This window comes from Vibrio lentus, from assembly GCF_002875945.1.
Taxonomy (GTDB): domain Bacteria; phylum Pseudomonadota; class Gammaproteobacteria; order Enterobacterales; family Vibrionaceae; genus Vibrio; species Vibrio apostichopi.
In genome coordinates, this window is the sequence record NZ_MCZK01000117.1 from 1 (window position 1) to 57,671 (window position 57,671).

Below are 57,671 nucleotides of genomic sequence, written 5' to 3' on the forward strand. Positions count from 1 at the left end.
GAATTACGCAACAAAGCCGTTCAAGAGTTGCTTAATGACTATAACATTGATTCTTCGCATGTGACCAGTTGGGTGAAAACAAGCTCATGTCAGTTACTAAAAAATGAATTGGAAACCAACGGTACGATTCTAATATTTCCTGAGTGGTCGATATGCCATCACAATTGTAAAACAATACCTTTACGTCAAAAAGTGAATATGTATGTCTGGTGTAGCGATGAGATTTCGCAAGAGTTGGAGACGTTAGGCATTAAAGATAAGATTCAACAGCTATTTCAAATTAGTGATATTTCAACACCAGTATTGAATCATAATATTATGTAATCAGTTTGATAATGTTGATATTGTGCTAAAAATAAAGCAACTCAAAGCAATAGGTATTCCGTAAGGAATGCCTTTTTTGTAGCTATCAAAACCTGCTGCTTTTCCTATTATGTACATAATAGAGACTAACCCTCCACCAAAAAAACCTATAAAAATCAGTGTTATTATTGCAAAGTCGGGTTGTATACCAATGATTAAGGCGCCGATTAACTTCACATCTCCAGCGCCTATAACCTTTACATACCAAAGAATAAAAAACACAAAGAAGCATAGAATAGCAATGGAAATCGAAGTCATTAAATAACCGTTATACAGTGCGACGAAAATGCTAAATATTAAAGCAGTCTTACTGAGATTGTTTGGTATCTTTCTATGCTTCCCATCGAAAAAACACACGCATACTAATATTAAAAAGTTTATAAAAATTAAAGTGGTATAAAATAATAAATCTATATTCATAAATATAGGGTATAGGTAATAGTTATCTATATCAATACAAACCATATTGTTAATTATTATAGGCTCATAAAAAACATTTATGCGAGCTAAAATAAGTTTATGTTATGCGATCATAATAACTATTAATTGGATGTATGTTTTTGTATCGGGTAAATTTTACTCGCAATTTCAATTAGACCAATGGTCAATATACTTTTTATAGGATTATTATGTATTACAAAACTCTAGCAAAACTAGCTGAACTAAAAATGAAGTTCGAAGATGATGTACGTGGTGTTACCGCTGTGGAATATGCAATTATTGCTGTTGTAATGTCGGCTCTAGTATTAGCAGCATTTCAAACTGATGCGCTTAAAAATGCTATCACTGGTGCATTAACTAAAGTGACCACTAATTTGACTACAGCTACTACAGGCAAATAATCAGCCACTAAGAATAATATATAAAGGGGCTTTTGCCCCTGTTTTAGGCTTAATATGAACAGAATTATCATTCTCCTTCTTGTTGCTTTTTCCATTTTCTCCACATTGATTTATATCAATATGAACTATATGTCATCTGATGAAGAACCACAGGAAGTACAGGAGCAAGAAGAACCTAAGGTCAGTATTTTAGTCACTCAGAAAGCGATAAAACGTTCTCAACCGTTAACTCCTAATTTTTATGATAAGAAGTTTGTCCATATATCTGATTTAGATGGTTACTACTACACGCTAGAAGACGATCTTATTGTTGAACCTGGTGCTCTTTTTAAAGATGACATCGGAGCAGGCACCTATATAACACAAGATATGATCTCTAACCCGGGTGACCGAGATTATATGTACCTGTCATTAAATGACGGTGAATTACCTTATTTTTATGAAGTAACTGGTATCGGAGTCGTACAAACCGCAACGCTTACCCCTGGTGATAAAGTGAGTTTCGTTTCCACAACCTCATCAAAATCCAATCTAGTTGAGAATGGATATGGTGACATCGGTGATCTCGTTAGCCGAGTGATTATTAGTGGAGCTCGCGTGCTGCAGGTAATAAAAGGCAGTGAAGATACTGATTCAGAGGATGCTGAAGATAAAAAATACAGTTTAGTCATTGCATTAAATATGCGCAGCGTTTTGAAACTCGAAATGGCTCAAAAAATAGGTGATGTGAATATCATTCCATCTGAAATCGAGAATCGCTATTTATCTATCCGCAGTAGTGACCTTTTAGAAACTCAGTTCGGTGTCAGAGAATTACGTGGTAAGGAATAACATGACTTTAAAGAAGAAAAATATAGCCTTGCTATTGTGCGGGATTCTTTCTTATCCATTACTCGCATCAGAATTAATGAACTTGGATCAAGGCGCTGCGAAAACCATTAATTTGAAGCGACAGATATCAACGGTATTTGTGGCGAATCAAGAAATAGCTGACTACAAAATTATCGATGAAAACAAGGTTGTGGTTTACGGCGTTGGCCAGGGCACTACCTCAGTGATTGTTTATGATCGCGGCGGAAATGAAATTTACAATGCGGAATTAGTTGTCAATCAAAGCTTAAGACTTCTTAAGCAAACGCTCATTGCTCGATTTCCTGATGAAAGCGTTATGGTTTCCAATGTCGGTGACCAAGTGGTCTTAGACGGTATTGTCGGTAGTGAAGAGATCAAACAAAAGATTAACCGTCTCGTCGGAGAAATGCTGAAGAAAGATCGTCGCCGCGCTGCTTATGAATTAAGGGATGCTGACGGCGAGGCTTTAGACGAACTGGAGTACACGGCACAGTACAACTACGACCAAGTCATTAATAATCTCAAAGTTCTCACCACTGAACAGATAAATGTAAAGCTGACGGTTGCAGAAGTTTCGAGTTCTTTTCTGACCGAGTTGGGTGTGACATACAGCGACAGTGGAGAGCCGGGTACTTTTGTTAATAAGCTCCTTGATTTTACGGCTCAAGATATCGTTTCTGTTATCTCTGCAAGTGGTGATGACAAAATCGGTCGAGTATTGGCCGAGCCCAACCTTTCTGTTATTTCGGGTGAACAAGCCAGTTTCCTTGCTGGCGGTGAGATCCCAATTGCGGTACGAGACGAAGACGGCATTACTATTTCCTACAAAGAGTACGGCGTTAAGTTAGCCATGGTTGCCAAGGTTACTGACACGGAAAACATCCGCTTAACCTTGATCCCTGAAGTCAGCTCTATTGATGAATCGAACAAAACGACGACGGGTTTAATCTCTGTGCCTTCTTTGCGAACTCGACGAGCTCAAACGACGGTTCATTTAAAAGACGGCCAAAGCTTTGTACTTGCAGGGTTACTTACGTCAGAAGAGCGTGAATCGTTAACCAAGATCCCAATTCTGGGGGATATCCCAATCTTAGGGGCGCTATTTAGCCACACTTCCACGAACCGCTCTAAAACGGAATTGATCATTGTTGCGACTGTCAATCTCGTTGACCCTGTCGAGCAAGAACAAGTTAAGTTGCCAAGTTTTAGACGTACCAGTGATCTCGAACGATTGCTAAGAATAGACCTCTCAGATCTCGATGAACCTGAGTTGGAAGACACGATTAATCAAGGAGGGTTCAACTAATGAGATGGATCGTTATTACCTTAATAGCTTTTTTCACTTCTGCTTGCACTCATCTTGATACCAGTAACTCTAGTGTTATTGAACAATTAGAGGAACGCTTTGAATTTGACATGACGACTGATGAAGATTCGATGCCTCGTTCTGTGGCGTTTATTCGAGATCTCAACGTAAGAGAGCCAAAGGCGACGTTTTTAGTTAGATATAAGCCTGATGCGAGTGAGTTTGTCGCGAAGTTAAGCGATCGATTTAAGTCAGAATCCATCTCGAAAGATAGATACAAAGTCGAGCTTGCCGATCATGACCAAGAAAAAAACATCCTAATCATAGGTCGATATGTCCGAATTAAAAGCAGTGACTGTGGCGTGATGGTGTTCTCTAAAAGGGAAGATTATCAATTTGGCTGTAGTGTCGAACACAATCGTAATATTAGCTTGGTCAATCCAATTAAGAAGGCGAAATAGTTATGGACTTGGATATCTTGTTTCGTAATTCGTCTTCGAAAATGAAGTCGGCAGTTGAGGCTACCGATCTCATTGTTTCAGACGATAGCGCCTTAACTGAATCGATTAATGATCTATACGCGATTGAAGGCTTTCCCAAACCACTTGAAGTGACCGATATTGATTTAGATGGTGTTTGGAATCAGTCAAACATCAAGCTCAATCATGTTGTGCTCGATCTTCGAAGTGCTTCTAATGTTATTGAGCAAGTGTCCGAGATTTCGATTCGCCTAGATGTGAATATATCTTTGCTTGTTCTCTGCGATGTCGACTCTATAAAACTGCGTAACCAAGTGCATTCTCTGGGTGCTATATATGTCTTGTGGGATTCTGAGCTTGATGCGTTACTCGCGGCATTAAAGGCGACGCAAGAAGGTGAAAGCACCGTTAAAAAAACGAGAGTAGCTAAACGTATATTGGTGTTAGGAACCAAAGGCGGCATTGGAGTATCTTGCGTAAGTTCTGTTTTAGCACATTCCTTAGCAGAGCAAGCAAACCTAAAGACACTCTTAGTGGATCATGATTCAGGAGCGCTAAACAGCGACATTTATATTGGTGTAAAAGGCTTGAAGGCTAAGCACAATAGTATCGATTTAAATCAGATCGATATCGACAGTGCGATAGCAAAAACCTATGTGCATGGCGTCAAAGAGAAACTTGATTATTTGGTTCTAGAGAAGAATGTTGCCTGTCTTTCTGATCACGCATCTACGCTGTACAACCTTTCGAGTCAACTTATTGATCAGTATAACTTTATTATCGATTCAGCGCCGCTTTCTTGCTACGAAGAGATGCACGATCAGGAGTTATCAGATAAGTATCACCGCATCTTTATTGTTTGCGAACCTTCGGTCTCTTCATTGCGTTCATACAACTCGTTAAAGAAGAAGATCGGTAAGTCTGAACACCAGGTTATTTTCAACCTGAATAGACCAGCGAAAGACTTCATGGTTACGCTCGCAAGCGCAAAAGAGAGGATCAAAGCCAAAGATAGCATTGATTTTATGTATGAGCCGTCACTTGAAAAAATAGTGGTGCAGCAAGGTATTAATGAGTTGCTTAAATCTAAGTCCTCGACTGCCGTTCTGAGTATGGTTGCCACGTTAACAGGCAAGAAAATTAAAACCAAATCACGTTTCAGTTTGTTTAGAAAATGAATCAATTAAAAGAAATTTACATCCAGCTTCGAGATGAAATCTTCGATGCTTTGGACGCCGCGACGCTTGTTGAAATCAGTAATCAAGAGCTAGAAGAACAGCTTAAAGATTCAGTTAATATATTGATCGACAAAAAGCAATTGCAAGTCAGTTCTCTTAAGCGCGTTGATCTAGTCAAAGCATTACTCGATGAGTTGAAAGGTCTTGGGCCGCTGCAAGCTTTGGTCGATAACGATGACATATCGGACATCATGATCAACGGGCCTTCCGATATCTTCATTGAAATCAATGGCAAAGTCGAACAGTCACCCATTCAATTTGTTAATGAAAAGCAACTGAACACCATAGCTAAACGAATCGCTTCGAATGTAGGTCGTCGTATTGATGAATCGAAACCGCTTTGTGATGCTCGTTTGATGGATGGCAGTCGTGTAAATATTGTAATTCCACCGCTTGCAATAGATGGCACATCTATCTCTATTCGTAAGTTCAAAGAACAAAAAATTAGGCTTGAGAATCTAGCTGAGTTTGGTGCCATGTCTGTGGAAATGGCAAAGTTATTGTCTATAGCCAGTCACTGCAAGTGCAACATATTGATCTCTGGTGGTACGGGTTCAGGTAAAACGACATTGTTGAATGCGTTGTCTGGGTTCATTGGTGAAACTGAACGTATTGTTACCATTGAAGATGCTGCTGAGCTACAACTTCAAAAGCCTCACATCGTAAGACTTGAAACTCGACAAGCCAGCGTTGAGGGGACGGGAGAGATCACCGCGCGTGACCTTGTGATTAATGCCCTTCGTATGCGTCCTGACAGAATCATTGTGGGTGAGTGTCGTGGTGGTGAAGCCTTTGAGATGCTTCAAGCCATGAATACTGGCCATGACGGGTCTATGTCAACATTGCACGCTAACACACCTCGTGATGCCATTGCTCGTACTGAGAGCATGGTGATGATGGCAACAGCCAGTCTGCCGATATCAGCAATACGTAGAACCATCGTTAGTGCAGTGGACCTTATCGTTCAAGTAAAGCGCCTCCACGATGGTAGCCGCAAGGTGATGTACATTTCTGAAATTATCGGGATGGAAGGGGATAGTGTGGTGATGGAAGACATTTTTCGTTATGAAGCTACTTCAAATTTCAAAGATGGAAAGATGGAAGGTGAGTTCAGAACACCCGGTTTATCGACTCGTTCTGTGATTTATGAACGCGCAAAATTCTTTGGTTTAGAACAAGCAGTGAAGGAGATATTTACATGACCTTAATACTGATTGCTTCATGGAGCGCTTTGCTACTTTACTTTCTTATCCATCGCTCTCGTCAAAACAAAAAATTGAGCAGCTTAATTGAGATGGAAGCTGAATTTGAAGGGGTTAAAGGTGTTCGCTCTGTTATTGATTCACAACAGTTTGAAGAGAGCTACAAAGCCCGGTTAAGGAAAAGTTACAAGAAGACCATCAAAGTCTTTCAACCTAATATGTCTTTGAAGTTAATTCTATTTGTATCTGTGACAGCATCGGCAGTCTATGCGGTCAATGAGTTTTTCTTGCGTCAGGATTATTTCGTTTGTTTACTCCTTGCTGAACCAATCTTGTTCTTTGTTTTTTACACAAAGTTAAAGCAAAGACAGATGGATCGTTTCAAAACTAACTTCCCAGACGCTTTGAACATTTTGAGCGGCGCTATTTCTTCTGGTCAAAGCATTATTCATGCGTTCGAGTACGTAGGTAAGCAGCTTGATAATGATGTGGGCAAAGAGTTCAAGCTTATGGCTGAGCGATTACTTATTGGTGAAGATCCTGATGATGTTCTTGAACGTAGCAGCAATACTTTTCCTTATTTAGAGTATTTCTTTTTCGCTTCAACGATAAGAATCAACCTAGCTCGGGGTGGCCAGCTCAAAGATGTGATCAACAAAATTAATCGACTTATGTTTGATTCTCGAGCTGTTGAGAAAAAGAAGAATGCATTGACCTCAGAAGCGCGAGCTTCTGCCAAGATTATCGCCTGTTTGCCCGTGATTTTTCTTATCATCTTGAAGTTTACAAGCCCTGAGAACTATAGCTTTGTTATGTTTGAGGAAGCGGGACAACCTATTTTTTATTACGTTCTAGTAAGCGAATTATTAGGTTTCTTTTGCATCTGGCTGATTTTGCGAGGTGTCAATTGATGGACTTTGAAACTGCTATTGTTTGGAGTGTCATATTTATTATCTCTATGGTTCTAGCTACGTATTGCTTGCGTTTTTGGGATAACACGAGAGCAAATATAGAAACTCGAAAAATAATTGGTTCAACACGCGAAGAAAAAAAACGAACGGATTTATTCAAGGCTGTTTTGTCTCGGCTTAGTTTCAATAAGCATGAAACTAAAAGGAAGTTAGTCGCAGCTGGTTTTTACAATGACTTCCTTGCTGATGCTTACTATTTATTGAAAATAATCCCTTTTAGTATCTGCCTAGTATTAATTGGTCTTGACTTCTTTAACGGTAAAACCGAAGTAATATTTGCTTTGCTGTATTTATTGGGGGCCTTATTAGCGTTTGTCATCGCGCCGGATTCCTATGTGTCAGCTCGAGGCAAAGCCAATATAAAGCACATCAGTTCAAGGTTACCTTTTTTACTCGACCTTATGAATGTTTGTGTCCATACCGGCATGACTATTGAGTCTAGCCTAGAGTACTTGGCGAAAGAACTTCACTCAGTAGACAGTAACCTTGCTCATGTTGTGAGAGTGACTGTCGAACGCTCGCGCTTGGTGGGCCTTGAAAAAGCATTAGAAGAATTTTACGAGCTCGTGCCGACCAGCGAGTCACAAAGTTTCGTAATGACAATGGTACAGAGCCTCCAATTTGGTTCATCTGTTGGTCCCGTATTATCGACCTTAGCTACTGATATTAGAGAGCTAAACATGATGGATTTAGAAGAACGGATTGGAAAGATGGGGGCGAAAATGTCAATCCCGCTTATCGCTTTTATCATGGTTCCTATTGTTGTGCTAATTGCTGCCCCTGGTATTTTGAGGATGTTGATGTGATAAGAAAATATATATTAACCGTAATTATGTTGGTTTTAATCTCTGGTTGTACAACGGTTAATAATCAACTTGATACCAAAGAACAATTGCTCATTGGATCGGGTGATTCACAAAAGCTTATAGAGTTTTATAAGGCGAATATCCAATCTGACCCGGTATATAAAGTAAAGCTTGTTAATTTGTATCTAGATCTTAAAGATATCAAATCGGCTGAATTATATCGAAGTACCTATAGTGAAAGTGACCTTGATGATCCAGAGTTTATTCTAACCAATGCTCGAATCTACTATCAGAAAAAAAACTTTGAGTACGCATTAGAAGAGCTTAAAAATTATCGGGATGAAGGTGGAGCAGAATATGAATATCAACTTTTAACCGGAAAAATATTAGCGCAACAAAAGCGATTTGCCGAAGCTATTGAGCATTTTGAAGAAAGTCGAAAGCAAGGAGCCTCAGACAGAGAAGCCGGAAACAATATCGCCGTTGTAAAGATAATGCAGTCTGATTATTTAGGTGCGACGGACATTTTATATGACCTTTACCTGTCAAATCCAAACGACCAGAGAGTGAGTTCTAACTTGATTCTATCTTCGGTTAAATCTCAGCGACCGGATATCGCATTGGAAGTTTTGAAACATTCGAATAGCGATGAGCTGGCTCACAAGCAACTATCTGCATTGATGAGGTCAATATCTAAAAGCAAAGGGAAGAAGGCCGTGACACAGTCAACGATAGAAATGGAACAACAGCTTATTGGTTCTCAAGTTAATTCAGGTGGCTTTGTAGCACCGACATCGCGAGTCAGTAAATTGGATACGACCGCAGAGTTTCAAGCTTCTAGACACAGTGTCGATGGTTCGGTGCTTGACCCAAGAAAACTTAAACCCGGTGCGAAACCTATTTATCGAGTACAAGTGTTGGCGACGTATACGGCGATTCCTTCGGATTTTTTGAATTACTTAAAAACAAATTATGGCTCTGTTTATTCGTATACACATGGACTGTGGAAGCGCTATTGCATTGGTGATTTTAATGACCTAGATGAAGCGAAAGCGTTCTTAAACAGTATCGATATCAAGGGAGCATTCGTTGTTGATTACACCAAGAAAAGGTATGTCCGACTATGAGATCGTTTAAGCGAAAGCAAAAGGGGTCGTTGACGGTTGAAGTTGCTATGGGTATTCCGATTTTTCTGGCGATTGTCTTTGGATGGGTTGAAATCTGTATTTTGACCTTCTCAATGAGTATGACTGATCACGCATTAACGACAGCGGTGATGCGAACTAAAAAAGCGGGTGACTCGAGCAGTAGTAACTCCATTAACTACGGCCAAATGATCAAAGACGAGTTGAACAAAGCGGGCGGCTCTTTGTGGAGCAACGTAGTCAAAGAGGGGAGTGTGATCATCCATGTTAACTATTTTCGAGATTACGAAGGCTTTCTGAAATGCACGGATACTTATGCTTCTGCAGATAAGTGTCCAGATAAGAAAGATGAACCGGAAGACATGGCATTGGCTGTTTACGCTTTGGAATACACCTATGATCCGATTGTCTCCATATGGTTCCCAGACATGCCTATCAAGCGGGAAATTATCACTATTCAAGAATATGAAAGATGCTCTTTCAAAATTGGTCAGGGAGCGGGTTGTGCAAGCTAAACAAAAAGGTGCATTTGCAGTTGAGTTGGCGATGGTATTGGTCTTTGCGTCAGGGATCTTTGTTGTCGTCGTGAACCATATGTTGGCCATCAATAAAAAAGGACAACTCGACAGAGCTTCCTATTCATTGACCACAATCTTTGCTGAACGAAAACAATTGTTTAATGCCAATATGGATATCTGTGCGGGCGATTGTCGGAAAACAGAACACAACGCGTTTGTGATTGCTTCTGCTTCGATGAAACGAATGATTCCAAACTTTGATAAAACCAAATTTGGGATGCGTATCGACGAGATAAGGCTTGAGGAAACCGCTTTATCTGGAGGTAAAGTGAATTACCGAAGGGTTCAAAAGACTCTGACCAAAGGGAGCATACACGGATGTGATTTTCCAGACATGAGTGATATCACCAAAGAAAAAGCGATAGAAATACTCCCTCTGACATCACGAGGCCGCAGGTTACCTATGTATCAGGTTTCTCTTTGTTATGAAATCCCGACTAATTTGATTGGTATCGCTAACGGAGAGGTTTTTCGCCTTGTGAGTACATCTTATTCATTTGCGAGGGTTTAAGGTGAAATCGATAAAGAAAAACCGAGGTGTCGCCGGTATTTTATTCGTTGGTCTATTGCCTATGATGGTTATTTTCATGGCATTTTCGATGCAGATGTCTCAACAGATGCTGGCGCATACAAGGTTATTGGAAGCCGCAGAGGTTGCTAGTTTAGCACTTATTGCGAGTCCTAAAGAGGACGAAGAAAAGAACGTAAAGTATGCACGCTATTTAGTCGATAGATATGTTGTTGATAATACGGATGATGTTGATGTTGCGGTGTTTACAAGCCGTTGTGAGTACAGAGATGGTTGTGTTCAAGCCAGTGGTGAACTTGCTCCGTTTAGTGACTTTGTGGTCAGTGCGACTGCCAAATATACGTCTTGGATCGCGTACGAAGAGATGAACTTAAAACCGGAATTTTCGGTGAGTGGGCGAGCAGTCACGCGTAAGTATCTGCCTCAGCCTGTTGATGTCTACTTTATCGGTGATTTTAGTGGTTCTATGGGTTACTCGTGGAAGAACGGCAAAATGAAGCTCGATGTCGTTAAAGAGACCATTAAACGAGTCGTCGATGATATTGAAGAGTTTAACACGGAAGAAAAAAGCCGAGTTGCTTTGCTCGGGTACAACCCGCTCCATGTTAAACAATCTGATGAGATAGTAAGACTTAATGCTTATGGCTATCGTGCTTCATGGCGAAAGAAATACGTTTATGATTACGCTCGGAACTCTCCTGCGACAACGGTTAGACGAATGTTTGATAAACCAACCTTGTATAATGAGATCATCGAACCATCGTATGGAATGAGTCGATATGAAGTAGAGAGACTTTATAAGCGAAACAATGATTTTGATGATGACTACAAGTTTTATGATATTCCACTGACTGAAGACTATGACAACTTTCGAGCTCAGTTGATGAGCGCTCAGTTGAAAGCTGGTGGAGGCACCTCTTCTTGGAATGGGATCATTGCAGCGGCACAAGAAGCCAATAAGGCGACCAACCTTAACCCTGAACAAGTGTTTATTGTGTTATCCGATGGTAGCGACAACGACAAGACTTATTTACAGAAATTAGTGGATCAGGGGCTATGTAAAAAGCTGCGCTCAACTATTTCAGCGAAACGAAATCGTTTCCAAAGTAACGCACCAACTGAAGCTGAGAAAACGAAAGTCACGATGGGCGTCATTGGTATTAATTATAAAGTGGCAGAAACCGATGGCTTTGGAGATTGCTTTGGTAAGAAGAACATCTATCACGCTAAAGATGGCGAAGATGTATACAAGTACATTTTGAATTTGATTAATGAAGAAACCGGAAAACTAAAGGATTAACATGAGATACCTAGTAATTTTATCTACGATGCTAATGTCTCCATTGGGCTACGCGAACTGCTTGGGCAATGTCGGCGAGTACGTCACTTCGAAAACGTTGGTGTCTTCTCATACTGTGACGACACAAGTGACTGGAAAGCTGATAGAGCTAGATGAGAAACCTCAAAATGAGGTTATCAATAGAGAAAGTGAAGTTATTCAAATCGCAGCTCAAGATGATGTGTGTTTCTATGATAAAGCGACGCAATCCTTGGTACTTAATTATCCAATTAATGTGTACCAATTGGATGAAAGCCATAAACAAGTATTAGGGCAGTACCTTAGCTTAGTTGATGACAAGTCGAAAATTTATATAGAAGGACATGCAGATAGCTTAGGCAGCAAAAACTACAACAAAGCATTGTCATCTCGACGCGCTGGGCAAGTGGCGAGCTACTTGAAGAAAGATCTTCACCAAGGAAGTCGCATTGTTGAATATGCGTATGGTGAAAGCGCGCCAATTTGTAAGGTTGAAGACAACAAGGAAACAGGTTGTAACCGACGAGTTGTGATCACTGTTAAGTCGTAATGGGCTTGGTTGTCGTTGTCTGTATTTTTATTTTTTGGGCCGCGATGTTAAGCGGTGTATAAACAAAGGGAGCCCATTTGGACTCCCTTTTTTAATTCATCGCTAGATAGATAACCAAACATCTATACCGTTGGTTCAGGTAGCTCTTTTGTCTCAACCTGAGTCGGTGTTAGATATTCACACAGCTCATCGTAAGGAATAGGGCGAGAGAAGTAATAGCCTTGCATCAAATCACAGCCACAAGCCTTTAGAATCGAGAAGTGCTCGTTTGATTCTACACCTTCTGCTAATACCACCATGCCGAAGTTTTTACCGATTGCGATAATGTTTTGCACCATGGTCAGCGACTGTTGGTCTATTGCAATGTTCTCAATGAAACTCTTATCAATCTTAAGTTCGTCGATAGGGAGTGCTTTCAACATGCTCAACGATGAGTAGCCAGTACCGAAGTCATCCAGAGAGATCTTAATATCGTTTTCTTTGAGCGCTTCAAACAGTGGTTTCACTATAGCCACATCTTCAATGAACAAGCTTTCGGTAATCTCTAGCGTCAAGCAGCTTGGAGAGAACTGATACTTCTCAAGCGTTGCGAATAGGTGTTCTGAGAACGACTTATGTGAAAACTGACGCACGGATATGTTGATCGAAAGGCCGATCTTTTGTTCTGTTGTTCGGTGCAAATGAGCGATTTGCATGATGCTGGACTCGATAATAAAGGTACCGAGTTTTTGCATTAAACCCGTGCTTTCCGCGACCGGTATAAACACATCGGGTGGAACAAACCCTAGCTCATCATCAATCCAACGAACCAGTGCTTCTACGCCATGAGTACTCTCATCAGCGCGAACCAGAGGCTGGAAAGCCATGAATAGCGTTTGTTTCTCAATAGCAATACGCAGCCGTTGTTCTACTTTCATTTTGTAGAGGTGAGCGTCTTGCATGGCTGTGGTGAAAATGCTGTATGAGTTTTGCTGCTGCTTCGCTTTATACATCGAAATATCGGCAGAGCGGAGTAGGCTATCGAGATCTTTTCCGTGTTCAGGGAAACGTGCAATACCGATGCTACAACCTAATAAGAACTGAGAATCTTCGACCTCATAAGGTTGGGAGAGGACTTCGATAAGGCGTTCTGCCAGTCGTTTAATCTCGGTTTCACTCGTCATCGGCGTTAAAAACAAAAACTCATCACTAGACTCGCGCACTAATAAGCTGAGTCGAGAGCGGAATCGCATCAAACGTAATGCGATCTGTTTGAGCACCTTGTCTCCGAAGTCGTGCCCGTGGGTATCATTGACACATTTAAAATTATCGATATCGATAAACAACAGCGAGAATTGCTCTGACTCATCCTCAATCCATTTGCCAATGTTTCGGCGCATGTATAAGCGGTTTGGTAGAGAGGTTAATGGGTCGTGGTTCGCTTGGTAAATCAACTGACTCCGAGTTCTTTGCTCGTTCTTAGCGATCGACGTAACCAATGTATAGAAGCCAAACTGTAGAAAGATAAAGGCAACGAATAGAACGCTGAACTCAGAAACGAATATTTTATCAACATGATCGAGGTCGGTTCGGCCAATAACCCAAAGCTTATAGTTGTTGATGTATTTTGCACTTAATAGCGCGTGATAATTGCCGTCATCGACAACAAAGGAGTACGTTAAATCTTCATTTTTAGCGTTATCAACACTCAAGCCAGTTTGTTGAACAAAATTTTCAACGGCCAGTTTCATGGTGCTATCGCTGATAGGTTTTAAGTACGAATCTAGATTGTTGATGTCGCTAGAGTGAAACTGTCGATAGCGATCTTCTCTGACCAAACTTAACGTGTTGTAACTGCCTGCATGGGCATTGTTCTCGAAGACGATAGTGTTGTCTAGGCGTAATCCCGCTGTCATAACCGCATCAACGTTCTTGCCATCGATTGAAATTGATTTTCTTAACGGGATAACCAGGCTATTCAGCGACTGTTGAAAATAAGTGCGTCCCAAAACCATTTTGTCACTGGACATGGCTTCTAGAAATGAGTCTCTAGTGTATGGGTATTGGAGTAAGTTTCGCTGGTCAGACAGTTGCATGTTGGAACTGATGGCGAGATAGTCCCCTTTAGGATTGAGTAGCCCAAAAGCTGCAATCGCAGGGTGAGTATCTAGCAGCTTATCCAGTATTGGTCGAATTTGAATGGAGGCAGTACGAGTGAAGTCAGACTGCTGGGCCAATTGGTGGCCAACCACTTCAAGCAGGGCTTCTTGACTGGTCAACAGCGAACTTACAGAGCTAGAAAACAGCTCGACTTGAATATGTTGTTGTTGAGTGAAGTCGTCTCTATTGGCTTGCCACTTGGTTACGCCCAACACGGCGAAAAGTATCAAGGTAAGCAGTACGATCAGAGCGTACAGCGACCAGATATTTTTCTTAAATAGAGCCATGAGATGCCTTTTGTAGGTGACTACTTTTAACAGAGTGCAAGCGACAAACTATTAGGTTGTCAGCGTGATTCATGCAACGAAAGATACAAACATCAATGATGAAAGTATCAGTGATTAAATAGTGTAACGACTACGAGCAGAGATTCTTGAGTGAAATATTATTATTCACCACATTGATAACGATTTGCCCATGATTAATCACGGTTTATGGTCAGTAAATCGCTATAGATTAAAAGCAACTGAGTCAATCCAGATTTGTTTTCAAACGACGTAGCATTACCGCAAAGCAAAAAGCTTACTGTGTGAGACGTTAAGTCATCACTACGAGTAAGCTCTTTATGCATGCGCAGTCTATTCTAACAGTAGCATTAAGCTAAGTTGAATTATTTTTTGGTCACGGCGATAGGTAATTGCTCGTTAGCACCCCATTCAGTCCATGAACCATCATAAATGCCCATTTCACCTGAATACCCAGCCAGCTTAGCGGCCAATAAGATGATGCAAGCCGTCACACCAGAACCACAGCTAAAGAACATCGGTTGAGAGGGGGTTAAGTTTAGGGTCGAGAAAATATCGACTAACTCTTCTTGAGGCTTCAATTTACCTGCATTTAAGACTTGTGCAAATGGTAGGCAAATTGAGTTCGGAATATGGCCGCTGCGCAAGCCTTCACGTGGCTCTGGTACTTCTGAATCGAAACGAGCTTGTGAACGTGCATCCAGAATGTTTGCACTCTGATCATCGGAATAACTTTGGACTTGCTGAGCATTTACAAAGTAGTAGTCTTGAATATGACCTTCGAAGTTACCTGGTGTTACTTCAGTTCTGTACGAAGTGTCTGTGGCGTAACCCGCTTCAATCCACGCAGGTAGACCACCATCTAAGATGTAAACGTTTTTGTGTCCCATCGCCATAAACATCCACCATGCGCGAGGCGAAGCAAAGGTACCAGAGTTATCGTAAACCACAACCGTACTGTCTTGATTGATACCAATTTCGCGAGCACGAGTGTTGAAGTGTTTTTCAGAAGGGAACATATGAGGAAGCAAGGTGTGCTTATTACAAAAGTCTTTGTCGTAATCAAAACGAATCGCACCAGGAATCATTTGTCCTTTGATCTTTTCTGACTCACTTGGAATCTGAAATTCGATACTGGCGTCGAGGATTACAATGTTGTCTTCTTCTAGCAAACGTTGTTGAAGTTGTTGCGGTGAAATGAGTGGCTGAGTCATTCTTATTATGTCCATTCTTGTTGTTATAGCTATTACGGAAGTTATATAGATTCGTCTCGTTATATCGACGACTAAGGCGCAGTCCGGCAGTGTATGAACTGATAACTGCTTTGTCCGGTTATTTGATTGTTTAATGTATCAAGCGCGACCACAGAATCAAGAGGGCAGTCTGTTGTTGGTGGAATGGAAACGCGAAATATTTCGTTGTCTTGAGTTTCAACTGTGAGGTAGCGCCTATGTCCGTCTAGAGATTGAGTGAGAGTATTAGAAATCACTTTGGCTTGAATACGTTGCCCTGTCTCTGAGGTCAAAGGGAAGTAGGTGAGAGCCAACAGTACAGCGACACCACACATTAAGATAAATAGACCTATTTTTAACTGTTTCATGAGAGTAAGTCTTTGAAGGTAATCTTGAAAAGATAAGTCAGATTGGCAGTAAAGTGAATGTAATCAATCAGAAAGTTTGAGTGGCTATCCATTCTTATGCGATCAAAAAGTGAGCATCGCTGCTCACTTTGGATTGATACAGAATCAGTTTTTCATCTGTTGACGACCAAACGGTTTCTGTCGATTACCAAACGATCTGGGAATCACTGCTTGATACCACTTGTTGTAATGGCGGTTGACCATCATAAAACCAAATTTCGACTAACAATGAGTCGTGATTGACTGGAGCCGTAAAGTTAGACGCGAAGACTCCGTTGTTTAATGAGCCAGCAATCACTTTACTTGAGTAGTCTGGTTTTAAGGTAGAGTCATCTCGTGTGCTGAAACGGCTATAAACAGTGACAAATGAGCGAGCGGTAGAAATGCTACTGATGTCGATGTCGAGATCAAACTGCTCAACAGAGCTGTAATCAAAGCCATCGGGCACAACCACATCACTCATTGTATAGATTGGTGCCGCTGCTGCACTTGTCGCTGAAGATGTCGTTCCTGTTACTGGATTTGAAGGCGCTGCTGGCGTCGACGGTGTTGCTGGAGATGGTGTCGATGCACTGCCGCCACCTCCACCGCCGCCTCCACACCCAACCAATATCAGTGGAGTGGCAGCGAGAATAACAGCCAACGATTTTTTCATGTTCCAAGTTCTGTGTGCAGACATACCATCTTCCTTAGCTAGATTGTGACTCGAATCAACGCTGTGAGTTTCTCGATATTGTTTATTGTGAGTATTCATAACGTTTCTCCTTATGGCACGTAGCATTGGTTGTCTGCAGGTGATTCATACCATGTTTGGTTCGTGTCACCACCGGACTCAGCGTATTGTTTGAACTCAGGGTAAGCGGTAACAATATCCACGTACTCTAGCGGCCATTCCCACTCATCGGTTGATGTAATGATGAGTGCCCAAGGATGGTTCTCTGCCGTTTTGAAATATTTACCTGTTGATGGATTACTGTCATCGACACCTAGCCCAGCTTCAAAGAGGTTATCGGTATCAAAGGCTTCCGTTGGTGCTTGGTCTGGCAGGTGAACTTCCCAACTGCGTCCTGGGTGCAGAGGTAGATTTTCACCGTGATAGTAGCCAGGTGTTGCAAAGATAAACGGGTCGTAAGGCATATCTGTCCATGTATCAGTACTAATTCCATCGCCTGATAAGCTGATACCTATTTGGAAAGAAAACTGCTCGTTGTCTTTGCATGAGTTACTGGTTCGATAGAAGGTACATGATGTGTCGGTTTTTGACGTTAAATCCTCGGCGGCAACAAAGATAGCCTCGCTGCGTCCGTCTTCCATATCTAAGTCAGTAAAGACACCATTGTGTTTCATGTAAGAGTTACCGCTGTCTACCGAGCTTGGTGCAAGGTTTGGTAAGCGAACGGCGAAGCCATTTCTGTAGGTTGCACCAACAGCAGCTAGGCGACCGTCGATGGTGGATTTCACGACTTTTCCGTCTTTTAAGATTTCTGTGATTCGATACATAATCACGGCATCATTCATATCGTAGTCGGCTTTATAAGGCCAGTTGTCTTCATACGCCAAGGTTGCGTAACCAGAAGCACTTGGGAAGTAACGGGCTGTGGCACCGTCATTAAGAACATCGACTTGAATATCGACCACCTCACCAGATGTAGAACCACCAAAGTAGCTCAGGTTGGTTTGTTGGCTGAATCTAAAGCGAGCCCAAGTCGTCCCCGTTAGTGCGTTGATATCGACATTTAGGAACAGATCGTTTTCACCCGCATCCAGTTGGTAGTCGGTAAATACTTGTTCGTTAGCACCATCAAAGCTGCCATCTTGGTTCCAATCAATCCAAGCTGAAAGGTAACCGGTTGTTGAAGCTTCAATCACCACTTTTGAATCAAGCCCGGCTTCAAGTGCGGTAACAAAACCGATACCACCATTTGCCCATTCATCATCCACTCCAACGGTTTCATCTGATTGTGGTGTGACATAACCATCTAAATCCGCATCTGGAGGCGTTGTACCTAACCATGTGACGCCATCAAGTTCATGTCGAGGGCCGTTGCTAGCGAGCAGAGTCAGGTAGCTATCTGGCGCGTCACCGAAGTCGATGTTTGAATCTTCATCTACAACAGGGGCATTGGCACAACGTGCACCATCGTTTTGGCCAGAAGCCGGGCCATTCGATACAAACTCAACGGCTGGAACAATCCCAGCTGCGATGTTGGCTGCGTTGTCTGGTGATAAGTTGATACGGTAGATCTTACCATCTTGATTTCGTGATACGTAGTAGTAGCCGTTTACATCGAAATAACCCGCACCGAATGTGCCTGTTTCGCCTGTGTCACCAATGTAGGTTTCTGCACCCGTTGTAGGATTGAAGCTGTACAAGCCACCAGAGTTATTGTCGATACCATATAAAGAGCCATCACTTGGGTGGAACGCAAAATCAGTCAACCTGACAGTTGCTGGGCTGCCTGCGATTTTGTTGACCGTAACGGTTGCATTAGGATCGGAATCGAGAGGGGACAGGTCAACAGTGAACAACCCCTTACCGGTGCGGTAGAGGTAGTAAACGTGGTCGTAGACATCACCTACATAGAAGGTATGGTCGGTTGGTAAGCCGCTAGCGCTAATTACTTCGGCTTGGAAATCCTGGCCAAGGCGGACTAATCGTTTGTTGGTGGTGTCGTAGCCATAGATATAACGGTCTTGGAAATCAAATCCGACACCATTGATATTAGCATTCATCCCTGTATCGTCTTCTAGCAGGGTAGTTGAACCAGTAACGAGGTTAACTCCCCAGACTTGAACTGGAGTGGATTGAAAGAGGTATGCCTTACTAGGGCAAGTATCGAATGGCGCTGCGTTGGCGACCAATGGCGCGCTCAATAGCAAACTTAACGTTGTAATTCTCATATCTACATCCTTGTCATGGAAGGTCTAGATACTTAATCAAGTTACATGCCAGCTTTAAGTTGTTGATTTTTAATGTTTTTATTTTAATTGGTTCGGGTTTTTATTGTTTTCTCAAAATGAGAACTCAAATGAAACTAATCTCTCATCGAGTATTTCAAATTGATAAAGCGATTTGAGAAACGGGTGTTGAGCTCTAAAAAAGCCCTGACTTTTAGTCAAGGCTTAGGTTTTCTATAAGATGGGATACGAGTGAGTCTATCCACACACCGAACAATTAGGCATCTTCATCAAATTCATCTCACGCCAGCTGTGTGACATGGCATCGAGAATCAAGAGCTTGCCTTGTTTTGGCTGCCCGAACTTAGCAATTACCTTAATCGCTTCTAGAGCTTGAGCTGCGCCTACCATGCCAACAACAGGCGCCATAACGCCTGCTTCAACACAGCTTAGAGCAGCATTGCCGAATAGAGCACTCAAGCACTGATAACACGGTGCGTCGGCGTCTTGATAAGTGAACACACTAATCTGACCTTCCATGCGAATCGCAGCACCAGAAACCAGTGGTGTTTTCGATGCATAGCATAAGCGATTGAGTTGATTGCGCGTTTCCACGTTGTCACTGGCATCAAGAACAAGCGAGTGAGCTTCAATCAACTTGCCAAGTGCCTGGTCATCAAGTCGATTAGCAACAGTTTCAATCGTCAGATGAGGGTTCAATCTTTGCAGTGATTCTGCAGCCGAATCCACCTTTTTCTTACCAATATCCGCATCGGTGTGCAGTACTTGGCGCTGCAAATTAGAAAGCTCGACAATATCATCATCGATGAGCGTGAGCTTACCAATACCCGCAGTCGCAAGGTATTGGACAGAAGCACAGCCAAGGCCGCCAGCACCCAAAACCAAAATTGAGCTCTGTTTCAGCGCTTCTTGGCCTTCAAAATCAAACTGTTTAAGGATGATTTGGCGGTTATAACGAAGCATCTCTGCGTCAGACAGTATTTCCATCAGTAAGCCTCGTTAGTAAAGCGTCGAGTTAAACAGTTGGATCTGAACTGTTTCGCCCACTTCTACGCGACCACGTTCACGTTCTAGCACTACAAAGCAGTTTGCTAAACTCATTGAACGGAAAGCGCCTGAGCTTTGGTTACCAGTTGTCTCTACAACAAATTGACCGTTTTCAATCGAGTAGACACCACGCTGGTAGTCAGTACGGCCTGGGCCTTTTTTGAATGCAGACTTGGTGATAGCGGGAATAGACTCCGGAGCTGTCCACGCGGTGTGACCCGCCAATTTAGCCAACATAGGTTGAACCAACACGTACATGGTCATCATCGCCGATACAGGGTTGCCCGGTAGGCCGCAGAACCATGCGTTATCGAGTTCACCGAATGCGAATGGTTTACCCGGTTTGATTGCCAGTTTCCAAAAACCGATTTGCCCCAGTTCTTCAAGAATGTCTTTGGTGTAATCAGCTTCGCCAACACTTACGCCGCCAGAAGTCACAACCACGTCTGCTATTTGCTGTGCTTTCTCGAAGGTCTCTTTAAGCGTTGCAGGGCTATCTGGGATGATGCCTAAATCAATAGCTTCACAACCAAAAGCCTCGATCAGCGGTTTAATGCCGTAGCGATTGCTATCGTAGATCTGACCATCTTCAAGAGGCTGGCCTAATGGCTTTAGCTCATCGCCAGTAGAGAAGAACGCGACTTTAGGCTTGTGTAACACCGTCACGTGGCTTACACCCAGTGAAGCAATCATCGGAATATCACGAGGTGTTAAACGTTCACCTCGGCTAAGAACGATATCACCTTGTTTGATGTCATCACCAGTAGGGCGAATATTGTTGTTCAGCTTGATGTCGTCTTGTTGAATCTCAATACCAGTGTCAGTTTCGACCGTATTCTCTTGCATGATGACAGCGTCACAACCTTCAGGGATTTTTGCGCCAGTCATAATGCGAATACAGGTATTGCTTGGCCATTCACCTTCGAACGGTTGGCCTGCAAAAGATTTGCCTGCCAATGGCAGTACTTTACCGTTCTTTAGGTCTGCTAAGCGTAATGCATAGCCATCCATTGCTGAGTTATCAAAAGGAGGTACGAAAATAGGGGAAAGAATATCTTCAGCAAGGACATAACCTAATGCTTCAGCAAGAGGCAGAGACAAAGTCGTTTGGATTGGTTTGATTGGTGATAGCAGCTTATCTAGTGCTTCTTCAATTGGCATTAAGCCGGGAGCGTCGCAACAGCCCATAATTGAAATCCTTTGGTCGTTATTATTTTGATTTGGTGGCTGGCAGTAGTGATTCAATAATGATCAAATTAACACTATTCGCCAACGAAATTGCAGCCACTTTAGCATAGTTTAACCCCCGTAAATAATGACCTCCCTTAAAATATGGGTGTATTTATTCAAAATTCCGAGTATCCTTGTTTGCCATCCAGAAGGGGCAATAAAAGAGGAAGTTCAATGTCAGGTCTTAGCGAATCAGCGAAGTTGGTTAAAGATGCGCTAGCAAGCCGCGGATTAGAGACACCAATGCGTCCTAATCAGGTTAGCCGAGAAGAGAAAAAGGAACGAATCGAACACCATATGCGTGAGATTCTAACTCTCCTTGAACTTGATCTTGCAGATGACAGTCTGGAAGAAACACCACAACGTATTGCGAAAATGTATGTGGATGAGATTTTCTCAGGTTTGGATTACGCCAATTTCCCTAAAATCACCGTGATCGAAAACAAGATGGGTGTTCGTGAGATGGTACGAGTAAAAGACATTACCGTAACCAGCACATGTGAGCATCACTTAGTCACCATTGATGGTAAAACTGCAGTGGCTTACATTCCGCAAGGTAAGATTATTGGTCTTTCGAAGATCAACCGAATCGTTCGTTTCTTTGCTCAACGCCCTCAAGTTCAAGAGCGCATGACACAGCAAATCCTTGTTGCATTACAAACGCTACTAGAAACGGATGATGTTGCTGTAACCATGGATGCAGTTCATTACTGCGTAAAATCGCGTGGTGTGATGGACGCAACCAGCGAAACGACAACAACAGCACTGGGCGGTATTTTTAGATCAAACCCAGCAACGCGCCATGAGTTCTTACACGGCCTACGTTAATTCGCTGCATTATTAGATGAATTCAATTTAGCCTCTGTAAATTGAAGTTCGTTGAAAATATTCTAAGCCTCGCTTTATGCGGGGCTTTTTTGTACTTGTAATGAAGTTAACTGTAATGGCTGCGAATGCCGTCATTCCCTAAAGCGAGGAACGAGCGTAATAGGGTATTTGCTTTTCGAGGGGGTTTGTTTGATTGGAACGAAATTAGATGCGCTCTACAGAATCTATAAAGCGCAAATTTGGGTACAGCAGCTGGTGGAGTGTCTAAGTAAGATTAAACAAACGCTTAAAACGATGAACAAAGCCTGATGGTTTGTTCTCGGCTTGATAGAGGTTCAAGCCATCATAAAAGCTACCCATGAACTCGACTCGAATTTCGTCATCAGTACTTCTCGAAAGACGAGACAGTAATGTCGCGGTCGCAGCCGCATGATCATTCGCTAGGCTGTAATCCATTCCTAGTCGTCCTTGAATGAATAACCACAAATGCGTCACTAACTTTAATTGCTGAGCATTGGAGTTTTGAAATTTGTCGCCGTGTTCACTGCCTACCGTGTTATCGAAAACGCCTTGCATCGCTTCGCTGGCTTCTTTATTACTTTCAAAGCGGTAGCTCACATCGATATGCACTTTGGTTAACAGCCCAAGTAAGGTTTGTCGTTCTGAATTCTCAGGCTTATTTTCACTCGCGTGTTTGAAAAGAGCGTGGTTTTCATCAGTAAATGACTTTAACTCTTTTTCATAGCCTGTCGTCAGCGCTTTCACTGAATCGAGACCAGCGAGCTGCAAACAAACTTCGAGCTTAGTTTGGCGCTGAGGTTCAGTCTGAGTTTGGATCTCAGTCATTACTCTGTAGCTCTTCCCACGTTACTTCAGCTGATTGCGTGTCGCTATTTACGAACGCTGAATTGCCCGTCAGCATCACTGAAAGATCCATTGTGCGTTGCGTCATTGCGGCTAATTGCTCGATACCGTCGTTGTCTAAACGAACGATTTGAGCTTTTAGGTAACCGAATTTGCCTTTGTTCTGTTCCCACCAAACATTTGATTTAGTGTTGAAGCTGAATACGCGTACAGATTTAGATAGACGAGTTGCCTTTTTAACGCGTTCAGGGTCCGGTTCGCCCACATCAACCCATTCTAGGATCTGATCATCTAAAGACTTCTGCCATAAATCTGGCTCTTCAATGCTAGACAACCCTTTAGTGAACTCAAGTTCAGGAGAGGCATTGATACAAAAAGCCATGATACGAGCCATCATTCGCTGTTCTGTTTCAGAGGGATGTTGTGCAACCGTTAGATTAAAAGAGTCGTAATAGTCGCGATTCATATCGGTTAGAGAGATACGAAACTTGTAGATTGTCGGTTTAAGAGCCATTGAGGGGGTGTCTTAGGTAGAAATAGTGAGGGGGAATATTACCTTAAATCTCTGAATAGCGGGTAAAAAAATAGCCAGCAGAGGCTGGCTATTTTTAGAAAGCTTTAAAATACTAAATTAAAGTACTTTGATGCTGTCAGCTTGTGGGCCTTTTTGACCTTGAGATACTACGAACTCAACTTTTTGGCCTTCAGCAAGAGTTTTGAAACCGTCGCCTGTGATTGCAGAGAAGTGTGCGAATACGTCTGGACCGTTTTCTTGTTGAATGAAGCCGAAGCCTTTAGTTTCGTTGAACCATTTTACTGTACCAGTAACTGTGTTAGACATGATGATATCCTAAAATTAAATTTTTATTTTGAGCCAATTGTGGCACTGATAGCGCGGAAAAGTTTATTGCTATTGCGTACAACACAACGGGGTTACTAGTAATCCAACGAAATGTTTATATACAAAGAACTTTCTTTCTAGCCGAGATGAAGTCTAAATCAAATCAAGGGATAGTCAATCGAATCCATAACGAAAGGTTGCAGAAACTTGGGGGCAGTCAAACTTTGCATTCCTTAAATATCATGGAGTTACAGTAGTATGGTGATTTGTTGTCGTTTTTGTGAAAAACGTGGGTGAAATTGATGACAAATTTGGAGTAATTACACTGGTTTTATACGTGTAATCACTAAGTTGAAACCCCTAAAACAACTATCTCTAGCGTCAGATTTCCAAACCGCGAGTTTGGTAGAAACGTCGTTAAATAGTAGCTATAAATAGCGGGAAAACTGACGCAATCAGACCTTATATCGCGGTGTGATTGCGTATCGTGTTACTTCTTCAGGCGATATAGATTGCCATTGTCAGTGCTGAAGAAAATGTCGCCGTCGGGAGAGGTTTCAATGTCTCTTATTCTTTCACCTAAGTCCTCAAGAATACGCTCTTCTTTGATTACCTCACCTTGTTCGTTGACCGTCACAATGTTGATGTGAGTAAGTTTAAGTGCGCCAGTCATCAGCTTGCCTTGTAACTCTGGGTATTTGTCACCTTGGTAGACGATCAAACTACCCGGAGCGATTGAAGGCACGTAGACTTTTTTAGGTGCTTCAATACCGTCTTTGGTTTCAGATTCTCCCACGCTGATAGGGCCCCAATACTCTTTACCATGTGAGGTCACTGGCCAGCCGTAGTTAGCGCCTGCTTTTATTAGGTTAATTTCATCTCCACCGCGTGGCCCGTGTTCAATAGACCAAAGCCTTTTGCTAGGGAAATCGTAAAAGAGTCCTTGTGGATTACGATGACCGAAACTCCAAATCTCATTGAGAACTTGGTCGTTATCGGTGAATGGGTTGTCGCTAGGTGGGCTTCCATCGGCATTCAATCTCAATATCGAGCCTGCATGGGTTAAGGTGTTTTGACCATTGTCTCGGTCACCACGATCGCCGATTGAAAAATACAGATGACTATCATCAAAGGTTATGCGGCTCCCAAAGTGACGACCTGTATCCGTTCTTGATTTAGACACAAACACATCTTGCCAGTCAGACACCTCATCGCCTTTGTACGTAGCAGAAGCAAGCGTGGTTACGCCTTCGCCGTCGACATCTTTACTGTAGGTAACATAGAACTTATCTTCTTCAAAAGGAGAGATCGCGATATCCAACAAACCACCTTGGCCTTTCGCCCAAACATTGGGAAGCCTGAACAGTGTGCTTTGTTCACCAGTTTTTAAATCAACGTGTTTGATAACGCCTGCTTTTTCTGTGAGAAGCATAGAACCGTCATCGACATAAGCGAGACCCCATGGAATCTCGAGGCCGTCTGTGATTTTTTCTGCCTGCCATGCAAAAACTGGGGTTGAAGCAATTGGACCTGATACGATGAGTGCCAAAGCACAGGAAAGAATACGATGATGAGTGTTCATTGAAGTCCTTGAATGTCATGACGTTGTATTAGTTTAGCTTGTGGCCAGCAAGTCGGTAGCTAGGGCAAATAAATAGTTAAGGCAAATAGATAGTTAGGGTAAATGAAAAGTTAGGATAAATGAAAAGTCACTATTCACATATTTAGTTGAGCGAGTATTGTATGATTATACAAGCTCACGTATGTTTACCCTGCCATCTTCTATTCGATTTTTTCGGAGCACAATGAATACTACTAACCCTGCAACCTTTTCGTTATTTTCTCTGTCTTTACGTTGTCAGGTAGATATTCAAGCGATCCATTCTCAAACCACCCGATCTCAAAACCACTGTTCTATTGGATACTTTACATCATGAGCCGTCGATTTGACTTTAAATCGATCCTACTTGCGTGTTTGGTCATCAGTATCGGCCAACTCAGTATGGGTTTGGTGTTTCCTTCTTTACCTTGGATCGCGAAAGATTTCGATGTCTCGCTAGAGCAAGCTCAGCTCTTGGTGAGTGTCTATTTGCTAGGCTTTGGTCCTTCTCAGTTTATTTATGGTCCCGTTTCAGATGCGCTAGGGCGTAAAAAGGTATTGTTAACCGGTTTGTTGATTGCCATGCTGGGCTTGTTGATGATTATCTTCTTTAGCCATTCATTTACTAGCATGGTGATGGGACGTTTTCTTCAAGGCTTAGGGACTGGCTGTTGCGCTGTACTTGCTCGCGCTTCAACACGAGACCGATTCAGCGGGGCCGATTTACCTTTGGCGATGTCCTACATCGCGATGGTCGCGTCGATTACACCTTTGATTGCGCCAGTAATCGGCGGCTTTATTAACTTCCATTTTGGCTGGAGCATGGTGTTCATATCGCTACTTGGATATGTGTCATTAGCTTGGGTGGTATTGGCGTTCAAGTTTAAGGAAACCGTCACTCAGACCTCCGCAATTCCTTCGCCGAAGAAAATGGCATTGCAATACAAAGAGCTACTTACTTCTCGCTACTTTATGAGTTTTGCGAGTATTGGTTGGCTTAACTTTAGCTTGATGATCACCACGGTATCGGTGATGCCGTTTATCATGCAGAACCAGATTGGTATGACGTCAGACGAATACGCGATGTGGGCAGTGATTCCCGCATTAGGGATGCTTGGCGGTACCAGTCTGTGTAACCGTATTCGTCCGATATTCGGCAATAAGAAAACCTTATTGTGTACGCCTGTCTTGCATATCTCGGCTGCATTGTGGCTTTTCTTCTGCCCACTTGAACCTCTGTACCTAATGATTGGTCAGTTTTTGATGATACTGGGCAATGGTATCGCACTGCCTTGTGCTCAAGCCTTGGTGATGTTGCCATACAAAAAGAATGCGGGCGCGGCAGCGGCGATGTCTGGCGGTGGCCAAATGGTGGTGTCTTCCATGGTGAGTATGGGACTGGTTCAGTTGGGGCTAGGAGAAGCATGGCACCTATCGATCGTGATTACGGTGTTCACACTGATTACGCTGTTTAATATTTTGCGTGGTTTTAGTAGTCAAGAAGCAAGAGAGTCCCAGCTTAACTAGCGATAAATATTAGAAAAAGGCCATTGAATTTCTACGATTCAGTGGCCTTTTTATTGTTGGGTATTGGGTATTGGGTATTGGGTATTGGGTCTTTGTACTTGACTTGGAGTGCTTAAACGCTTGATCTATTCGCAGACCACTGCAACTTTTTCACTCGCGGCTGTGTTAGCGGGAACTGGATGATCGATCAGTCGGATAGGGGATTCATACAGTGCAGACAAAGCTTTTTCATCGAGTAACTTATCCGCACTACCTTCAAATGCAATCTGCCCTTTTTTCAGGGCGACAATGTGTGTCGCGTAACGCAGAGCAAGGTTCAAATCGTGCAAGATGACGATCACTCCAACGTTTTCCTTCTTATTGAGCTCAGACAGCAAACCCATAAGTTGAAATTGGTGATGAACATCTAATGCCGATGTCGGTTCATCGAGAATCAATACTGGTGATTGCTGAGCCAACAACATAGAGACCCACGCCCGTTGACGTTCACCACCAGACAAATCATCCGCTAATGCCTGTGAAAACTCGGCGACACCGGTTCTTTCCATTGCTTGTTGGATAATCGATTTATCTTCAGAGTTCCAACGGCCTAATGCGCCTCTCCAAGGAAAACGGCCCAGACGAACCAGCTCTTCTACAGTTAAACCCGCAGAAGCAGGAAGCTTTTGCGGTAAATAAGCAATCTTCTTTGCTAAGTCTTTGCTTTTAAATGAAGAAAGGGAAGAGCCTTCGAACTCGACGGTGCCGTGGTCCGGAGATACTTGTCCTGATAGCAAGTTTACCAGTGTGGATTTACCTGAACCATTGTGACCAAGAACCACGGTGAGTTCATTGGTCGGAATAGTAAGCTCTTCTATTGAGAGGATGGTTCGGTTGTCTCGAACGATGTTGATGTTTGAAAGCTGGAACATGTCGGTCCTGTATCGAGACCAGTAGCGATGCTTTATGAAAGCAAGTTTGTCGCACTGATCTTTAAAATAGTGGGTGTTATTTAGCGGTTTTCTTGTTGTCAGGGTGTCTAGGACAATCGTCGCAGTACTTTCCTGAATCACACTTATAAACAAGGCAGCAACTGACTCTGATCAGTTTTAGCATGCCTGAATGGGCATCGATCTTAAGGCTGTCTAAATGACTTTCAGGTAATTGGCATGCTTCTAACCAAAGCTTAGCTTGCCCAGTGATATAATCATTGGTCAGGCTTGGCTCGTGCTGTTGCAGCTTGATTAAACTACTTAACAGTAGATCGGCCAGTAAGTGGTTGGTAAACCCTGGGCGAATGCGTGTCCATTCACTGATCTGGCTGCGATAAAATTCAGTCAATGCAAGAATGGCTTCACCAGCCTGTGGGATAAGCTCCTCAGGTGAACCATGCTGATGATCACCATTAAAAAAGCGATAGCCAGTAATGAACTCTTTGTATCTAAACTGACCGATATTCTTGATGTCGGGCAGTGAGTGAAGTCCGTAGATAGAAATGAAAGTCACATAGATAGGCTGCCAGCACACAAGATCCCACGTTCGCGTTAACCAATACGCTTTGCCTGCTTCTGGGTGGCTCTGCGCAAGGCCATCGTAAACTCGTTTGAGCTCTTTATGGCTATTATCATTCGTTACCGCAATGCTCTTGCTATTAAGTGCGCCAAAGCTTCCGCTTAGATAAGGGGAGACTTCTTTTGAGTAAGCGAAGATTTTCTGATGTAGAGACGGGGCTTTCCGACGAGTGATAATATTGTGCAGTTGGGGAAGCATCTTAAATCAATAAATGAGAATCAGTTGCGTTATCATAACGGACATAATCGAGGATAACCATACAAAATGGAGCATCTACAGGGTGCTTTTGACGTTTTTGAGATTTATAAAGTGTGGGTAGGCTGTACATTTTTAAGTGATAAAAGCCTTTTTAAATGATAAAAGTATTGGTGAAACTAATGTGTCACTGCCAACTATAGAGAATATGAAAGCTTGAATATGAACACACCAGCATTTGATCGTATCAGCCGCGTCTTGGCTTATATTCATGCGAACCTAAGCTCGACACTATCGCTAGAAGATATCGCGAAACAAAGCTGTTGGTCTCGCTGGCAACTGCAAAGAGTGTTTCAAGCGGAAACCGGGCTGACTGTAGCAAACTATGTGAGAGAGCTTAAGTTAAGCCAAGCAGCAGAGTACTTGTTAGATGGTAAAGAGCGCGTCATCGACATTGCGCTTGGCCTCGGATTTAACTCCGAAATTAGTTTTAGCCGTTCGTTCAAGCAGATGTTTGGAGCGAGCCCAAGCCAATATCGTAAAGCGGGCAAAAGGGTAGGGCTGAGAAAGCCAATACAAGTGTCTGACACCGCAAGTGCTGCTGAAAAAGGGGTACTCAGCTTTGTGGAAGTTCGCATTGATGAAAGAGAGTCTTTCCTTGTTAAAGGTATGACATCAGAAATCAGTGGTTTGTTTTCATTAACACAAGATTTTGCAGAGAAAGTCCCTCAGCTTTGGTCTCGCTTGGAGCAGGAAGTGACGATTCCAAACGACAACGTGCTTCAGTTTATTGGCGTCGTTGATCTTACTCAGTCTTGTTTCGATGGCACGAACATTCACTATTGGGCTGGTGTGGAGCTTCACGACGGAATCTCAATCCCGCAATTACCAAGTATTATCTCTGATAAATTGAAAGTATTGACCATCCCTAAGCAAACTTATGCGGTGGTGAAACACTGTGGGCCGATTGAAAACTTGCGACATACCTTGAGCTGGTTTGTGCTTAACTGGCTGCCGAGTTCTGGTTATCGTGGTGTCGATGGTTATGAGCTCGAAGTGTACCCATTTGGCTATCAAGCCCATGCATCAGATGCTGAAATGGAATACTGGGTTCCTATTATTAAATCGTAATCATATCCTCACAAAATCTCTTCCTTTAAAACCTCTCCCAAAATAAGGTCAATTGTGTTTTTAATCAGTAATTGACCGATTTACATTAAAAATAGGCCAAGTTCTTTATTAATTTGCACCAAATTGTTAATTATCCCATCTCTAGATACATACAATGCAAATGAGATTTATTATTATTTATATTAAGCATTGGTACCGAGGGAATCATGACCACTCACACTCGTTTTAAGTATTCATCATTGGCAGTAGCGTTGCTCACTGCGTTTTCAGCGCAAGCGTTGGCGGAAGAAACCGTTACAGCGGCAGACTCGAATATCGAGACTGTCACTATTATGGGTAAAGCCTATCGTAATACAGCGACTAAGTCGGCACTTGAGCCAGAAGAGACACCTCAAGGTATTACTGTTATTGATGAAGAACAGTTAGAGCAACGAGGTGTTCAATCTTTGAACCAAGCCCTTCGTTATGCACCTGGTGTTGTAACTGAAAACCGTGGTGGCTCAGTAGCCATGTTTGATTCTTACTCTATCCGTGGTTTTAACACGAACAACGTTAACTACTACGATGGCCTTTCGCTTCAGTTCTTGAATGGTTGGAACTTACAGCCACAGATTGATCCTATCGCAATGCAACAAGTTGAGATTTTTAAAGGTCCAACATCAGTGCTGTACGGTGCAATGCCACCAGGCGGTATGGTGAATATGATCGCTAAAACTCCACAAACTGAACAGTCAACGAAGGTTGGCGTTGCAACGGGTTCTCGAAATCTACAAGAAGCTTCTATTGATACGACGGGACAATTTGGTGACAGCGATTTCTCATACCGTTTAATAGCACTTGCTCGTAAACAAGATAGCCAAGTTGATAACGCTGAAGAAGAGCGCTACTTAATTGCTCCTTCTGTAGATTGGCAAGTAAGCGACAAAACTCTAATCAATTTCAACCTTTACTACCAAAACGATCCTTCAATGGGCATTAATTCATCAATGCCTTTAGATGTTTTAAAAGCGAGTGATCCATCGGTTTCGATGGGGGATAAGAACTGGAGCAAGTTTGAACGTGAAGTTTTGATGGTTGGTTATAAAATTAACCACGACTTCAATGATAATTGGACCTTCTTACAGAATGCTCGCTATACCGATGCATCTCTGTATCAAGAGAACACCTACCATCTTAGTTATGATCCGAGCACACCAAATCAATTATCTCGTGCGTTGTACTCAACGGACGAGAGCTTTAAAGGTTTTGTTATTGATAACCAGTTGAGCGGTATCGTTGATGTTGGTTCAGTAGAGCACAACTTATTGCTTGGTTTAGATTACCAAGACCTAGACGGTAATGTTAACTACTCGTCGTACAGTGCGAATGGCAGTGGTTTCAATAGCTTCGACCCGTTGAACCCTAACAATGATCTCCTCGATCGTAGCGATGTAACAAAACGGGTGAATATCTTGATGACACCACATCAAGCCAGCTTGGTTTATACCTTCAAGACCAAGTTCGTTTAGATGCTCTTGTCCTAATTGCAGGCGCTCGTTTTGATCACTACAAATCAGAAAGTGATTACTACGCTCATGAATCTGATCACAAGCAATTTACTTATCGTGTAGGTGGTCTATACGAACTTGATAATGGGCTATCTCCATTTGCGAGCTACGCGACCAGTTTCGAGCCAGCGCCGGGTGTTGATAAGAGTGGTAACGAATTTGATCCTGAAATGGCACAGCAGGCTGAGATTGGTGTGAAGTACCTTTCTGATGATATGTCGAAAGAAGCAACGGTTTCTCTCTTCCATATCACTAAGCAAGACATGCTGATGACTGACCCTAGTAATGTTTATGGGCCAAGGATTCAAGTTGGTGAAGTTGTATCCCAAGGTGCTGAAGTGTCTGGTCGTTGGTTTGCTACTGAAAACTTTGATATCGCCGCAGCTTATACCTACGTGGATATGGAAATAACGGAAGACACGAGCAATGGTCTAGAGGGCACCACGCCAATCTATGTACCGGAACACTCTGCGAACTTATGGGCTAACTACAATGTATTTACAGGAATGTTAGCGGGTTCTCGATTAAGCGCAGGCGCTCGTTATGTTGGCGAGATGCAAATGGATGCGAGTAATACACAAGGCAAAGTGCCGTCTTACACCGTGGTTGATCTATCTGTAGGTTATGACTTAGGTGCCGCAAGCGAGACTTTATCTGGTGCGACTGCCAATCTAGCCGTGAACAATATTTTCAATGAAGAATATTATGCGTGTTACGACCAATCGAACTGTTGGTTCGGTGCGGAGCAGTCTGTAGAACTAAGCGTGAACTATGAATTCTAACTAGGTTAGGGTTATCTATTTTAAAGCAGCCTAGTTGAGGCTGCTTTTGTCGTTTGAAGAAATATAGAATTTAGATTAAGTAGGCAAATATATGAGCTTAAAACCAATAGCTTCTCATTTTTCTAAAGTAAAACATTTGAATACAAAACTCGTTCTAACGATGCTAGCGAGTGCGTTATCGTTTAATGCGGTGGCAGATTTCCAAGTAGAAGACAGTGAGGGGATTAAAACCCTTGAAGCTCAACCTGTTAGAGTGGCAGCGCTTAACTGGGACATTGCAGAACAAGTGATTGAACTCGGCGTTACGCCAGTCGCGGTGCCTGATATTGCAGGTTATAGCGATTGGGTTGTTCAACCGGCGATTCCTGAAGGCGTGGCGGATATTGGCACTCGAACTGAACCTAACTTTTCGGCGCTTAAAAAGCTAAACCCTGATGTAATTCTTATCGCTTCTCCTCAGAAAGATCTTCAGGATCGACTTTCAGAAATCGCGCCAGTACTTTACTACCAAACGTACAGTGAGCAGCACAGCAATGCGGCGGCGGCTATCGATAACTTTAAGAAGATAGGTCAATTGCTTGGCAAAGAAGAGCAAGCGAACAATAAACTGGCTGCGATGGATGAACGTATCGCGGTTTTAAAAGCTGAACTGGATAAAGCGTATCCGGGCGATAAGCCGAAAGTCACCTCTTTCCGTTTTGCGAGCACCACATCGGTGTTCATTTACGGCGATAATTCGATTCCGCAATATGCGCTTGAGCAGCTCGGTTTTGAAAATGCGATGGATCTGCCTGCAAGCCAGTGGGGCATCAGTCAAAAGCGTATGACCGAGCTTAAGAACGTCAAGGGTGGCATTGCGCTTTACTTTGAACCTTTTCCATATCAAGAAAAACTAGATCGTTCACCTATCTGGAAGAGCATGCCTTTCGTTCGTAATGGTCAATTTAGTCCAGTAGTGGCAAGTTGGAGCTACGGCGGTGCAATGTCGATTTTGTATAACGCAGAAGCGATGGCGCAATCGTTGTTGACGTTAGCGGAGCAGTAATGAAATCCAGAGGTTTAATGATGGGGGCAACTCTGTTTTTCGCTGCCCTTGCTCATTTATGGTTAGGGCAGTCTGAATTTGGCCCTATCGGTGAGCTGTTCCAGCAAGTCTCACAGATCAATGACAGCGCGACATTCAACTCAATGGTCGATGAATCATTCGAGCTGATGGCGCTAATCTATGTCAACTTGCCGCGTTTAGTGATGGCGATTTTGGTCGGAGGAACACTCGGGACTATAGGTAGTTTGTTTCAACAGTTAACGCAGAACCGCATGATGTCTCCACTTACACTCGGTACATCGTCAGGGGCGTGGCTTGGTCTGGTCATTCTGAATGTGGTCGCACCAATGTTGGTCGCTCAATATTCAGTTTGGTTTGCGCTGATTGGGGCGCTGCTTGCAATGGGGCTGATTGTCTCCATTGTTGGTATCAAAAATATGAGCGGTTTACCGATTGTCTTGGCGGGCATGGCGGTGAATTTATTACTAGGGGCATTTGCGACTGCGATTATCTTGCTTAACGATCAGTATGCGCAGAACTTGTTCGTATGGGGAGCGGGCGATCTCGGGCAGAACGGTTGGGAACAAGTGCTTTGGTTAATGCCGAAGTTACTGCCAATCTTTGCTATCTTCCTGTTGGCGCCAAGAGTCCTGACTCTGCTTTCGATCGGTACTGAAGGGGCTGCCGCGCGTGGTCTTAACATCGGCACGACCTTCTTTGTGTTGATGGCGATTGGCGTTTGGCTGGCTTCTGTATCGATTACCTCAGTGGGCGTGATCAGCTTTATTGGCTTGATTGCTCCAAACATTGCGAGACATTTGGGCTTTTTAAAGGCGAAATCTGAACTCATCGCAAGTTGTGTATTAGGTGCGCTGTTGCTTTGTGTTACCGACAGTTTGGCGATCTTCTGGGCACAGTGGTCTTTGGATATGATTCCTACAGGGACAGCAACCGCGGTGATTGGTGCTCCAGCTTTGATCATTATTGCTCGCAAGCAAATGTCTGCTCAAGATCAGCTATTTTTCTCAATGCCTAAAGGGCCGAAGTCTATTTCATCTTTGGCTTACTTTTTGTTAGGTACGATGATCGTCGGGTTGCTGGCGTTGAGTACATTGTCTCAGCCTTCTTCAGATATGGGCTACTTCGTTATCCCAGATGCATTTGAATGGTCGATTCGCTGGCCGAGAATGTTAACAGCGATATTTGCTGGTGGCGGCTTGGCGGTGGCTGGCGTGATTTTACAAAGATTGGTCTACAACCCGCTTGCAAGCCCAGACATTCTTGGTGTGTCAGCAGGTGCGGTTCTGGCGTTGATTTTCAGTAGCTTATTCATGGGCTATTCGATTCACTCACTAAGCCCGTGGGTGGCATTTTTGGGTAGTGCTATTGCGCTTTGTTTGTTGCTGTTCCTTGGTAAGAAGCATCAGTTCGCTCCGTCTATCCTAATTCTCACAGGTATCTCGCTGACTGCAGTGTTAGAGGCTTTAGTGCAATTCTCTCTAACGCGAGTAGGTGAGGGGAAATACACCTTATTAGCTTGGTTAGCAGGGTCTACCTATCGTGTTGAACCTGAGTCAGCAACCATCATGGCTATCGTGATCACAGTTTGTATTGGTGTTGCTTTACTGTTGAGCCGTTGGGTGACGTTAATTGCGACTGGCCGTCAGTTCGCGAGTGCAAGAGGGCTGAATATCAACATCGCTTACGTGGCATTGCTGTGCATCGTGGCGGTTTTATGTTCGGTCGTGACAACCACCATGGGGCCTGTCGCTTTTGTAGGCTTACTCGCACCGCATATTGCGGCCATGGTTGGCGCTCGCTTGGTTCGAGAGCAGATCATATTGTCGTTCTTAATTGGTGCAGCACTGATGCTATTTGCAGACTGGTTAGGGCAAGTAGTCGTCTTCCCTGCACAACTTGCGGCAGGCACATTAGTTTCCATAATTGGTGGTAGTTACTTCATCTTCTTGTTGCTGAAATCTCGAAGAGCGTGAGTTAACGGCTAGCAAGTTAAGCGCTAAGTTCTTTGGTCACCGAAACAAGTATGAAAGGCAGTGATTGGAATCATCCATCACTGCCTTTTTTGATTGGGCTCTGTGTTTCCTAGATCAAGTGCTAGCCAACACAGATCTCGCTTCTAAAGTGTCAATTTTGCATATGTGGTTAAGATGGCTACGATAAAGGTCTGACCACTTAATTGGATAACCAAATGCCTGAACTCGAACGCCTCACTTGTTCCATTGATGAAAACCAGATCGCAACGGTTGTGTTGAATCGCCCCGATAAGCTGAATGCCATTGATATGGCGATGTTCCAAGGGGTGAACAACATGGTGGATCAACTGAAAAAGAACACCGAGATTCGTGCCGTGATAGTGAAGGGCAATGGGGCAGATTTTTGTTCAGGGCTTGATATTAAGTCTCTGTTGACCAGTAAGTCTGGAGCAATGAAGCTTTTGTTCAAATGGTTTCCTACATTGCCAAATGCAGCGCAGCGCTTTTCGTTGGGCTGGCGAGATATTCCGTGCCCCGTTATTTTTGCGATTCATGGTCGTTGTTGGGGAGGAGGTTTGCAATTGGTCAGTGGTGGCGACTTTAGAATCGCTAGCCCAGACGCCAATTTCTCGATACTAGAAGCGAAATGGGGTTTGATTCCTGACATGGGCGGTGCAATCGCCTTTAGAGAGTTGATGCGCAAAGATCACACTTTAGAAATGGCAATGACCGCCAAAGTGATTGATAGCGAGACAGCAAAGGAATATGGACTTGTGACTAAAATTGCAGAAGATCCTTATGCAGAAGCTTATGCCTTGGCACTTGAGTGCGCGAACCGATCGCCAGATGTGGTCGCCGCCAATAAAAAACTCTACAACAAAACGTGGTGGTCTAGCCCCGGTTTCGCCTTGTTTTACGAGACTTGGTATCAGATTAAAGTGGGGTTAGGTAAGAACAGGGCGATTGCCGCTCAGCGTGAAATTCATCGCGACAAACCACGCGCTTATGTTTCGAGAAAGTTTAAGTAGCGTTTGTACAGGAATAATCGATATTCCCTTTGTTTATCGGGCTTTGCGGTAACCTTAGCGCAATTTAATGTCTAAGGCTGAATGAGCACCCTGATGAACAAAACTTTTACCTACTCTCTAGCTGCCACCGCAATCTTTACAAGTTTAAACGCTTTCGCAAGTGGCCTATTTTTACAAGAGGCCGTTGTTGCCAACGCTGGTACTACTGGCGCTGGTGATGGTGTCTATACTCGCTCTGCTGCGGCGATGTGGACGAACCCTGCCACCATGTCTCATATGGGCGAAAGCAAAACGACCATCAATACCATGGCGTTTGATCTTGAGATGAAATATCAAGATAACGGCGATAAGCAAGACGGTAAAGCTCATTCAGTAATGCCGTCATTTGGTGCATTCCACGCTCACCAAGTGACTGACAAATTACACCTTGGTATTGCGCTTGGCGCCGTTGGTGGCTCTAGCCTTGATTACGGTAGTGAATGGGCGGGAGCTAGGCTTCTAGAGGATATCACCCTAACCGCAATGCAAGTGAACCCATCACTCAGCTACAAATTGAACGATCAGTGGTCTGTAGGCGCAGGTGTGCAATTCAGCTGGGGTGCATTCCAACAAACAACATCTGGATTCACAGCAAAACAAGACACTGATTGGGCATACGGTTATAACCTAGGTGTGATGTACACACCTACAGATAAACTTAAGCTGGGTGCTAGCTACCGTTCTAAATTGGAACATGAGTTTAACAATGACTTAAGTGGAAGTGCGTTTAACTCGTTGTCGACAGATCTCGCACTGCCTGAAATCGTTGATTTAAGCGCAAGTTATGCATTGAACTCTCAACTTGATCTCTTGGCTAGCATTCAATTTCACCGCTGGAGTGAGTGGGATGAGACAGTATTAGATTTTGGAGTGACAGATAGAGACGGAATCCCAATTAAACGTGATTGGGACGACGTATGGAAGTTTGCTGTTGGTGCTGACTACCAACTTAACTCAGACTGGCGTTTAAAAGCGGGTTTCTCTTATGAAACTTCGCCACAAGACGATCCATCAATGCAGTGGGTTGATCTACCTGTTGGTGAGCAGTACCGTTACTCAGTGGGTGCATCTACTTATTGGGACGACATCTTAATTGATGTGTTCTATGAGTACGCAGATTTGGGTTCAGTTGAAATGAATCGTGATTTACAGGGGCCTTTAGGTACTAACCTACTTAATGGTTCGTTCGATGGCCGTATCCACTTCGTTGGCGTTAGCGCGACGTTCTAATGACATTACGTAATTTATTAATTATTACTTCGGTAATACTGGGCTCAACGGGTGCTTTGGCTGACGAAAAGCACCCAGATGATCCGACGAAGATCGTGACCAAAGCCGGCGTTGCTTATAACGAAGATTTGCAGTTCTCAGGCTCTATCGGACTTGATGAAGCTCGAATGATCAACGCTCGCGTTAACGCAGACGGTGAAGAGTGGCGAGTGGGCGGTTCATGGCTATTGCCTTTGGGTATCGTCAATTTCAACTTTAGCCGCTCTGAATACGACAACGATGCTTATAAGAATAACTACAGTATCGGAACATTTGTTCCACTGAGTTATTTCGATATCGAACCCTTAGGTTGGCAAATCTTCCCGATGGCTGGCTACAGCTATAACGATGGTGAGGTGGCGGTATTTGATGATGAGAATGTGGGTTCTGATTTTGTGCTGATGCCGAGTTCAACACATGGTGGTTATATCGGCGCATTTGGCTTAAAAACAATCACTGATGAGTGGTCCATCATGGGCTTTGGTGGTGGTTCAATGGGTTCTGATGATTATTCAGGTTATTGGACTGGAGTTGGCGCTAGCTACAAATTGAGTGACGCCCAGTCGTTCAATTTCTTCACTATTTTTGCCGAGGATGACTTCGGTGAGAACAACAGTGTCGGCGCTTCTTATACCTACGAGTTCAACTAGTAGTTATCCCGCTTCTACATAAATAAAGAGCTGAGTGTATGACCACCGATTTAGGTGAACTTACACTCAGCACTTATTACTTCTCTATCAGATTTTCAACTGTTAAGTAGCGTTAGCAAATAGCTTCGTAACGTTCTACGTAGTTTTGCATCACGGCATTCATCGCTTGAGTGATGTTGGCGTATTGCTCTTCTTCTAAGTTAGCGAGAGAAACACGTAGCGACCATGTTGGAGCATCAAACCCTGCGCCCGGCATCACAATCACGCCATGCTCTTCTGCAAGACGAACCAAGAAGTCCAAAGGCTCATACGTTTCTTCTAACCAAGAGAAGAAACCATTGCTATGAATCGTTTGAGCAATTTCTTTCAGGTCAATCTCTACATAGTAAAACGCACCTGTTTGATCGCCCTCTGCAATGATTGGAGCCGCCAAGTTCTTCTGCATCAACGTATGGTAACGACGGCGTACAATCTGCTTAGCCAAGCGTTTATACTCTTCACCACCTTGCATCAGAGACAATAATGAAAACATCGTCATCTGGATTTGTTGAGGTGTAGAAAGACCCGCAGTATGGTTCAGTGCCACTGCTCGACTGTCTGCAACCAATCGATCAATAAATTTAATCTTGCTTGGTTCAAGGGAAATACCTTTGTATCGTGCCGTCAGCGTGTCTCTGGTTTGTTCTGGAAGATCAGCGATCATACGATCGAAGTTGTTGTCTTCATGCACGCCAATCACCCCTAAACGCCAGCCTGTTGCACCAAAGTACTTAGAGTATGAATACACCAGAATCGTATTCTTCGGAGCAAGCATCGCTAACGAAGTGAAGTTATCCGCGAAGGTACCATATACGTCATCAGTCAGTAGAATTAACTCAGGACGACGGTTAGCAATTTCTGCGATTTTGTAGAGTGTCTCATCACTCAGTCTTACCGATGCTGGGTTACTTGGGTTCACCAAGAAGAATGCTTTCACGCTTGGATCATTCAACTTCTCTAATTCAGAATCAGGTATCTGCCACGCTGATTCTTCCGTTGCCATGATTTCTACTTTGTTTAGTGAATAATCTTCAAGCTCTGGCATCTCGATGTAAGGCGTGAAAATCGGTGCTCCAATTGCAATCGTATCGCCTTTGTTTAATAAACGGTTACTCTTCAAGGTGTTGAAAATATACACCATGGCTGCGGTACCGCCTTCAACAGCAAACAAGTCAAACTTGCCAGCAGGAACGGGTTGAGAACCTGCCATCTCTTGTTCAATGTATTTACGAGCGATCAGTTCTGAATACTTGAGCATACGGTCGGGAACGGGGTAATTATTCCCTAGAATGCCGCCAACCCACTCATAAATCAGCTCATCGCTGTCTACTTGATATTGGTCGGTAATGAACTGGAAAGCTTCAATTAGGAATTGAACACCTTCTTGCTCTTCGTGTTTTTCACAAAAGTGAAGAAAACGCAGGCTAATGTCTTGTTTAGCGCCCATTCCACCAAAGCCTTGGTAACCAGAGAAAGTCGCTTTCGACTCTTCAAGAGCAAACATGCCGAGTTGGAAGAAAGCTTCTCGTGGTGCTGTCGCTACCCAGTTAGGGTTGCCACGGCCAGCGTTGATCATCGTTTTTTCATGTGAATGCTGAGCAAGGTCGATCAGTGTATTTTTTACTTCAAAAGGGCTCAGTGTTTCTAGGCGTTTTTCATCTGTGCGTTTCATATTCGTTTCTCTCTAAATTGTTTATTGGTTAGCTATTGTTTGGATTGAATAGCTAACGTTTGATTAATGATCTTTTGGGGTAAGAGCCAGGCTCTTGATTAAGCTGTTTTGTTAAGAAATCTTGGTAATTAGGTTGATGATTACTGGCCCCCATAAAGTGAGGAAGATATTGGCAACCGCGTAAGTCATCGTGAAACTTGGTACGGGTGTGCTGTTCTGTGTTTTTTCTAGAAGCGATGCGAAGGCTGGGTTAGCGCTGCGGCTACCTGCGACAACGGCTAAGGCTTCTACCGGGTTCTTGATTTTCAACACGTAGTAGTTGAATAGGAACGTCAGTATTTGAGGGATCAGAGTGACTAATACACCGAGCAGTAATAGCGTTACGCCATTCTCTTTGATTGCAGTCAGTGCTGGAGCGCCTGCGTTGATGCCGACAACTGCAACAAATACTGCGAGTCCGAATGTCTGCATAAAGTTGGCAGCGCCATGGTTAACGCTTCCTAAACGCGGTGTGCGCATTCTTAGGTAACCAACAAGTAGACCGGAAACCAAACAACCTAAACCAGAACCAAGCGCAATATGAGAACCACCGATTGAGAAGCCAATCTCTCCAATCAGGTAACCCAGCACCATACCGAAAGACATGGTCACAAAGTCCGTCACACTTGGAAGAGGGCTGTTGTAACCGATTTTCTTCACGACTTTGGCAAGGTCTTCTTTGAGACCCACTAACGTGATTTCGTCGCCAAGGTGTAATTCAGTTTCTGGTAATGTTGAAATGTCATGACCCATACGAGACAGCTGAGCGATATAAACACCACGGCGAATACGTGCGTTGGTTTCATCGTGAAGCTTACGTAGAGTGATGCCTGCTAGTTTCTTGTTGGTCAGTACGACTTTTTGCTGTGTCTGAATAACGTTGTTTTCTTCGCTAAATTCACCCAGTTCAACCCCAAGGGATGTCACTTTCGGAAAGGCACGCGTTAAGCCAGTTAGGTAAACCTTGTCTCCAGCCGCTAAGATAGGGTTCTTAGCAATATCTAACGTCGACTCTGCTTCGTCCTTGGTGCGATAAATAGCTTCGATGGTTAAATCTGTGTCGAATGCTTCTTCTAGTTCAACAACGCTTTTTCCGACAAAGATCGAGTTGGCGGTAACCTGGTAAGCGCGTGAAGATACGCGGCTTAGTGCTGAGAATTCACCCTCGTTTAACTGCTTGTTACCAGCGCCCATTTTCTCTGCGAGTTTTTTTGCTTCTTTAGTGATGTTCCAACCCATTACCATAGGAATGAGTGACATCATTAAGATTGGGCCAAGAGAGCCGAAGATGTAGGTGATTGAGTAGCCGACAGCCACGTTTGTCTTAAGTGTTGATGTGACATCGGGAGCTAGGTTGAGCTGATCAATTGCGTTGCCCGCTGTACCTATGATTGCCGATTGCGTTAAGCCGCCAGCCGCAAGACCTGCCGCTAAACCTTTGTCTAGTCCTGCCCATTTAGAGAGCAACACAACCGTCACCAATCCTACAAACGTCATCACGAATGAAGCGAATAAGCGTGTTAGTGATGAAAGGCGGAATGATGAGAAAAATTGCGGTCCGCCGTTGTAACCCACCATGAATATAAATAGCGCAAAGAAGATGCTTTTTACTTCGTTGGAAATCGCGATTCCGCCGATTTGACCAAGCCCTACCGCAACCAAAAGTGAACCTGCGATTCCGCCTAGTTCAAATTTACCGATTTTAATTTTACCGATTAAGTAACCAAGTCCTAATGATAGGAATAGAGCTATAAATGGATAGTCTCTTAATTGTTCAATAATAAATGACATGATAAACCTTTAATGAAATGGTTTTTATATTTCATAATTAATAATATGTTGATGTTAAATTACAGAGTGTTTTCGTTATCTGTAGTTATTTGAACCTAAGAGTTGTTTTTCTTATGGTGTAATCGTGAAGCCTTTTTATGGTCGTGAGTTTTATCTTTGTGATGCTTATTATGATGACCATCCGGGTGGTGATTAACTAAATGCTTATGACCTTCAGGTTCTCCGCCATGTGGCTGACCTGAATGAGAAGGCTGATGCGCTCTATACTCTAGATGGTCCTTGTTATGTTTATGGTCGACTTCTTCTCCATATACACGTTTCATTTTTTCTTTAATAGCGACTTTCGTGTGGTGTGCTTGATTAGACATATTAATCTCAGTTAGTTGTTTAAGGAACGATGAGAATTATATCTATCGAGAGGGAATATAAATCATGTTCAAATAAAATCGACATAAAGGATTAAAATGATTTTTACTTGATAAAAATTTATCAAGTCATTGTATTTGTTGGTTTTATTTTTATTTTATATAGCTTTACTGCGATGTTATATCAGTTTGATTTATTGACGGTGTCGATAGATAGAATAGCCGGACTTTAAACACAAGGTGAACACATGAGTAAGTATAAAGGCGTAATCGTCGGGTCAGATTTATTTATATTATTGTCTTTTGTATTCGGCTTTCATTACGTGAAAAGCGAAATAATAAAAGAAAAGGTAGCAAGTTTTAAATTACCAGCGACATCAGTAACAACGGAATTAGTAAATAAAGAAGTTTGGAATGAGAGTTTGCAAGTGATAGGTAACATTCATGCAAATCAATCTATAGATGTGACAAGCCAAATGTCAGGACAAATAAAAGAAGTGCTTTTTAAATCAGGTCAATTTGTCAATAAAGGCGATGTTCTTATTAAATTGGATGATGCTTTATTGAAAGCTAATCATAAAAGCCAGTTAGCAAAAGTTGAATTGGCAAGAACGGAATTGAAAAGAAATAAAAAACTACTTAGAAATAATAGCGTCTCTCAGAATTCGGTCGATAAACTTGCAGCTCAATTTAATGCTGAATCCGCGAAACTCGAATACATCTCTACTCAGGTTGAATATATGAAAGTTAAAGCGCCTTTCTCTGGCAATGTTGGAATTAGAAATGTAGATGTGGGTGATTTTATTAACTCAAGCACAGCGATTGTTGACCTTGAAGATAGCTCTCAACAGTATGTCGATTTTTCTATTTCGGAGCTTTACCTTCACAGCGTGAAAGTGGGTCAGGATCTCCAGTTTGAATCTGACGCAGCTAACGATGCTGAGTATCACGCAACGATTACGGCAATTGAACCAAGCTCAGACGCCAACACACACAATATCGAGTTACGTGCGGTGACGACTCAGCCTGTTCCGTTGGAATCTGGCATGTATGTGGATGCGACGCTGACCACTTCAGATTCAAACACGGTGATCAGTGTACCTTCAGTGGCAATCAGCTACACCTTGTCTGGCGATACCGTGTTTGTTCTTGATACGTCAACGAAACAAGTGAGCACGAATTCAGGCAGCGCAAGCTCTGACGACAAAGATTCAAGCAGTCAAGGTTCAGAGAAAGCAGAGACACCATTTTATGAATACAAAGTGGTGCAACGTACTGTGGAAATTGGCCCGAAACAGGGTGGTTATGTGGGTGTTATTTCTGGTTTAAAAGAGGGCGATGTGGTGGTGACATCGAATCAACATCAGCTTAAAAACGGCGGTCTGGTTTTGGTGAACAATCAACGACCTCTTGCTTGGTTGCCAACCTAGATGAAGTTGGTGAACACAAATTAATATTACTGGTTCTTGGTGAATATGAGTTGATCTCCGGTCATTTAGAATCGAAGCAGTTTGTTGCCTTTAACGCGAATGAAGACATTACCGATGTCCCGCAGTTTTGTATTGTTATAGATGGTCCACCATTAGAGAAGGCTTCTTCTGATTGGGTTGGCGAACGGCTACATGCATTTCGCCCCATCATCCCTAAATTACTGCTGGTCAGTTTTATCACTAACTTGTTTGCGCTTGCCGTTCCATTCATCACGATGTCGATCTATGACCATGTGATTGGCGGTGACGCAGGGCATGAGTTGCAAGGTATCGCCATTGGCGCGGCTTTGTTGTTTGTGATGATGGGTTGGTTAAGAACATTGCGCAGCCGAGTGTTTGCTTCGGTGGCAAATCGAGTCAGTCGCGAGATCTCTCAATCTCTCGTTCAGCGTCTGCTTCGAAATAGCTATGCTCAAAATCAGCAAACAGCGTCGTCTAGTCAACAAAACCAAGTGATGTTGTCTGAGCGTATTTCAGGTGTGCTATCAGGGCCATTAGGAAATGCGTTGTTTGATCTGCCATTCATTCTTATCTTTGTACTTGCGATTGGTGTGTTAGGTGGATGGTTGGTGCTGGTTCCTATTGTCTCTTTGATTCTTTATTACTTGCTAGCAAAACGCTCGATACGCTCTAGCAGCAAACGCTCCATACAATCAACGGTGGCAGGAACTAATCGTCAAAACATGACCAATGAGCTGTCATCTAAACTCGCCTTTATTCGCAGTGCTGGATTATCAGAGCACTGGATTCAACGCTTCCAAAAGGCCAACCTTCTTGCGTCTACAGTGACGTTCAATCAATCAGTTCTTCAGAGTCGATACACCTCGATTTATTACTTCATTGGTGTGGGCTCGACGTTAGCGGTTATGGGGTTAGGAATAGGGCTTATTTTTGAACAAGTAATGACGCCTGGTGGTTTGATTGCTTCAATGATGTTGATATCTAAAGTGACAGGCCCTGCTCAGATATTGGCGAACAGTGCGATGCGTTTTAATAGCTTTAATCAATCCAAGTTGCAGGTGAACCGTATTCTGTCTCAACCGTCTGAGCGTGAATTTAGTTACCAGCATCACCCGCTGCCAACGTTAGCACCTAACTTGAAGTTGGAGCAGGTAACTCTGCGTTATCCGAAACAAAGTCGCCCTGCATTGAGCGGCGTGAGTTTTGATATTGAAGCTGGCGAAATTGTTGCAATTACGGGACCTTCGGGAAGCGGAAAATCAACGTTGATCGAAGTGCTGTCTGGTCTACAACCAATTCAAAACGGCATGGTTGAGCTTGAAGGCGTTAATCTCGTTCAATACGATCCGCAGCTCTATCGCCACTGGTGCTTTATTCGAGCGGCTTATCCTGACTTGTTAACGTTGAGTATTCGCGAATGGTTCAACGACGGACATAAAGTTGAAGATCAGAAAATGATGTCTGCGATTGAACTTGTGGGGGGCAAGCGTTGGTTCGCCACGTTACCTGATGGGCTGGATACTTCAATCAGCAGCATTCAACCGGATAGCCTTTTTGACATGTTGTCAGGCAGTGTTGCGCAGATCCTCATTGATGCGAAAGCGCTGGTTTATGACTACCCAATGTTCTTAATGGATAACCCTGTGCCTGATGCACATCCAAATGCTAAGCGTGTATTTGGCGAGTTTTTGGCTTCGAAAAAAGGAAAAGCAACGGTCATCTACACCTCTCACGATCCGGATTTAATCAAGCTTGCCGATAAAGTGGTGGTACTAAATGAAGGTGCCGTGGTTTATGCAGGCCCATTAGAAGCTGAACAACCTTTAGAGCCTCAACCTTCTCAAGATCAATCGTTATCTCAACAGCCCTCTGCTCAGCAAGATGCGGCCCAACAAGAACAATCAGAGTCTAAGCAAGGAGTCGCTAATGGCTAAACAATCTATCGAGAAGGGCAAGCGCTACGGTGAACTTGTTGAATCACAAAACACGGCGCGTACACTGGCGCTGGCCACATGGTCGGTTGCTTTGTGTGTCATTGCTTTTGCTACGTGGTCTGTAGTCACTCAAGTTGATGAAATCGCGAAAGCGAAAGGGGCGGTTATCCCTGAAGGAGAAAAACAAGTTCTGCAAAGCGATATCGGTGGCAAACTAAAACGACTTCTAGTGAAAGAAGGGCAACTTGTTGAAAAAGGTCAGCCATTGGTGGAGTTTGATGCCACCTTTCAGAGGACCGCATTAGAAGAATTACGGTCTCAACAAGTCACCTTGTTGGCGAGTATAGAGCGTATGAATGCTTTGCTTGATAATCGTGAACCAAACTTTGGAGAATTCGAAATTGATTTCCCAGAGATAGTGAGCCAGCAAAAAGCACAGCTTAATGCTCAAAAGGGCCTCTATTATCAGAAACGCATTGTTCTTGAAAAAGACAGCGAACAGATTGCAGAGCAGCTCCGTAGTTTGGAGAAGTCGTTGCCGAGTTATGAGAAAGAACTTTCTGCGACAAAACAAGAATTGAATATCCTAGAGAAAGGTTACAAGTCTGGCAATATCTCACGATTAAGAGTGTTGGAAATGCGTCAAAAATTGGCAAGCATTGAACAGAAGATCGAAGAGGCACGTGGTAAAAAAGCGGTGTTGATTAAACAAGCGGATGGGGTAGAACAAAAAATTGGACAACTACTCGCGGAAGCAAAAGTGAAAGTCAGTGATGACCGTTCTAAAGCGGTGTCCGATTTATCTGCACTTAACGCCAGAGTACGTTCAAGCCAAGCTAAAGTAACCAACACGACGTTAGTCTCGCCATTACAAGGGTTAGTCCAAAGTCTTCCAAGCACCAAGAATGGTGGGGTAATTCAACCGGGCGGCACAGTAGTTGAAATTGTTCCTGTTGGTGGGAAGGCTGATTTTAAGGCTCGATTATCCCCAAGGGATATTGGTTTTGTGAGTGTAGGGCAGCCGACTCGGATCAAGATTGATGCGTTTGATTATAGCCGTTTTGGCGCATTGAAAGGTGTGGTTGAGAGTATCTCTCCAACTACAAGTCAAAGTGAACGCGGTGAAATCTATTATGAAGTCGTCGTCTCGGTGGATGTTCCTTATTTCCGCGATAATCCGGAGAGCTTTTCTATCTTGCCAGGTATGACGGGCGAGGTGGATATTACAACCGGCGAGAAGTCCGTTTTCCAATATCTGTGGAAGCCAATTTACACGAACGTGAGTGTCGCGTTTGGTGAAAGGTAATCGCTATAGAGGTTCGCAGAATAGTAAACACATAAGAAAATAGAAAGCAAAAGGGAGCATATCATGTGCTCCCTTTTTGATCGTCGTTTTCTCAGTTATGCCTGTTCCTAGAATAAGTGTTGGGAGCATACAACACTCCCAATCTTACTTACTTGATGTTGATGTTGATGTTGATGTTGATGTTATGGATTAGGGTCTATGTCTGGCAGCCCGTCTACGTCGTTGTGATGGTGATGCTCATCATCTTGGTTGTGGTTGACATTCGCATCATGGTGTTCAAGCGCGTCTGACATATCCAAATGCGTTTGGTCATGTGTTGCTGCATCTTGTTGGTCTACTTGTGCTAGTACGATATCCATGTCCGCAGGTTTATCGTGCACCGTTGTCGATGTCGCATCGGGCTTAATGCCCAATGCATCTAAATAAGCGGCCGCACCATGGTGGCTGGCTTTCTGGTCTGGTGCTTGGTGAGCGTGCTGAGTCAAATCTAGATAGCTGTCATCGCTTTGCGTCACGGTAAAGTCTGCTTGCGAAGCAATGTCTGGCTCGTCATGCAACACCGGAGGCGGCGGTGGAGGAGCTGGGTGTGAAGTATGGGTGATAGGGGTTATTGTCATATCAACCACCTCGGTACCTATATTCAATTTACCGCTATTTCCTGGCCCGTGGCTGAGTATTTGAATATTCACATGGGCAACCACTTCATCTTGATTTGTTCCTTGCAATGCAATTTCGAACTTGTCTTCATGTTGGCCAATACCAGAAGCGCTGCCATGTGGCCCTGTGTGTACATTTGCCTGTTCTTGATAATCTAAATCACCAGTCTGAGGGTCAATGGTTAATGTTCCATATTGACCGTGATGGCTTGTTACATAACTCCCATCTGGAAGATGAATCCGCCAACCATGTTGTACGGTTGGTACAGGAGTTAAAGATGGAAGTTGTTGTGGGACGCCCAGTGTTCCAGATACTTGGTGACTTCCCGGTGGCGCTTTGACAACGATGGGTTCAGGTATGGCACTGGCAGCAAAGCCTTGGCTACCCGCGGTATTACCGTGTTCGTCAGTCATGGTCGCTTGTACTTGAGTCCCCGGCCGAACTTCAATTTGAACTCCGTGAGCGAGAGTATTTGCATCGAGCACATGGTCTTGTCCATTAACGACAAGATGCTCGCCAATTTTAGCATCACTAGGAGGCGTAATGGTTGCTGTGATCGTGTTTGCATGGCCATGGGCAATTTCAGCTTTGCTGTATAAGTTGTCTGCGCCTGCGCTTTCAAAAGTAATCGTAGGGAGGCTTACCTGAGTGTCGACTTGGTAAACCACATCGGTGGTGGCGTGCGCGCTATTACCTGCTCTATCGGTGACTGCTATTGAGGCTTCAATTTTCTGGTCAGCATCTGCAGTTAACTCACTACCAGGAACAGCAATTGAATAGTGCCCATGTGAATCGACAGCGCCAGTATGTTTTGTGCCATTTACATTTAAAGTGACAACATCTCCAGCATTGAAATCACCAGAAACGGATCCGGTGATATCAACGGATGAATGGGATTCTTGATCGCTAATCACGTTATCAACAGTGACAGGGTCGGTATGAATACCGATGTGTATTTGTGTATCAACATGTACTGAAAGCAGTGACGACGTTGTAGGCAATACTGATGAAGGAGCCAGTGCTTTGGCGGATAGATTATGATCGCCATCCGTTAAGTTGCTGACTACGGCACTGTATTGACCAGATGCGTCAGAAACAGCATGTCCAATCGGTGTTGAACCATCGTAAATAGTCACTTGTGAATAAGGAATATCAGTATGGCCGGTTATCGTTGGCGTATTGTCGTTTGTAAGGTTGTCAGTATCCGATTTTCCGTTATCACTTGAAGCCGCCAAATCTACAGTAACAGTATTACTTGGTGGCGTGTTATTGCTAGTTGGAAGACTTGGTTGCGCCGTCGTAACGACAGGGTTTTGCGGAACTGTTGTGGTGATAGTTGGTTGTTGTCCTGCAATCAGATTGACTTTTCCATTGGTATCAAAGGTTAGGAACCTTGATGATTCACCGCCATGATTGTCTGCAACTTTAACTTCAAACACATCAGCGCCATGGTAGGTGTGCGTGGCTGAGTTGTAGCTCATCCCTGCAACCGAACCATTCGCTGTATATACATAGGCACCTGAATCAGTGTCTACTGAGATCGAGCCGAATTGCCCTGTTGAATTGACGACAGAAAAAGTATGACTATCTTTAACATCAACATCGCTTTCTGTCAGTATTCCCGTTGTTGAAGTGGTTTGAGTTACCGATAATACAGGCGCATCATTGGTGCCTTCTACATCAATATTGAGCTGATAACTGGTACCGTCGAAACTTTGTATACGATAGGTAACCGTTTCAGTTTGACCTGCGGCTAAATGCTGTAACACGGCATTATCGACGGTATATTGCCAACTGCCGGATCGATCTATTCGTAAATGGCCGTTGAAAGGATCATGAATGGCGGTTTCACCAAATTGAGAAAATTGGAAGCGAGATTCACCTGGGTCAGGATCAACGACGTCTAATTTCCCCGTTGCTATCTCAGACGTGATACCTTGATTAGTAGAAGCATGTGCGCCATCTTCGGTGATACTGCCAGTGCTAAATTCAGTAATCGTGGCTCCGTCACGAACGGGGTTAATTGTAAAACGTCCGATATGCGGTGTTGAATTTCTCAATCCATCGTTGACCATAAAGCCAAATTGCACACCACCGTTATAATCTTGTGACGGTTCAAATGCCAGCTTATCAATATCTGATGCTTGTACAACTTGCCCCATGGCAATGCTCACACCATTCAAACTAAAGTGCCCTTTAGCCGGATCGGGTAATGCAGAAATCGTCACACTGTGTAAGGTGTCACCATCATCAACATCAGTAAAGCCAAAGTCAGTTGCCGTAAAGGTGTGGGTTTTATCTTCATCACTATTCCCAAAGTGACTATTGGTAACCGTTGGGCGATCATTACTACCAGTAATGTTAATGACCAAGTTTTGTGTATTACTAGCATTCGAACTATCGGTTACCGTTACTGGGATAGTTAGCGTTTGAGTATGTCCGTTCGTTAAATGTTGATACGCAGAATTTGCTGGATCAAAACTATAGCTACCATCTGCATTAAAGGTTAAACCATCAACGGCGTTGGCAATTTGATAAGAGAGCGTGTCATGACTATCGATATCTGTCGCTGACATTTGCCCATTAAGTTGTGCGCCATTCTCAGTGACTGATTGCGTTTGAGCGATTAAGACCGGTGCATCATTCGTACCGTGAATCACTACCTCTACATCATAATGCCCAGTACCATCCATAGAGTTAACGGTAAGGGTTTCTTTTATCGACTCATTCTCCCCTAACTGCTGCACGGCAGGGTTGCTGTTATCGATGTGATATTTCCACTCACCAGAGCTCGGGACCACTTCAAAAACACCACCAATTTGGGTCGTATGTGTGTCGGCTTTAAGTACGGATTCACCTGTGTCGGTATCGTGTACATACAATACGCCTGAAACGCGCAAAGCATTAGCTAAAGAGGCAGGGCCGGAGTTACCGGAGACTTGATCTTCGTAAACATCTTCATGACCACTATCACCCAAACCACCACCATAACTATGTGCGGTAATCGTCGCGTTATCATTAACTGAGGATAAGGTGGTTACCGCGCCCGTTTGCGTCACACCGCCATGAGCGTCTTTTACATCATAGGTAAAATGTACATCGCCGTTGTAGTCTTTATCTGGCGTGAAAGTAAATGTTCCATCATTATTATCGCGAATTGAACCGTGATCGGCCTGCAAGTTTGCAATGGTGAGCTTGCCTAAGTCATTAGCATCCACATCCACGGTATTTGCCAACAGTTCAGTGGAAGTAATGGTCTTAGCTAAGTCTTCTTTTCCTGAACTGAGTTGTACTTCAGAAGAGCAATAAGGACGATCGTTGTCGCCATGAATAGTAATTACTATGTCGTGAGTTGTGCCATCTTTAGATTGAATGGTTATTGTATCGGTGAGGGTCTGTCCTTCACCGAGTTGATCTATGGTAGTGCCGGTTGTTGTTTTACGATTATTAACCCAATCAACACTGCCTACGGTGACATCGTAATGCCAAGTGCCATCTGTATTTAATAGCAAATGCCCATATTGCCCGTGATAGGAGTTATTCCAAGCTCTACCTTTAGGATCAAACTGAGATTCACCAGTATCTGGGTCAACAATATCCAACTTGCCATCAGCAGTTAATGCATCTTGCCCTAGTTTCCCTATGCCAGCGTGAGCGTAATCTGGAGACCTATCTCCAAAAGTGCCATAGCCTTCATCAACATCACCGTTTGATTGGCCTGTGATTATTGCTGCATCAGCAACGGCGGCCAAATCAAGACTTGCCCTTGTATGCGTTACCCCACCATGTGCATCTTTTACATCGTAATTAAAATGGACGGGACCGTTATGATCTTTAGTAGGGGTGAATGTATACGAGCCATCTGCATTAATAGCGATTGAACCATTGTCGGCATGTAGGTTCTCAACCGAGAGTTTACCAAAATCATTGTCATCAACATCGACGGTGTTTTGTAATAACTGATTTAACGTTAATACTTGAGCAATATCTTCTTTGCCAGAACTCAGCTGAACTTCTGATGAGCAATACGGCTTATCGTTATCGCCATGAATTGTCACGACAATATCATGCGAAGTGCCGTCTTTTGAGTACACTGTGATGGTATCTGTTAATGATTCACCATCTCCCAATTTATCAATAGTTCTACCAACACCTGAAGCTTGTTGGCCTATTTCGAGCGTATAGTGCCAGGTACCATCGTCGAGTAACATGAGATTGCCATATTGACCGTGATAATTATATCCCGGACCTTTGGTATTAAAAGTACTCTCCCCCGCATCGGGATCTGTGATATCGAGTTTTCCGTCGGCATATAATAGGTCATTAGTAATTTCGCCCATTCTGGGCTGTGCATGATCTGGAGATCGGTTTGGCCTGCTACTTTCGTGAATATCTCCCGTGTCTAGCCCTGATATAATCGCTTTATCATCAACAGCGGTTAATGATGTGCTAGCGCCTGTATGGGTGATACCACCATGAGTATCTTGAACATCGTAGCTAAAGTGCACATTCCCGTTGTAGTCTTTATCGGGATGGAAGGTATAAGTACCATCTTTGTTATCCGTTATCTGACCATGATCCGCGACTAAATTAGCGATGCTGAGGTGACCTATATCGTTATGGTCAATATCGGTAGTGTGGCTCAGGAGTTCCGATGTGGTCAGTTGAATATCGGTATCTTCAACGCTAGGTGCAAGCTGTACTTGCGAGGAAACAATCGGCGCATCATTGGTACCATGTACTGTTACCGTTAATAGTTGCGATGCTGTACCATCTTTTGAGTGGACAGTGTGCGTTTCGGTAAAAGACTCACCTTCACCTAAGCGCTGCACTTCATCAATTGTATTATCAATCTTGTAACTCCAACTGCCACTCGCTTGTATTTTAAATTCACCATGATGCGCAGTACTGATGGTTTCAGGTTGTAAAAAAGCATCATCATGATCTGGGTCGATAACTTTTAATACCCCACCAGCATATAAGTGGGTTGTGCTCGCTGGTACAAAATGCTCTTCTTTAATATCTTGCGTGGTAGGCAATAACTTAGGCATAACAACATCAATGCGTGCATTATTGTCTTCGCCATGTATCGTGACGGTAATCAGTTTAGTTTGCCCATCACTGGTTTGAATTTGGTATTGGTCAGTCAGCGTTTCACCTTGCTTTAATGCCGCGACTTTATTATGTGCATCATGATTTCTTGCCCAGTCTATAGAATAGCTGTAATGCCCATCAGGCCAAACATCAAGTTCACCAAAGCCCTGGGTGCCTTGTGTTGAGGTGTGAACAAATTGGGTTTGGTCGTGAGTATCCGGATCGACTAAACCAATATTGCCTTTGACAAAGGTAAGGTCATTATAAGTATGTAATGCTTGCCCTTCGGTCATATCAATCGTGGATGATTGCAACTGTGCTTTATCATCAGCACCGACAACCGTGACTGTCGCCGTTGCAGCGGACTGCCCTCCGTGGTTATCATCAACCATATATTGAAGGGTTATATCAGATTTCTCACCAGCACTAAGGTGTTGAAATGCCTGGCTGTGACTGTCAATAATAAGGGTATGCCCGTCTGCGGCAATACTAACACCAGTTGGTAGTGGCCCTGTTTTACCTTCAAAACTAACTTGGATTTGGCTGATAGATAATGGGTCACCTTCAGGATCGGTTGCTGAACCTAATAAATCGACACTATGGTGTGATTCAGTATCTTCGGTTACGGAATCCGTTACCGAAGATACATCAGGATTATCATTCACTGATGCTAGACTTGTCGTTGCCCCCGTATGCGTCACACCGCCATGTCCATCTTTTACATCATAGGTAAAATGCACATCGCCGCTGTAGTCTTTATCAGGCGTGAATGTAAATGTGCCATCGGCATTAATAGCAATTGAACCATGATTGGCATGAAGGTTTTCAACGGTTAGTTTACCAAGATCATTGGTATCAACATCAACGGTGTTTTGTAATAACTGATTTAACGTTAATACTTGAGCAACATCTTCTTTGCCAGAATTCAGCTGAACTTCTGAAGAGCAATAAGGACGATCGTTATCGCCATGAATCGTAATCACGATGTCGTGAGTTGTGCCATCTTTAGATTGAATGGTTATTGTATCGGTGAGGGTCTGCCCTTCGCCGAGCTGATCTATTGTAGTGCCAGTTGTTGTTTTACGATTATTAACCCAATCAACACTGCCTACGGTGACATCGTAATGCCAAGTGCCATCGGTATTTAATAGCAAATGCCCATATTGCCCGTGATAGGAGTTATTCCAAGCTCTACCTTTAGGATCAAACTGAGATTCACCAGTATCCGGGTCAACAATATCCAACTTGCCATCAGCAGTTAATGCATCTTGCCCTAGTTTCCCTATGCCAGCGTGAGCGTAATCTGGAGACCTATCGCCATAGCTCCCATGTCCTTCATCGACATCACCTGTGCTAACACCACTGATCGTCGCAGAGTTGTTGGCACCCGTTATTGTGATCGAAAGGTTTTGGGTGCTGCTAGCATGGTGCTCATCGATCAAGGTTACAGGAATTGTGAGTGTTTTTGTTGCTCCCGACGCTAACGACAAATAGGAGGTATGGTTAGGATCAAAGCTGTAACTACCGTCAGGGTGGAACACTAAACCATCGATTTGTGGTGCACTGTAAGTTAGTGTTGCCCCCGTATCAATGTCGTGCCCAACCATTTGTCCATTTAAGAGGCTACCTCCTTCAACAACGGAGTGAGATTGAGCATTAATGGTTGGAGTATCGTTAGTACCATGAACCGTCAATTCAATTGTGTGAGTGGTGCCATCAACAGAACGAATGACAACTGAGTCTTGTTTCACCTCACCCTCGGCAAGATTTTGGATATTACGATTGTCTAGTGTATAGGTGTAATGGCCATCTCGCATAAGCAATATGTGCCCACCCAATTTGGTGTCGTAACCAATACCTTGATAGGTCTGTGGGCCAATGTTTGGATCAAACTGCGCTTCACCCGAATCAGGATCTTGGATGTTCAACTTACCGTCGTAATGTAATTGGTAGTGGGTATCTATGTAACCACGATCCTCTGTAACACCACGTAGATCTGCATTCGTTTGTGCATCGGTAATGACGGCATTATCTGGGCTGGCAATAAGGTTAAATTTCGCTTGTGTGTTAACGATACCACCATGTGTATCTTCAACTCGATAGGTCAGACGAACCTCGCCGTTGTAGTCTTTGTCTGGAGTAAAGGTATAGGTTCCGTCTAAATTATCAACGATTGTTCCGTGATTTGCTTGCAGATTGGCAACAGACAGTATGTCTCCGGAATCTACATCGGTGGCATGGGTAAGCAGATCTTTGGATTGGATAGTGACAGCTTTGTCTTCCATGCCATCGGTAAGTTGCGTCCATGAGGAGACTACTGGTTTATCGTTGGTTCCATTGATCGTAACTTTGATGGTCGAGGGTGTGCCATCAATGGAAGATACGGTGAAGGTTTCTTCGATCTTATCGCCGACATTCAACTGATTAAAGGCGTTGTTGGCGGTGAACGTCCAGTGGCCATTGGCATCAATGGTTAAGTCGCCGTTGGCTCCTGAAATGGAATCTGGCATGAATGTGTTGTCTGGATTATCGACGTCGGTGCTAGTTAACGTTCCCGAAGTCGAGATAGCCGTATCGGTTTCATCTACAGCAACGGTTGCTGTGCTGACCATAGCTTTATCATTAGTGCCATTGATCGTCACTTTAATGGTCGACGGTGTGCCATCAACAGACGAGACGGTGAAGGTTTCTTCGACTTTATCGCCGACATTCAATTGATTAAACGCGCTGTTGGCGGTGAATGTCCAATGGCCATTGGCATCGATGGTTAAGTCGCCGTTGGCTCCTGAAATGGAATCCGGAGTAAACGTATTATCTGGATTATCAACATCGGTGCTAGTTAGGGTTCCTGATGTGGTGACCGCTTTGTCTGTTTCATCGATAGCAACGGTTGCGGTGCTGACTGTCGCTTTGTCGTTGGTGCCATTAATGGTGACCTTAATCGTCGAGGGTGTGCCATCAATCGATGACACAGTGAAGGTTTCTTCAACCTTATCGCCGACATTTAACTGATTAAAGGCATTGTTGGCGGTGAATACCCAGTGGCCATTTGCATCAATGTTGAGGTCGCCGTTGGTGCCTGTAAGTGAAGCCGCGGTAAAGGCATTGTCTGGGTTATCAATATCGGTGCTGGTTAACGTTCCCGAAGTCGAGATAGCCGTATCGGTTTCATCTACAGCAACGGTTGCTGTGCTGACCATAGCTTTATCATTAGTGCCATTGATCGTCACTTTAATGGTCGACGGTGTGCCATCAACGGAAGATACGGTGAAGGTTTCTTCGACCTTATCGCCGACATTCAACTGATTAAATGCGCTGTTGGCAGTGAATACCCAATGGCCATTAGCATCAATAGTTAAGTCGCCATTGGTGCCAGTAAGTGAAGCCGCGGTAAACGCATTGTCCGGGTTATCAACATCGGTACTGGTTAATTTTCCTGAAGTCGAGATAGTAGTATCGGTTTCATCCACAGCAACAGTAGCCGTGCTAACCGTGGCCGCATCATTAGTGCCATTGATCGTCACTTTGATGGTCGATGGTGTACCATCAACGGAAGATACGGTGAAGGTTTCCTCAACCTTATCGCCTACATTCAATTGATTAAACGTACTGTTAGCGGTGAATTTCCAATGCCCATTGGCATCAATAGTCAGGTCGCCGTTGGTGCCTGAAATGGAGTTTGGTGTGAATGTGTTGTCTGGATTATCGACATCGGTACTGGTTAACGTGCCTGAAGTGGAAATGGCAGTATCGGTTTCATCGATGGCGACGGTCGCACTGCTGACAGTAGCTGCGTCATTGGTACCATTGATCGTCACTTTAATGGTAGAGGGTGTGCCATCGACCGAATTGACGGTGAAGGTTTCCTCAACCTTATCGCCGACATTTAACTGATTAAAGGCGCTGTTGGCGGTAAACGTCCAGTGACCAGTGGCATCAATGGTGAAGTCTCCATTTGTGCCAGTAATGGAATCTGGCGTGAAGGCATTATCTGGATTATCGATATCAGTACTGGTTAGAGTTCCCGATGTGGTGATCGCTTTGTCTGTTTCATCGATAGCAACGGTTGCGGTGCTGACTGTCGCTTTGTCGTTGGTGCCATTGATTGCGACTTTTATGGTCGAGGGTGTGCCATCAACAGATGACACTGTGAAGGTTTCTTCGACCTTATCGCCGACATTCAACTGATTAAAGGCGCTGTTGGCAGTGAATATCCAGTGGCCATTTGCATCAATGGTCAGGTCGCCGTTTGTGCCTGCAATGGAATCTGGCGTGAACGTATTGTCTGGGTTATCCACGTCGGTGCTGGTTAGCGTGCCTGAAGTCGAGATAGCCGTATCGGTTTCATCTACAGCGATAGTGGCCGTGCTAACTGTGGCAGCATCGTTAGTGCCATTGATCGTTAACGTAATTTGGTGTGGTGTGCCGTCAGCCGAGTGAACAGTGATGATGTCTGTTACTGTGGAGCCTTTCGATAATGATTGTACCTTCGGATTGGTATTGTCTAAATCATAAGTCCATGTACCGTCTGGTTGAATGGATAGGCTACCCCAGTGACCTTGAAGTTGTTCGGATTGAAAGTGATCTTGGTTTAAATCCGGATCAGAAACCGTTAATTGTCCATGAGCGTGTAATGTTGAGTCTTCGATCAAAGTCCCAGTATCTAACCCCGTGACCACTGCGTTGTCGTCAATGCCGCCAATTGTCATTTCAAGCGCTTGAGGAGTGCCATCTTTGGTGTGAATGGTAAACGACTCATGGAGGCTAGAGAGTGAGGTCAGCGCTTGGATATTGGGAAGTGAATTGTCGACTTGGTAGTGCCATGCACCGTTAGAGTCGATAGTTAGTGTGCCATATTTTCCGGTAATCGTTTCAGCAAGCACAGAGCTTTGATCATGGTCGGGGTCGACGACATCAATCTTACCTGCTGCATTCAATAAGCCGTGAGAATCTACGTTGCTATCTTCAGTCACT

41 protein-coding genes and 3 pseudogenes (1 of these 44 running past the window's edge) are annotated in these 57,671 nt (G+C 43.7%); 26 read left to right on the top strand and 18 right to left on the bottom strand.

What is annotated here, in order from left to right; genetic code table 11:
* A pseudogene (locus tag BCT49_RS25985) lies at positions 1–324 on the top strand (LysR family transcriptional regulator); the annotation flags it as partial.
* Here the strand turns inward: BCT49_RS25985 and BCT49_RS12550 are convergent.
* Positions 325–828, bottom strand: a complete 504-nt coding sequence (locus BCT49_RS12550; protein WP_102435561.1) for a prepilin peptidase — start codon at positions 826–828, stop codon at positions 325–327.
* A gap of 164 nt (positions 829–992) precedes the next feature.
* On the opposite strand from BCT49_RS12550, the gene BCT49_RS12555 reads away from it, so the two are divergent.
* From BCT49_RS12555 to BCT49_RS12615, 13 genes are read left to right on the top strand one after another with little or no spacing between them, the layout of a single operon-like run.
* Positions 993–1,205: a Flp family type IVb pilin gene (locus tag BCT49_RS12555; RefSeq protein ID WP_065104638.1), complete on the top strand. Its 213-nt coding sequence runs from the start codon at positions 993–995 to the stop codon at positions 1,203–1,205.
* 54 nt (positions 1,206–1,259) lie between these two features.
* The gene (locus BCT49_RS12560) at positions 1,260–2,036 is read left to right on the top strand and encodes a pilus assembly protein CpaB (protein WP_102435563.1); all 777 of its coding nucleotides are present in this window, start codon (positions 1,260–1,262) and stop codon (positions 2,034–2,036) included.
* Between the two features lies 1 nt (position 2,037).
* Entirely contained in the window at positions 2,038–3,363 is a 1,326-nt protein-coding gene (locus tag BCT49_RS12565) for a type II and III secretion system protein family protein (RefSeq protein WP_102435565.1), read from the top strand.
* Positions 3,363–3,824, top strand: a complete 462-nt coding sequence (locus BCT49_RS12570) for a hypothetical protein (RefSeq protein WP_017077514.1) — start codon at positions 3,363–3,365, stop codon at positions 3,822–3,824. Before BCT49_RS12565 ends, BCT49_RS12570 begins: the two co-directional genes overlap by 1 nt.
* Before the next feature lie 2 nt (positions 3,825–3,826).
* Positions 3,827–5,020, top strand: coding sequence for an AAA family ATPase (locus BCT49_RS12575; RefSeq protein ID WP_102435567.1), 1,194 nt, complete (start codon positions 3,827–3,829; stop codon positions 5,018–5,020).
* Positions 5,017–6,282, top strand: coding sequence for a CpaF family protein (locus BCT49_RS12580; RefSeq protein WP_009845561.1), 1,266 nt, complete (start codon positions 5,017–5,019; stop codon positions 6,280–6,282). Before BCT49_RS12575 ends, BCT49_RS12580 begins: the two co-directional genes overlap by 4 nt.
* Positions 6,279–7,193 (top strand): type II secretion system F family protein, encoded by a 915-nt coding sequence (locus BCT49_RS12585; RefSeq protein WP_017077517.1) that lies wholly within the window; start codon positions 6,279–6,281, stop codon positions 7,191–7,193. Before BCT49_RS12580 ends, BCT49_RS12585 begins: the two co-directional genes overlap by 4 nt.
* A complete protein-coding gene (locus BCT49_RS12590; RefSeq protein ID WP_102435569.1) occupies positions 7,193–8,059 on the top strand; it encodes a type II secretion system F family protein in 867 nt (288 codons plus the stop codon). The genes BCT49_RS12585 and BCT49_RS12590 overlap by 1 nt, the downstream gene beginning before the upstream one ends.
* Positions 8,056–9,186 (top strand): tetratricopeptide repeat protein, encoded by a 1,131-nt coding sequence (locus BCT49_RS12595; RefSeq protein WP_198595855.1) that lies wholly within the window; start codon positions 8,056–8,058, stop codon positions 9,184–9,186. The genes BCT49_RS12590 and BCT49_RS12595 overlap by 4 nt, the downstream gene beginning before the upstream one ends.
* Positions 9,183–9,719, top strand: a complete 537-nt coding sequence (locus BCT49_RS12600; RefSeq protein WP_102435571.1) for a TadE/TadG family type IV pilus assembly protein — start codon at positions 9,183–9,185, stop codon at positions 9,717–9,719. The genes BCT49_RS12595 and BCT49_RS12600 overlap by 4 nt, the downstream gene beginning before the upstream one ends.
* Entirely contained in the window at positions 9,709–10,293 is a 585-nt protein-coding gene (gene tadF, locus BCT49_RS12605) for a tight adherence pilus pseudopilin TadF (RefSeq protein WP_102435573.1), read from the top strand. Before BCT49_RS12600 ends, tadF begins: the two co-directional genes overlap by 11 nt.
* A 1-nt stretch (position 10,294) precedes the next feature.
* Entirely contained in the window at positions 10,295–11,611 is a 1,317-nt protein-coding gene (locus BCT49_RS12610) for a TadE/TadG family type IV pilus assembly protein (RefSeq protein WP_133151658.1), read from the top strand.
* A 1-nt stretch (position 11,612) separates the two neighbouring features.
* Positions 11,613–12,179 (top strand): OmpA family protein, encoded by a 567-nt coding sequence (locus tag BCT49_RS12615; protein ID WP_102435575.1) that lies wholly within the window; start codon positions 11,613–11,615, stop codon positions 12,177–12,179.
* Positions 12,180–12,301: 122 nt separating this feature from the next.
* Here the strand turns inward: BCT49_RS12615 and BCT49_RS12620 are convergent, their stop codons facing one another.
* From BCT49_RS12620 to moeA, 7 genes are all read right to left on the bottom strand, one after another.
* Positions 12,302–14,605, bottom strand: a complete 2,304-nt coding sequence (locus BCT49_RS12620) for a putative bifunctional diguanylate cyclase/phosphodiesterase (RefSeq protein ID WP_102435577.1) — start codon at positions 14,603–14,605, stop codon at positions 12,302–12,304.
* A gap of 383 nt (positions 14,606–14,988) precedes the next feature.
* Positions 14,989–15,837 (bottom strand): sulfurtransferase, encoded by an 849-nt coding sequence (locus BCT49_RS12625; RefSeq protein ID WP_102435579.1) that lies wholly within the window; start codon positions 15,835–15,837, stop codon positions 14,989–14,991.
* 71 nt (positions 15,838–15,908) lie between these two features.
* Positions 15,909–16,223, bottom strand: a complete 315-nt coding sequence (locus tag BCT49_RS12630; protein ID WP_102435581.1) for a hypothetical protein — start codon at positions 16,221–16,223, stop codon at positions 15,909–15,911.
* Between the two features lie 184 nt (positions 16,224–16,407).
* Positions 16,408–17,016: a hypothetical protein gene (locus BCT49_RS12635; RefSeq protein ID WP_102435583.1), complete on the bottom strand. Its 609-nt coding sequence runs from the start codon at positions 17,014–17,016 to the stop codon at positions 16,408–16,410.
* A gap of 11 nt (positions 17,017–17,027) precedes the next feature.
* Positions 17,028–19,163 carry an LruC domain-containing protein gene (locus BCT49_RS12640; protein WP_102435585.1) on the bottom strand — a complete coding sequence of 712 codons (2,136 nt, stop codon included), beginning with the start codon at positions 19,161–19,163 and terminating at the stop codon, positions 17,028–17,030.
* A gap of 255 nt (positions 19,164–19,418) precedes the next feature.
* Positions 19,419–20,168 carry a molybdopterin-synthase adenylyltransferase MoeB gene (gene moeB, locus BCT49_RS12645; protein WP_102435587.1) on the bottom strand — a complete coding sequence of 250 codons (750 nt, stop codon included), beginning with the start codon at positions 20,166–20,168 and terminating at the stop codon, positions 19,419–19,421.
* 12 nt (positions 20,169–20,180) lie between these two features.
* Entirely contained in the window at positions 20,181–21,416 is a 1,236-nt protein-coding gene (moeA, locus tag BCT49_RS12650; protein WP_102435589.1) for a molybdopterin molybdotransferase MoeA, read from the bottom strand.
* A gap of 216 nt (positions 21,417–21,632) precedes the next feature.
* Between moeA and folE the strand changes: the two genes are divergently transcribed.
* On the top strand, positions 21,633–22,286 hold the full coding sequence (gene folE / locus BCT49_RS12655) for a GTP cyclohydrolase I FolE (RefSeq protein ID WP_004731548.1): 654 nt from the start codon (positions 21,633–21,635) through the stop codon (positions 22,284–22,286).
* Positions 22,287–22,550: 264 nt separating this feature from the next.
* Here folE and BCT49_RS12660 read toward each other — a convergent pair whose 3' ends face one another.
* The 4 genes from BCT49_RS12660 to BCT49_RS12680 form a co-directional block, all read right to left on the bottom strand.
* Positions 22,551–23,132, bottom strand: coding sequence for a hypothetical protein (locus BCT49_RS12660; protein ID WP_102435591.1), 582 nt, complete (start codon positions 23,130–23,132; stop codon positions 22,551–22,553).
* Positions 23,125–23,664, bottom strand: coding sequence for a YaeQ family protein (locus tag BCT49_RS12665; protein ID WP_017631131.1), 540 nt, complete (start codon positions 23,662–23,664; stop codon positions 23,125–23,127). The genes BCT49_RS12660 and BCT49_RS12665 overlap by 8 nt, the downstream gene beginning before the upstream one ends.
* A 117-nt stretch (positions 23,665–23,781) precedes the next feature.
* A complete protein-coding gene (locus BCT49_RS12670) occupies positions 23,782–23,991 on the bottom strand; it encodes a cold-shock protein (protein WP_010430417.1) in 210 nt (69 codons plus the stop codon).
* Positions 23,992–24,481: 490 nt separating this feature from the next.
* Complete coding sequence (locus tag BCT49_RS12680) at positions 24,482–25,573, bottom strand: PQQ-dependent sugar dehydrogenase (RefSeq protein WP_102435595.1); 1,092 nt, start codon at positions 25,571–25,573, stop codon at positions 24,482–24,484.
* Positions 25,574–25,924: 351 nt separating this feature from the next.
* Here BCT49_RS12680 and BCT49_RS12685 point away from each other — a divergent pair, with 351 nt between their 5' ends.
* Positions 25,925–27,118 carry a multidrug effflux MFS transporter gene (locus BCT49_RS12685; protein ID WP_102435597.1) on the top strand — a complete coding sequence of 398 codons (1,194 nt, stop codon included), beginning with the start codon at positions 25,925–25,927 and terminating at the stop codon, positions 27,116–27,118.
* A gap of 125 nt (positions 27,119–27,243) precedes the next feature.
* On the opposite strand, the gene BCT49_RS12690 is transcribed toward BCT49_RS12685, so the two are convergent.
* Both BCT49_RS12690 and BCT49_RS12695 read right to left on the bottom strand, forming a co-directional pair.
* Complete coding sequence (locus BCT49_RS12690; RefSeq protein WP_102435599.1) at positions 27,244–28,029, bottom strand: ABC transporter ATP-binding protein; 786 nt, start codon at positions 28,027–28,029, stop codon at positions 27,244–27,246.
* 76 nt (positions 28,030–28,105) lie between these two features.
* Positions 28,106–28,867, bottom strand: a complete 762-nt coding sequence (locus BCT49_RS12695; RefSeq protein WP_102435601.1) for a siderophore ferric iron reductase — start codon at positions 28,865–28,867, stop codon at positions 28,106–28,108.
* Positions 28,868–29,086: 219 nt separating this feature from the next.
* Here BCT49_RS12695 and BCT49_RS12700 point away from each other — a divergent pair, with 219 nt between their 5' ends.
* The 7 genes and pseudogenes from BCT49_RS12700 (at position 29,087) to BCT49_RS12730 (ending at position 38,349) form a co-directional block, all read left to right on the top strand.
* The gene (locus BCT49_RS12700) at positions 29,087–29,995 is read left to right on the top strand and encodes an AraC family transcriptional regulator (RefSeq protein WP_102435603.1); all 909 of its coding nucleotides are present in this window, start codon (positions 29,087–29,089) and stop codon (positions 29,993–29,995) included.
* Between the two features lie 206 nt (positions 29,996–30,201).
* Positions 30,202–32,324, top strand: a pseudogene (locus tag BCT49_RS12705) (TonB-dependent siderophore receptor).
* A gap of 91 nt (positions 32,325–32,415) precedes the next feature.
* On the top strand, positions 32,416–33,369 hold the full coding sequence (locus BCT49_RS12710; RefSeq protein ID WP_102435605.1) for an iron-siderophore ABC transporter substrate-binding protein: 954 nt from the start codon (positions 32,416–32,418) through the stop codon (positions 33,367–33,369).
* Entirely contained in the window at positions 33,369–35,363 is a 1,995-nt protein-coding gene (gene fhuB, locus BCT49_RS12715) for a Fe(3+)-hydroxamate ABC transporter permease FhuB (protein WP_102435607.1), read from the top strand. The genes BCT49_RS12710 and fhuB overlap by 1 nt, the downstream gene beginning before the upstream one ends.
* Before the next feature lie 215 nt (positions 35,364–35,578).
* Positions 35,579–36,391: a crotonase/enoyl-CoA hydratase family protein gene (locus BCT49_RS12720; RefSeq protein WP_102435609.1), complete on the top strand. Its 813-nt coding sequence runs from the start codon at positions 35,579–35,581 to the stop codon at positions 36,389–36,391.
* Positions 36,392–36,484: 93 nt separating this feature from the next.
* Complete coding sequence (locus BCT49_RS12725; protein WP_102435611.1) at positions 36,485–37,660, top strand: OmpP1/FadL family transporter; 1,176 nt, start codon at positions 36,485–36,487, stop codon at positions 37,658–37,660.
* Positions 37,660–38,349, top strand: a complete 690-nt coding sequence (locus BCT49_RS12730; protein ID WP_102435613.1) for a hypothetical protein — start codon at positions 37,660–37,662, stop codon at positions 38,347–38,349. The genes BCT49_RS12725 and BCT49_RS12730 overlap by 1 nt, the downstream gene beginning before the upstream one ends.
* Positions 38,350–38,461: 112 nt before the next feature.
* Here BCT49_RS12730 and BCT49_RS12735 read toward each other — a convergent pair whose 3' ends face one another.
* From BCT49_RS12735 to BCT49_RS12745, 3 genes are all read right to left on the bottom strand, one after another.
* Positions 38,462–40,060 (bottom strand): bifunctional aspartate transaminase/aspartate 4-decarboxylase, encoded by a 1,599-nt coding sequence (locus BCT49_RS12735; RefSeq protein ID WP_102435615.1) that lies wholly within the window; start codon positions 40,058–40,060, stop codon positions 38,462–38,464.
* 111 nt (positions 40,061–40,171) lie between these two features.
* On the bottom strand, positions 40,172–41,890 hold the full coding sequence (aspT, locus tag BCT49_RS12740) for an aspartate-alanine antiporter (protein ID WP_102435617.1): 1,719 nt from the start codon (positions 41,888–41,890) through the stop codon (positions 40,172–40,174).
* Between the two features lie 95 nt (positions 41,891–41,985).
* Positions 41,986–42,258: a hypothetical protein gene (locus BCT49_RS12745; RefSeq protein ID WP_102435619.1), complete on the bottom strand. Its 273-nt coding sequence runs from the start codon at positions 42,256–42,258 to the stop codon at positions 41,986–41,988.
* 245 nt (positions 42,259–42,503) lie between these two features.
* Between BCT49_RS12745 and BCT49_RS12750 the strand changes: the two genes are divergently transcribed.
* The 3 genes and pseudogenes from BCT49_RS12750 to BCT49_RS12760 all read left to right on the top strand — a co-directional run bounded on the left by BCT49_RS12750 (position 42,504) and on the right by BCT49_RS12760 (position 46,946).
* A complete protein-coding gene (locus BCT49_RS12750) occupies positions 42,504–43,685 on the top strand; it encodes an efflux RND transporter periplasmic adaptor subunit (RefSeq protein WP_102435621.1) in 1,182 nt (393 codons plus the stop codon).
* Positions 43,670–45,640, top strand: a pseudogene (locus tag BCT49_RS12755) (peptidase domain-containing ABC transporter); the annotation flags it as partial. The gene BCT49_RS12750 and the pseudogene BCT49_RS12755, both read left to right, overlap by 16 nt.
* Positions 45,633–46,946 carry an HlyD family type I secretion periplasmic adaptor subunit gene (locus tag BCT49_RS12760; RefSeq protein WP_102435623.1) on the top strand — a complete coding sequence of 438 codons (1,314 nt, stop codon included), beginning with the start codon at positions 45,633–45,635 and terminating at the stop codon, positions 46,944–46,946. The pseudogene BCT49_RS12755 and the gene BCT49_RS12760, both read left to right, overlap by 8 nt.
* Positions 46,947–47,128: 182 nt before the next feature.
* Here BCT49_RS12760 and BCT49_RS26185 read toward each other — a convergent pair whose 3' ends face one another.
* Positions 47,129–57,671, bottom strand: the 3' portion of a protein-coding gene (locus BCT49_RS26185) for a VCBS domain-containing protein (protein WP_157938611.1). The gene runs 749 nt beyond the window's last position; 10,543 of the gene's 11,292 nt are visible here — the last part of the coding sequence; the start codon falls outside the window, past its right edge — the gene reads right to left on this strand; its stop codon occupies positions 47,129–47,131.

Coding starts and splice junctions, on each gene's coding strand:
- BCT49_RS12695 (WP_102435601.1), bottom strand. CDS start 28,867: ATGCTTCCCCAACTGCACAATATTATCACTCGTCGGAAAGCCCCGTCT.
- BCT49_RS12615 (WP_102435575.1), top strand. CDS start 11,613: ATGAGATACCTAGTAATTTTATCTACGATGCTAATGTCTCCATTGGGC.
- BCT49_RS12585 (WP_017077517.1), top strand. CDS start 6,279: ATGACCTTAATACTGATTGCTTCATGGAGCGCTTTGCTACTTTACTTT.
- BCT49_RS12665 (WP_017631131.1), bottom strand. CDS start 23,664: ATGGCTCTTAAACCGACAATCTACAAGTTTCGTATCTCTCTAACCGAT.
- BCT49_RS12640 (WP_102435585.1), bottom strand. CDS start 19,163: ATGAGAATTACAACGTTAAGTTTGCTATTGAGCGCGCCATTGGTCGCC.
- folE (WP_004731548.1), top strand. CDS start 21,633: ATGTCAGGTCTTAGCGAATCAGCGAAGTTGGTTAAAGATGCGCTAGCA.
- BCT49_RS12725 (WP_102435611.1), top strand. CDS start 36,485: ATGAACAAAACTTTTACCTACTCTCTAGCTGCCACCGCAATCTTTACA.
- aspT (WP_102435617.1), bottom strand. CDS start 41,890: ATGTCATTTATTATTGAACAATTAAGAGACTATCCATTTATAGCTCTA.
- moeA (WP_102435589.1), bottom strand. CDS start 21,416: ATGGGCTGTTGCGACGCTCCCGGCTTAATGCCAATTGAAGAAGCACTA.
- BCT49_RS12660 (WP_102435591.1), bottom strand. CDS start 23,132: ATGACTGAGATCCAAACTCAGACTGAACCTCAGCGCCAAACTAAGCTC.
- BCT49_RS12735 (WP_102435615.1), bottom strand. CDS start 40,060: ATGAAACGCACAGATGAAAAACGCCTAGAAACACTGAGCCCTTTTGAA.
- BCT49_RS12680 (WP_102435595.1), bottom strand. CDS start 25,573: ATGAACACTCATCATCGTATTCTTTCCTGTGCTTTGGCACTCATCGTA.
- BCT49_RS12690 (WP_102435599.1), bottom strand. CDS start 28,029: ATGTTCCAGCTTTCAAACATCAACATCGTTCGAGACAACCGAACCATC.
- BCT49_RS12600 (WP_102435571.1), top strand. CDS start 9,183: ATGAGATCGTTTAAGCGAAAGCAAAAGGGGTCGTTGACGGTTGAAGTT.
- BCT49_RS12580 (WP_009845561.1), top strand. CDS start 5,017: ATGAATCAATTAAAAGAAATTTACATCCAGCTTCGAGATGAAATCTTC.
- moeB (WP_102435587.1), bottom strand. CDS start 20,168: ATGGAAATACTGTCTGACGCAGAGATGCTTCGTTATAACCGCCAAATC.
- BCT49_RS12620 (WP_102435577.1), bottom strand. CDS start 14,605: ATGGCTCTATTTAAGAAAAATATCTGGTCGCTGTACGCTCTGATCGTA.
- BCT49_RS12575 (WP_102435567.1), top strand. CDS start 3,827: ATGGACTTGGATATCTTGTTTCGTAATTCGTCTTCGAAAATGAAGTCG.
- BCT49_RS12550 (WP_102435561.1), bottom strand. CDS start 828: ATGGTTTGTATTGATATAGATAACTATTACCTATACCCTATATTTATG.
- BCT49_RS12570 (WP_017077514.1), top strand. CDS start 3,363: ATGAGATGGATCGTTATTACCTTAATAGCTTTTTTCACTTCTGCTTGC.
- BCT49_RS12685 (WP_102435597.1), top strand. CDS start 25,925: ATGAGCCGTCGATTTGACTTTAAATCGATCCTACTTGCGTGTTTGGTC.
- BCT49_RS12565 (WP_102435565.1), top strand. CDS start 2,038: ATGACTTTAAAGAAGAAAAATATAGCCTTGCTATTGTGCGGGATTCTT.
- BCT49_RS12710 (WP_102435605.1), top strand. CDS start 32,416: ATGAGCTTAAAACCAATAGCTTCTCATTTTTCTAAAGTAAAACATTTG.
- BCT49_RS12635 (WP_102435583.1), bottom strand. CDS start 17,016: ATGAATACTCACAATAAACAATATCGAGAAACTCACAGCGTTGATTCG.
- BCT49_RS12730 (WP_102435613.1), top strand. CDS start 37,660: ATGACATTACGTAATTTATTAATTATTACTTCGGTAATACTGGGCTCA.
- fhuB (WP_102435607.1), top strand. CDS start 33,369: ATGAAATCCAGAGGTTTAATGATGGGGGCAACTCTGTTTTTCGCTGCC.
- BCT49_RS12760 (WP_102435623.1), top strand. CDS start 45,633: ATGGCTAAACAATCTATCGAGAAGGGCAAGCGCTACGGTGAACTTGTT.
- BCT49_RS12670 (WP_010430417.1), bottom strand. CDS start 23,991: ATGTCTAACACAGTTACTGGTACAGTAAAATGGTTCAACGAAACTAAA.
- BCT49_RS12630 (WP_102435581.1), bottom strand. CDS start 16,223: ATGAAACAGTTAAAAATAGGTCTATTTATCTTAATGTGTGGTGTCGCT.
- BCT49_RS12750 (WP_102435621.1), top strand. CDS start 42,504: ATGAGTAAGTATAAAGGCGTAATCGTCGGGTCAGATTTATTTATATTA.
- BCT49_RS12560 (WP_102435563.1), top strand. CDS start 1,260: ATGAACAGAATTATCATTCTCCTTCTTGTTGCTTTTTCCATTTTCTCC.
- BCT49_RS12625 (WP_102435579.1), bottom strand. CDS start 15,837: ATGACTCAGCCACTCATTTCACCGCAACAACTTCAACAACGTTTGCTA.
- BCT49_RS12720 (WP_102435609.1), top strand. CDS start 35,579: ATGCCTGAACTCGAACGCCTCACTTGTTCCATTGATGAAAACCAGATC.
- BCT49_RS12555 (WP_065104638.1), top strand. CDS start 993: ATGTATTACAAAACTCTAGCAAAACTAGCTGAACTAAAAATGAAGTTC.
- BCT49_RS12700 (WP_102435603.1), top strand. CDS start 29,087: ATGAACACACCAGCATTTGATCGTATCAGCCGCGTCTTGGCTTATATT.
- BCT49_RS12745 (WP_102435619.1), bottom strand. CDS start 42,258: ATGTCTAATCAAGCACACCACACGAAAGTCGCTATTAAAGAAAAAATG.
- BCT49_RS12590 (WP_102435569.1), top strand. CDS start 7,193: ATGGACTTTGAAACTGCTATTGTTTGGAGTGTCATATTTATTATCTCT.